This is a genomic window from Massilia frigida, assembly GCF_011682175.1.
Classification (GTDB): Bacteria; Pseudomonadota; Gammaproteobacteria; order Burkholderiales; family Burkholderiaceae_D; genus Telluria_A; species Telluria_A frigida.
Genome location: NZ_WHJG01000004.1, coordinates 56,908 through 114,578 on the forward strand (window position 1 = coordinate 56,908; position 57,671 = coordinate 114,578).

Genomic DNA, 57,671 nt, shown 5'->3' on the forward strand with positions numbered 1-57,671 from the left:
CCAGGCCGAGCTGCACTCATGGCGGCATGACATCGGCCACACCGCCACCCTGGCGCTGGTGGTCGGCATCGTGCTGGCCTGCTGGCGCTTGCGGCCCGCGCCCGGCGTCAAGGACGAAGCGAAGGCGGTCCCGGCGATCGTGGCCACGCGCCAGGGCGTGCTGGCCAGCGGTACCAGCGCGATGCTGACGGCCCTGCTGGCGCTGCTGTGCATCACCAGCCTGGCGGCCGGCACCTACAATCCCTTCATCTATTTCAGGTTCTGACATGGCTTCGACAGTTTTTGCGCGCATCGGCCGGCACTCGGCCAAGATCTGCATCGTGTTCATGCTGGTGGTGCCGGCGCTGATGTCCATCAAGGCGACCCGCAGGCCCAACGATCCCAACCTCACGCCGCTGCCGGTGCGTCCGCATACGCCGCAGGAGTGGCTGGAAATGCCGCCCAAGGTCACGGCCTGGGTGAGCGACCATTTCGGTTTCCGTACCCACTTCATCGTGGCCGACAACGTGCTGCGTTTCAACCTGTTCCATGAGTTTCCCTCGATCCAGGTGGCTTACGGCCAGAACGGGCGCTATTTCATGGCGGCGCATGCCAAGACTGTCGGGCCGTACCAGGCCATGACGACCGTGTGCGGCAAGGGCAAGGCCAACGCCACCACCATTCCCTACCTGAACAAGCTGTTTACCACCTTCCACGCGGCGGGCATGGATCCGAAACTGCTGGTGGTGGCCTCGGCCCCGGCGGTGTACCCGGAAGACGTGCCGTCCGACCTGGTGGAAGAGTGCACCAGCACCAACACGGCCGCCGCGCGCGTGCTGGCCTCGCCCGAGCTGCTGCCGCAAGCGCGCGCATCGATTTTTTATCCGCTCAAGGAAATGCGCGAGATCAAGACGCGCGCGTCGCTGTTTCCCAACACCTGGTTCCACTGGGCCGGCGATGGCCTCGACGAGGTCGCGCGCATCACCCTGACCCAGTTCTGGAAAACCCCGCTCGACCAGCCGCCCATGCAGCTGCGCCGCTACAAGGGCGGCTCGGACATGTCGCATATGTTCATCGGCGTCAAGCTCGAAAGCGATGTGGTCGAGCCCGACCTGGGCGCGTCCGGCATCAAGGCGTGCTTCGGCGGCGAGTGCTTCCCCGAGATGCCGGCCATTGCGCGCATCCTGGGCGACGTCAGCCGCTTCAACAATCCGAAGGCGCCCAAGCGCCGCCTGCTGATCATCTCGGATTCCTTCGGCGAAAAAATGTCGCCGTGGTTTGCGCGCTACTACGGCGAGGTGGAACATTTCTGTACAAACCACACGCACGAGCTGACGCCGGAACAGATGGAAGAAATGAAGAAATATCTGTATCGCAACCCGGCCGATACCGATATCCTGTTCCTGTATCACGATGGCGGCGCCATGTATGACGTGCTGCGCAATGGTACCCAGATGATCTTGCCGCCGCCGCTGGCGGCCAAGCAGTAAGGCAGCGGGCCCGGCGCGGCCGGTTGCCGGTGATGAGCAACAACGTACTGCCGATCGGCGGCGCGCCCTCCCGGGCCGCCGCCGCTGTTTTCTTCTGACGAGACACCCATGGTATTTAGTTCAGCGGTCTTCCTTTTCTATTTCCTGCCCGGCTTTTTGCTGCTGTATTACCTCCTCCCCTGGAAAAACACGGTCTTGCTGGCCGGCAGCCTGCTGTTCTATGCCTGGGGCGAACCGCGCTTCGTGCCGCTGCTGCTGCTGTCGGCCTTCCTCAATTACAGCGTCGGCTACCTGATCGCGCGCGCCGGCCCGCGCCGCAAGGCGCTGCTGGTGACCGGGGTGGTGCTCAACCTGGCGATGCTGGGGTATTACAAATACCTGGGCTTTTTCGCCGGCATCCTCAATGGCCTGGGCCTGCGCGAAGGGGCGCTGCCGGCCATCGTGCTGCCGCTCGGGATTTCCTTCTTTACCTTCCAGGGCATCTCTTACCTGATCGATGTGTACCGGCGCGATATCACGGCGCAAAGCAGCTTCCTGCGCTTTGCCATGTACAAGGCCATGTTCCCGCAACTGATCGCCGGCCCGATCGTGCGCTACAGCCAGATCGCAGGCGAAGTCGATCACCGTTCGCTGTCCAACGCGCGCATCTGGATGGGCTTGCGCCTGTTCGTGCTCGGCCTGGCCCAGAAGGTCTTGATCGCCAATAACGTGGCACTCGCGGCCGACCGCATTTTCGCGGTCGATCCGTCCCGCCTCGACGCCGCCAGCGCCTGGATGGGCGTGGCCTGCTATTCGATCCAGATCCTGTTCGATTTCGCCGGCTACTCGACCATGGCGATCGGGATCGGCCACATGCTCGGCTTTTCCTATCCGCCCAACTTCAACCGCCCGTATTCGGCCACCTCGATCACCGACTTCTGGCGCCGCTGGCACATCAGCCTGTCAAGCTGGTTCCGCGACTACCTGTACATTCCCCTGGGCGGCAACCGCGCTTCGCCCCTGCGCACTTACTTCAACCTGGCGCTGGTATTCTTCCTGTGCGGCCTGTGGCATGGCGCGGCCTGGACCTTCGTGATCTGGGGCTTGTGGCATGGCGCCCTGCTGGTGCTCGAACGCCTGGGCGGCGCGAAGCTGCTGGCGCGCCTGCCCGCGTCCCTGGCCCAGGCCTGGACCATGCTGTGCGTGATGATCGGCTGGGTGTTTTTCCGCGCCGAAAACGTGCCGTACGCGCTCAAGTACCTGGGCAGCATGGCTGGCATCCACGGCGACCCGGCGCTGCTGCATCCCTGGCGCCTGGATGTGCAAGCCAGTTCGCTGACGGCGCTGGTGGTGGGCATCGTGCTCGCTTGCTGGCGCCTGCGCGCACCGGCCGTGCGCATGCCGGCCGTGCTGGTGCACGGCGGCCATCTGGCCTGGACCACGGCCCTGTCGCTGCTGTGCATCGCCAGCCTCGCGGCCGGCACCTACAACCCCTTTATCTATTTCCGCTTCTGACATGAGCAAGACTATTCTCAGGGCGCTGGGCCGGCGCGCCATGCAGCTGGCCGTGGTGGCCGTGCTGGCGGTGCCCGGCGTGGTCTCGGTGATCGACGCCCGCACCAAGCCGAACGACCCGAACCTGGCGCAGCTGCCGCCGCGCCCGGCCTCCTTGCACGCGCTGGGCGAAGCGCCGGCCAAGGTCACGGCCTGGATCAACGACCATTTCGGCTACCGCAGCGAGCTGCTCAAGATGAACAACCGCCTGCGCTTCAAGGTGTTTCGCGAATTCCCGTCGGTGCAGGTGACGAGCGGGCGCCACGGGCGCTACTTCCTCACCGCCCACAGCACCACCGACCGGCCGTTCCAGGCGGTGCTCAGCACGTGCAGCGGCGTGGTGCCCGACCCCGCCATCGTGCCCTACATTAACCGCATGTTCGATACCTACCGCGCGGCCGGGCTGGCGCCCAGGCTCTTGCTGGTGCCGTCGGCGCCAGTGGTGCATCCGGAAGACTTGCCGCGCTGGCTGGCGCCGCGCTGCATGGGCACCGATACCGGGGTCGCCGCCATGCTCGCCTCGCGCGCGCTGGCGCCGGCTTCCAGCGCGGCGATGCTGTATCCGCTGGCGCAGATGCGCGAGATCAAGCAGGGCGCGACCCTGTTCCCCAAGACCTGGTTCCACTGGACCGGGGAGGGGCTCGACCAGGTGGTGCGCCTGAGCCTGGCCACGTTCTGGCATCGTCCGCTCGACCAGGCGCCGCCGCTGCAAACCAAGAAGTACATGCACCATTCGGACGTGTCGCACCTGTTCGACGGGGTCAGCCTGGAGAGCGAGATCGTCGAGCCGGACCTGGCGGCATCGCAGGTGACGGGCTGCTTCGGCGAGACCTGTTTTCCGGAGGTGGAGGCGGGCAAGGTGCTGCGCGACGTCAGCCGCTTCGGCAATCCGAAGGCGCAGGCGCGCCGCCTGCTGATCATTTCCGATTCCTTCGGCTCGAAGGTCTCGCCATGGTATGCGCGCTACTACCGCGAAGTGGAGCACTTCGCGACCAATAATATCGACCTGCTCTCGCCGGCGCAGCTGGCCGCGCTGCGCACGTATATGTACCGCGATCCGGACCAGACCGATATTCTGCTGCTCTACCACGACGGCAACGCCGTCTACACCGACATGCTGCGCTACGTTACCGAGCGCATGCTGCCGGTGGCGCCGGGTGCGCCGGCGCTGGCGGTCAAAGCGCTGCCCTGACCCGGCCTCAGGCGGCCGGCCAGCGCGCTTCCTCGCGCCGTCCGGCCAGCACGTCGAGCAGCTGGGTGGCGTTTTCGCGCCAGGTAATCCACGGCATGCCGGCGGATGCCGGTGCCGTGCCCGCGCCGTGCTGTTCCAGCCACTCGCGCAGCGCCGCCGCCAGGTCGGCCCCTTCCATCCCGCTGAAGTACGCCGCGTGCTCGCGCGCCACTTCGCGGAACACCGGAATATCGCGCGCCAGCACCGGCAGGCCGTAGCGCGCCGCCTCGATCAGCGGCAGGCCGAAGCCTTCCCCTTCACTCGGTACCAGCAGGCAGGAGCTGGTCTGGTACAGGTCGAGCAGTTCGGCGTCGCCGATCCCCTTGAGCCATTCCAGGCGCTGCCCCAGTTGCGGATGGCCGCGCAGGCGTTCGACGATGCGCGGGATGGTGCGCCGCGCGCCATCGGGCAGCGGGGTCCAGCCCTCGGCGCCGACGATCACCAGTTTCACGTCCACGCCCTCGCGCCACAGCTGCTCGAAGGCGTCGAGTGCTTGCAGGTGGCCCTTGCGCGGCTCGATGGTGCCGACCATCAGGAAGGTGGCGCTGGTGCCCCTGGCCGCCGCCACGCGCGCGGCGGGGACGGCTTGCGGGCCGCCGATATCGGCGCCGTGGTGCAGCACCGCCAGCTTCACCTGGCCGTGGATCTCGGGCCGGGTGTGCTCCAGCCAGGCTTGCAGTTCATTGCGCACGGCGTCCGAAATGCACACCAGGCGGTCGGCCTGGCCGGCGATGCAGGCCAGCCAGGCGGCGTGGCCATGCTGCGCGCCTTCGGGGAAGAATTCGGGACGCAGCACCGGCAGCAGGTCGTGGATCAGGAAATTGACTTCGACCCCGCGCGCGCGCCAGTGCGCGTACACGCCCTTGCGCGCGGCGGCCATGATGGCGCCCGGCGCGTAGTCGGCGCTGTAGAAGCGGTCGCCCGCCTGCACTTCGACCGGCTGGTCGGGCGGCAGCGGGCAATCGATGCCGAACAGGCGCCGCGCATAGTCGCGCGCGTAGCGGTATACGCAGCGCCCATCCTGGTCGGCCAGGTACACCGGTTCGATGCGCAGGCCCGGTTCGACCCGCGCCAGCAATTCGATGAGCTGCATGCGCACCACCCGTTCGATCCCGGTCTTGAGGTCGTGGCGCGCGATCGAGGTGACGTCGACCAGCAGCTGGCGCGGCGCCAGCGCTTCCGGCATGACGGCCAGGCACTGGGCGCTGCGGCGCACCAGCGCGTCGTCGGCATGCAGCGCAGGCTGCGCGGCCAGCGCCGCCAGCAGGGCGCCGCGTGCGCCGGCTGCCGGCGCGTAGGTCTGTTCCAGCGCTTCGGCATACAGGCGCGCGCTGTGGGCGGGGCTGTGCAGGGTATGCAGCAGGGTGCGCGCGCGCTCGCCCAGCGCGCCGCGGCGGGCCGGATCGGCATGCAAGCCTTCCAGCGCTTCGCGCAGCTGCGCCATGCTGAACTGGTCGGGCAAGCCCCACACCGCATCCGGCGCCAGTTCGGCCATCGAACCGTTGGCGTTGACGATGGTCGCCAGCCCGTAGTTCAGGCAGTCGAGCACCGCGGCCGAGGTTTCGCCGCGCGACTGGCAGCGCAGCTGCACGCCGACGTCGGCCGCTTGCAGATATTGGTGGTACACCGCTTCGTCGGTCCAGCCGGCGATGCGCATGCGCTTGCCGCCGGCGCTGGCCAGGGTGGCGTTGATCGCCACGCCATAGTCGCCGCCATCGTTGGCGCCGACCAGCACCAGTTCGCAGCGTGGATTGGCGTGCAGGGTGGAGCTGAGCCAGGCGTCGAGCAATTCCTGGCTATGCTTGGTATGCGCCACGAAGCCGAAGCTGCACACCAAAAAGACATCGTCGGCGATGCCTAGCGCGCGCCGGGCGGCAGCGCGGTCCTCGGCCTGCGGCAGGGCGCGCGGCAGCGGCACCACGCTCCAGTCGCCCGCCGCCAGCGCTCCGTACCACTGGCGCGCCAGCGCGCGCGCATGCTGCGAATGGACCACCACGCGGCGCGCCTGGCGCAGCACGGCCAGGTTGCACGGATACAGGTTGCGGGCGTCGAGCGCGCGCGCCGGGTCCAGCCCGGCCAGCAGCGCGGCCATGCCATGGCCTTCGTAGAGGGCATCGGTCCAGCCGTTGGGAATCGCGCCGGCCATCTGTTCGTAGGCCAGCACGCTGCTGATGAAAAAGTCGTGCAGCACCACCACGCCCGGATGGCGCGCCAGCAGCCCGAACATATGGCTGTGGAAGGGGCTGTTGCCGAACTGGTACAGGATGCGGTCGAACTGGCCGGCGTTCTGGTCGAACCAGGCGGCGCTGCGGCGGGGCAGGGCGGCCAGGGACGGCGGCAGCAGCACCTTGTCCTGCTGGACGATCAATTCGATGTCGTAGTGTTCCATCATGGCCCGCAGCACCTGGGCCGCGTAGTCGGCGATGCCGGTGCGCTCGGGCGGCAGCGGCGAGACGAACGCCAGGCGCGGACGTCTGGCCGGCAGGGCCGCCACCGGCGCGGGCACGTTGCCGAAACGCGCTTCCAGCGCGCGCAGGGCCTTGGTGGCGCTCGCGTCCCACGAAAAGCGCGCGGCCTGGGCGCGCCCGTGCACGCGCAGGCGTTCCTGCATGGCCGGGTCTTGCAGCACCTGGGTGATTTTTTCGGCGATCGATTGCGGCCGGTCGGCGTCGAACAGCGCTTCCGCGCAGCCCACCACTTCCGGGATGCTGGTGTTGTTGGCGCCGATGACCAGCGCGCCGCAAGCCATCGCTTCGAGCGCCGGCAGGCCGAAGCCTTCGTGGCGCGAGGGGAAGATGAACAGGGCGGCAGCCTGGTACAGGCGAATCAGGTCGGCGTCGCTGACGTAGCCGGTCAGGATCAGCTGGTCCTTTTCGAGGCCGCGCTTGGCCGCGTGGGCCACCAGCTCGGCGCGTTCGCGCTCGCCCATCTTGCTGGCGATGAGCAGCTGGTGGGCGTCGCGCAGCGCCGGCGGCAGCAGGCAGTAGGCGGTGATCAGGCCATCGATGTTCTTGCGCGCGTCGAAGCCGCCCGGCGCGTACATCAGCATCTGGCGCGTGATGCCGAAGCGCGCGCGCAGTTCGGCCAGTTGTTGCGGCGTGCTGTCGGACGGACGGAAGGACTGGTCGACCGCGGTGGAGATGGCGGTCACCGACTCGGGCGCCAGGCCAAGCGCGTCGATCGCTTCCTGGCGCGAGTAGTCCGAGATCGACAGCAGCAGGCCGGCGCTGCGCAGCGAAGCGATCTTGCGGTCGTAGTAGGTGCGCTGGGTCTGGCTGCCGAGGTAGGCGGCCGGATTGAGGAAGGGGATCAGGTCGTACAGCACCACCGCCGTGCGCGCGGCGCCGTCGAAGGCGCCGACCGAGACCACGGCATCGTCGACGAAGCCCTCGAACAGGCTGGTGACCAGCACCGCGTCCGGGCGCAGCTGGGCGATGAAATACTCGCGCATCAATTCAGCGGCGCGGCAGCGCTCGCTGTTGCCTTCCTCGATTTCGGCGACCGGGCCGACGATGTCGAACACCCGGATGCGTTCGGCCGGCACCAGGCCGGCGAAGGCGCGCCGCAGTTCGGCGATGGCGCCGCCCAGCGCGCCGTTCAGGACCAGCCAGACTTCATGCTCGCCGGCGTTGCGCGCCACGCCCAGCGCCAGGGCCAGGGAATAACGGCCGATGCCGCGAAAACGGCTCTCCGACTGGGCGCCCTGCAGGTCGATCACAATCCGCATCACTTGTTCCTTGCTTCCATGGCTTGTTTGAGTTCGTGGTACATGCGCTGCTCGCGCGGCGACAGGTCGGCCGCGCTGGCGCTCGGGGTGGGCGCGGCGGCGGCCGGCGGCGGCGGCGGAGCATTGCCGCGCCGCAGGACGCCGTACAGGCGCGCGTGCAGGCCGGGGAAGCGCCGCAGCACCGTCAGCGCCATGCGCTTGATGCGTGGGCGGCGCAGCATGGCGCGCATGAAGCTCAGCAGCGGCCCGCTCAGGCGCCGTTTCACGCCGCTCGCAATGCGTCCCTCGCGCGCCGCGCTGCGCAGGCGGTAAGTGGTGCCGGCCAGTGCGCGCAGCGGCGCCGTCACGCGCCAGGAGCTGCTCGCCAGCAGGGCCGCCACGTGGGCGTCGGCTTGCTGGGCGCGCGCTTCGGCCACGCCGATGCGATGTCCGAGGGCGTCGAGCTGGCCCTGGAGCTGGCCCTGGATGTGCCCGATCTGGGCCTGGAACTGGGTCTGGGCTTGCAGCGCCAGCTGGACCTGCTGCACCATCTGGCCTTGCAGTTCGGCCAGGCGGTCGGCATTCGGGCCGACCCGCTGCAGGATCGGTTCGGCCATCTCCAGCCGCAGGCGGTGCTGCTCGACGCCGGCCGCCACCCGCGCCACGCCCTGGTGCGCTTCGCCGAGCGAGACCAGGCCGTCCTGCAGCGCGTGCTCGACGCGCTGTATCGTGTGTTCGGCGCGCGCGATGCCGGCGTGCAGTTCGGTGCGGCGCTGGTTATCCTGCTCTTCGAAGCGCAGCGCCAGGTCGGACAGGCCGATGCCGAACTTGGCGGCGAAAGGCGCGGCAAACGCGGCCAGCGCCTCGGGCGCGGCATCCTTCTGGCCGAGCACCGCGTAATCGGGGCTGACGCCATCGAGCACGTTGATCAGGCCAATCGGCGCGTCGGTGTGCAGCTGCGCCGCTTCTTGCAGGCGCAGCACCTTGTGGCGCGGGAAGCCGGCAAAGCCGGTCACGAATTCGAGCAGCGGCGCCGGGATTGGCTTGAGGTGCGAGGGATCCATGTAGAAGCTGGAGGCGCCCACTACCAGGTTTTCGGGGTTCGGCGTTTCCATGATCAGCAAGCCGCCCGGCAGCAGCACGCGCAGCGCTTCGGCGATCAAGAGCTGGACCTGGTCGAACGGAATGTGCTCGACCAGGTGGAAGGCCGACACCATGGCCACGCTGGCGTCGCCACAGGCGCGCAGGGCCGACAGGGCGTCGGTCAGTTCGGCGTGCAGGCCGCGTTCGCGGCAGGCCGCCAGCATGCCTTGGTCGAGGTCGACGCCGCGCGGCGCGAAGCCATGCTCGGTCAGCAGTTCGAGCCATTCGCCGCGTCCGCAGCCCAGGTCGAGCACCGCGCCGCCCGGATACAGCGCGGCCAGGGGCGCGAAGAAGGGCTGGTAGGCCATCAGGCGCGCTTTGATCAGGGGCCGCGCGCCGCGGTAGCGGTCTTCAAAGGCGCGGTAAAAATTGTCGCTCATCGCAGGATCTCCACTTGCGGTTCGAGCCAGCTGGTGCCGACGAATTGTTTGCGGTTCATGTTCATGACAATGAAGAGGAAGGCCAGGTCGCGCCATTCGTAGTTGTCGCCCAAATGGGTTTCGGTGCTGGTCAGCGCGGTGGTGAGCGAGTAGCTGCCTTCGCCCAGGTTGAGCGGAAAGCGGAAGCGGAAGTCGATTTCTTCGCCGGCGGCCACGTCGTGCAGCGCCATGTCCATGTGGTGGGTATTGGTGCCGTACATCTGCTGGCCGAGGCGGTCCTTGATCATGTAGCCGAGTACCAGGCGCTCAAGCGGCGCATGCACGCGCACGCGGATGCGCAAGGTGACGGCGGCGCCCACGTTGACCGTTTCGAGCGCGCGCCCGGCCTCGTCTTCGAGGGTGATCGCGGTCACCGTCGCTTCGCCGCTGCCGGAACTGGTGCGGGTGCGCCCGGCCTCGGTGACCACCTGCTCGACGCCGGCGCCGTCGCGCGAGGCGATCAGCGCGTTGTAGTAATCCATGACCTGTTCCGGGCTGCCCTGGGAGGCCAGGCGCCCGCCGTCGAGCAGCAGCGCGCGTTCGCAGATCGACTGGATCGCGGCGCGGTCGTGGCTGACGATGAGCAAGGTGGTGCCCAGTTTCTGGAACTGGCGGATGCGCTCGAAGCTCTTGTGCTGGAAGTAGGCGTCGCCCACCGACAGCGCTTCGTCGACGATCAGCACGTCGGGGCGCTTGACGGTGGCCACGCTGAAGGCCAGGCGCATCTGCATGCCGGACGAGTAGACCCGCACCGGCTGGTCGATGTAGTCGCCGATGTCGGCGAACGCTTCGATCTGCGGCATCAGCTCGCCGATTTCATCGACCGTCAGGCCAATCAGCTGGCCGGCCATGAAGGCGTTCTGGCGCCCGCTGAAGTCGGGATGGAAGCCCATGCCCAGTTCCAGCAGCGCGGCCACGCGGCCGGTGATGCGCACGCTGCCGGTGGTCGGCTGGGCGGTGCCGGTGATCAGCTTGAGCAGGGTGCTCTTGCCGGCGCCGTTGATGCCGATGATGCCGACCGCTTCGCCGGGTGCGAGCTGGAAGCTGACATCCTGGATCACCCACTTGAGGCGGTGGCGCGCGCCAAGGAAGGGCAGCACCCATTCCCACAGGCGCCCCCAGCGGTTGTCATACTGCTTGTAGGCCTTGCCCAGGTTGCTGACAACGATACTGCCCATCAGAGTTCATCCACCATTTCACCGGCGCGCTTGCGGAACAGCAGTAAACCCATGACGCAGCACAGCACGGTGAGCACCGCGATCGGCAGCAGGCTGGCCCAGTCGGGCATCTGGCCCTTGACCAGGATGGTCTGGTAGGCGCCGATCACGCCGGCCATCGGGTTAAACACGAGCAGCTCGCGCACCGCCGGCGGCAGCGCGCTGACCGGGTAGACGATGGGCGTGAACCAGAACCAGAATTGCAGCAGGATGGTGAAGAACTGGCCGACGTCGCGGAAGAAGACGTTGAGCACGCCGAGCACCATGCCCAGCCCGATCGAGAACAGGATCTGCAGCAGCAGCACCGGATACAGCGCGAAGTAAATCCAGCCGGGGAAGGTGCCCGAGATGACCATGAAGGCGGTGAACAGGCCGAAGATGATGGCGAAGTTGATGCCGGCATTGAGCACCACGATGATCGGCAGGCAGATGCGGGGGAATTGCAGCTTCTTGATCAGGTTGGCGTTTTCCAGGAACACGGTCTGGCCGCGCGTGGTGATTTCGGCGAACAGGCCCCAGGTCAGCGCGCCCGCGCACAGGTAGATGCTGTAGGCGAAGGTCGAATCGACCCCTTGCAGGCGGCTGCCCATCACTTCCGAAAAGATGACGGTGTAGACGATCACCATCGCCAGCGGATTGAGGACGGTCCAGACGGCGCCGAACAGGGAATTGCGGTACTTGGACTGGAATTCGCGCTTGACGCTGCCGAGCACGAAGCCGCGGTAGCGCCACACGCCGCTGAACATCGACAGCGAGATCATGCGCGCGCGGCGCGGACGAACGGCGCGCAGGTGCGGGTGGGCGTGGCTCGCGCACTGGCGGCTAACAGCAGGGTCAGGGGTTGGATCGTGTCGATTTTCATATGGGAAATGTAGGGTCGCGGAAGGGCTACCGGTTCAGCTGCCCGCGGCCGCCACGGCTTGCGCGGGCGCCAGCCGGACTGCCGCGGGATCCCTGTCGCCGCTGTTACCGTGGCGTCAAAAGGCTCGGGATTATACCATGCGGCCCTGCGCCAATCGATGGGAAAGGCATGCGCAGCGGCAGCCGGGACGATCTGGCAGTAGGCGAACTGAGCAGTTATAATATTGCATTTTACAAACGTCACTTCCCCACATGCAAAATTCCCACGTCCAGCGTGCCGACCCCGGCGCCGCCAGCGGCAAGCTGGCCGGCATCGACCTGTTGCGCTTCGCCAGCGCGCTGGCGGTGCTGCTGTGGCATTACCAGCATTTTTCCTTCGTGGCCAACCAGGCGCGCGATTTCCATACCGAAGTCCAGCCGCTGTTCGGCCTGCTTTCCCTGTTCTACCGCTATGGCTTGTACGGAGTGCAAGTATTCTGGTGCATTTCGGGATTCATCTTTTTCTGGAAATACGGGCAGGCGCTGGCCGACAAGACGGTCGACGGCGGGCGCTTTTTCCTGTTGCGCTTTTCGCGCCTGTATCCGCTGCACCTGATTTCCCTGCTGCTGGTGGCGGCTGGGCAAGTGCTGCATGCGAGCACTCACTCCTGGTATTTCGTCTACCGCGATAACAGCCTGTCGAGCTTCTTCTTGCAGCTGGGCATGGCGAGCCACTGGTTCTTTCCGCTGACGGGCTTTTCCTTCAATGCGCCGATCTGGAGCGTGTCGCTGGAAGTGATCGCTTACCTGTTTTTCTTCGGCTTCAGCCGCCTGGCCGGCGTGGGCGCGCGCGCCACCGTGGGCGCGCTGGCGGTGCTGGCGCTGGCGCGCTATTCCAGCGATCTGCCGCTGATCGAATGCCTGCTGTTTTTCTATCTGGGCGGGGTGCTGGCGCTGCTCGACCGGCGCAGCGCCGCCTGGAGCGCCGTGGCGCGCCATGGCCTGGGCGCGCTGCTGGCCGTGGCGCTGGTGGGGCTGGCGGGGGCCACGGCGGCGGCCGCCATCAAGCCCGAGCACGCCCTGTTCGGCATCGTGCCGGCCCTGGTGTACCTGATGCTGCAGTACGTGCGCCCGGCCCACGCGGGAGCGCAAACGCTGTTCTCACGCCTGGGCAATCTGACCTATGCCAGCTACCTGCTGCATTTTCCGCTGCAGCTGGCCATTGCGCTGGTGTGCGGGGCGCTCGGGTGCGCCATCCCGTGGCGCTCGCCATGGCTGCTGCTCGGCTTCCTGGGGGCCACCTTCGCGCTGTCCCATGTGTGCTACCACCGCGTCGAGCTGCCGCTGCAGGCGTGGATCCGGGCTTGGCCGGGCTTGGGCGGCACTGTCGGCAGGATCAGGCGCGGCAGGTTTCCATCAGTGCGAACACCTGTTCCGGGCGCGTGACGCGCTTGTGGGCGCGCGTGATGCTGGCCCACAGCGAGGGCGCGGCGGCGCCGTGGCCGAGCGCGAAGCCGGCCGGCAGGCGGCACAGGTCGAGGATCAGGCCTTCGCCGGCCATGTCGATCTCGTGCCGCAGCGTCCAGTCGCGCTCGAACACCATCAGCTTGCCGGAGGTAAAGTCGCGCGACTTGCGTTCGGTAAGGGCGGAAATGCCGACGCAGCGGGTGCTGGCGTCGAACGCCACGCCGCGCGGAAAACCGCCGGTATCGAGCACGAAGCCGGAATCGCTCAGCAGGCGGCTTTCGGCCGAGGAACAGGAAAACAGTTCGCCATTTTCGCGCCAGATATTGTGGCCGCAATTGCCCATGGCCACGGTCTGCACCAGTTCGCGGCTTGCCAGCGAGAAGCCGAACAGCTCGCTCGGGCCACGGTTGTGCCCCAGGATCCAGACTAGGCCCTGGTCGAACATGAAGGAATTGAAGTGGTTGACGTCGCCGCCATCCTGGGCGCCGAACGGATACCAGCGTTCCCACGACTGGCCATCCCAGATGGCGATCATGTTGTCGTAGGAACTGGTGAGCCACAGCTTGCCGTCGTGCCAGGCGATCTCGTGCAGGTCGCGCAGGGGGAAGGGCGCTTGCAGGCGCTCGCACAGCGCGAGCGAGCGGTCGAACACGAGCACGTCGCCGCGTTCTTCGGACGGCGGCACGTCGGACGATACCAGCCGGTTGCGGGCGGCGACGAACAGATGCTTGTCGTTATGGGCGATGCCGTAGTACAGCCCGTGACCACGGTCGAGCACATGCGCGTGGCCGCTGGTGGTATTGAGCAATAAGAACGATTGCGATGTGGTAATTAGTAAATTCATGAGGCAAGGAACCGTGTTGACAGGATGCGCCTGTCGCAATGTTGCATGCACGGCGCCTGATGCCGCTAGGCGGCATTCGAATCGGCGATTATAACGTGAAGGCGGAGTCGGCCGACAACACGCGAGGATTTCACACCGGATCGGCCATGCGCTGCAGCTCCAGAACCGGGTCCAGATTGACCACCCCGCTCCAGATGATGGCGTCCAGATTGCGCAGTACGCTGAAGGCGCTGGCGTCCTGCACGCGCGCCAGGGTCTGGCGGAAATCGCCATCGCCGGCGCCGCCTTCGGCCACCCCGGCGGTGATGGTGTATTCGCCGGGCGCGAGCGCCGCCTTGAAGGAAAATTCGGCGGCCACGGCTTCGCCGGCGGCCACCGCGCCGATCGGGCGGCGCATGCAGTAGGTATTGGTCATGAACACGGCTTCGCCGCGCGCATTGCGGATCTGAAAGCCGATGTGCGGGTCGGCGAACGCGGCGCTGAACAGCACCTCGACCCGCACCGTGGCGACGCGGTCGCTGATGACCGTGGCCACCGGACGCTCGTCGGCATACAGGCCGATGGCGCGGATCAGGGCGCCGCCGCGCTCGAACGAGCCGACGGCGGCCGCCGCCGGCAGCGGCGGGGGAGCTGGCGCCGGCGCGGCCGTCTGCGCAGGCGCGCTCGCTGGCGATTCAGCGGGGCTTGCGGCCGGCACAGCGGCTACCAAGGCGGTCGGCGGCGGCGCGGGCGGCTTGCCGTCGCGCTGGTTGAGCACGTGGGCGTTGTACAGGTCGATCACTTCGCGCGGGCTGCTGTCGAGCGCGACCTGGCCTTCGCTGATCAGGATGGCGCGGTTGCACAGCGAATACACGGCGCCCATGGCGTGCGAGACGAACAGCAAGGTGCTGCCGGCGTGGCAATACTCGCGGATGCGCTCGAAGCACTTTTGCTGGAAGAAAACGTCGCCCACGGCCAGCGCTTCATCGATGATCAGGATGCCGGGCCGCACGGCGGTGGCCACGGCGAACGCCAGGCGCACCTGCATGCCGCTCGAATAGACGCGTACCGGCTGGTCGATGTAGTCGCCGATGTCGGCGAAGGCTTCGATCTCGGGCATCAGCAGCTCGATTTCCTCGACGCTCATGCCGATCAGCTGGCCGGCCATCAGGGCATTCTGGCGGCCGGTGAAATCGGGATGGAAACCCATGCCCAGTTCCAGCAGGGCGGCCACGCGGCCGCTCAGGTGGACCGCGCCGGTAGTCGGCTGGGCGGTGCCGGTGATCATCTTGAGCAGGGTGCTTTTGCCGGCGCCGTTGACGCCGATGATGCCGACCGCCTCGCCCTGGGCGATGCTGAAATTAATGTCGCGCAATACCCACTTGAGGCGGTGGCGCTGGCCGAGGAAGGGCAGCGCCCATTCGAGCAGGCGCGACCAGCGGGTTGGATATTGCTTGTATGCTTTGCCGAGCTGGCTGACCTGGATGCTGCCCATCAGCGCATGCTCCGTGGGCGCGAAATTGCTATCGTCATAGAACATTCATTGGTTAAGGCCGGCGCGCCGGGGTGGGCGATTATACAGCAGGCATGCGCGCGGCCGCGTCGCGCGGGCCGGCACGGCAGGCGTCAGGATTGCCGCTCGCGGCATGAACTGCTATGATAACGGCCAAGAAAAAATAACAAATAAACAAGCAGCGGCGCCTGGCAAGGGCAGCGGGACTTTTAGGAAAACGATGGAACGATCCTGGGTGTATATCCGCTTTAATACGCGTAACGATAACGACAATCCCCTGCCGTGGCGCGTACTGACCGAGCGCGGCCGGGTCGATGGCGTGCTCGAACTCGACCAGCAGTTCGCCGCCGAGGTGCGCTTTACCGCCAGCGCCGTGACGTCCTGCGACGAAGTCGAAGCCGGCGTGCTCAAGTGGCACCTCAAGGCCCATGGCTACCTGGCCTGGGATGGCGACGTGTGCACCGTGTGCGACCAGCCGGCGGCATCATGAGCGCGCCTGTCCATCCGGACCTGACCTGGCAGCAGCACCCGGTCGACCGCGCGCGCCGGGCCGCCAGCAAGCAGCAAAATCCCTGTCTGTTGTGGTTTACGGGCCTGTCCGGCGCGGGCAAGAGCACGGTGGCCGGCATGGTCGAGCGCAGCCTGGCGGCGCGCGGCGCGCATACCTACCTGCTCGATGGCGACAATCTGCGGCACGGCCTGTGCCGCGACCTGGGCTTCGGCGCGGCCGACCGGGTCGAGAATATCCGCCGCGCCGGCGAAGTGGCGCGCCTGATAACGGACGCCGGCTTGATCGTGTTGAGTGCCTTCATTTCGCCGTTCCGCTCGGACCGCGAGCTGGTGCGCAGCCTGATGCCGGCCGGCGAATTCATCGAGATTTTTGTCGATGCGCCGCTGGACGAGTGCGAGCGGCGCGATCCGAAGGGCCTGTACCTCAAAGCGCGCGCCGGGCAGTTGCCCAATTTTACGGGACTCGATTCGCCTTACGAGGCGCCGCGGCAGCCGGAAGTGCGGCTCGATACCCTGCGCGACGATGCCGAGACCTGCAGCGCGCAGGTGATGGCGTATCTGGAGCGCAGCGGCTTGATCGCGCCGGCTTAGGCGCCGGCGCGCATCAGGTCTGCGCCAGCTTCTGCAAGGCCGCCGGATCGAGAATGATCAGGCGGTGCGTGCCCTTTTCGATAATCCCCTGCTGCACCAGGGTCAGCAAGGTACGGGTGACCGTTTCGCGGCTGGTATTGATCATGTTCGCGATATCCTGGTGGGTCGGCAGGTTTTCCACCACTTCCACATCGCCGTCCTTCTTTTCCTTGAGCAGTTCCAGGAAGGTGTAAATCCGCTTGGCCGTGTTGTGAATGCTGAGCAGCGCGCGGAACTGCGAATCGCGCTGCACTTTTTCCGCCAGAAAGCGCAGCATGTGATTGGCCACCGATGGCGAGTGCGAAAACAGGTGCAGCGCCGTGTTGCGCGGCAGCAGGGCGACCATCACCGGACTGAGCGCCACCACCGAAGCCGAGCGGGTCGAACCGTTAATCACGGCAATTTCGCCGAAGAAGTCGCCCGGCGCGAGCATGCGCAAGCCGATCGCGCGCCCGTCTTCGGTCACGTCGATCACTTGCAGCTGGCCCGACAGCAGGAACAGCAGGCTGTCGCCGCTGGCGCCTTTTTGCAGCACCACATCGCGCTTGGCATAGGTACGGATGCGCAAGTCCGTCATCACTTGGCGCATTTCATCTTCGCTCAGGTTGGCCAGCAGGGGAATCTTGCGCAGATGAATCTGAAAGCTGATCTTGTTCTGCGAATCCTTGGGCACCGGCATCACAGAACCGGCGTCGGCCGCGCTGACCGGCGCGCCGTGCTTGGGCGCGGACACGATATTGTTGTTGTCTGTACTCATGCAAATACTTCCGTCATTGATAGGCGTGCAGCAGGGGGGCGCACAGCGCCACCGTGGCGATGCCGGCGGCATTGGCCGCCATGTCGCGCCAGCAAAATTTTCGCCCCGGCACCAGTTCTTGCAGGATTTCGATCAGCAGGCCGGCCAGCAACAGGCCCAGCAAGCTCGCTTGCAGGATCCAGCCTCCGGGCACCATGCGGGCCAGCAAGAGGGCGAGCACGCCGAAGGCGAGAAAATGCAGCAGTTTGTCGTTCGGTAAAGGCGGCAGCCATTCGTTCGGTACCAGGCAGCCTGCCACGATAGCAACCGTGCCCAGTAAAAACAAGATCAATTCCCAAGTCATAAAGTCCACATCAACAGTCGGACCGCCGGCAGCGATTGCACCCGCGGTTCCGCCAGCAGCGTGCTGGACTGTTATCTTACCAGTTGTCGGTGCGCCAGCTGAATTGGACCGCACGGCTGTCGTACTGGAACAGGGGAATGTTCTCGCGGTTCCAGGTGCGCCGCAGTTCCAGTTGCAGGGCACTGTGGGTGCCGACCGGCACTTGCAGGCTGGCGCGCAGCTGGGTGGTGTTCTGGCGCCGGGTGGTATCGATCAGGCCCGGCGAATAGGCCCGCTCGCTACGCCACGACTGGCGGCTGATGCCCAGTTCGCCGATGGCCTTGTCGTTCAGCGCGCCGAACAGGTTGACCGAGCCGTACCAGGCGCTGCGGTCGCCGCCCGGACGGCTGGCCCGGCCCTGGTCGGCCAGCGCGCCGGCCGCCAGCACCACCGTGGCGCGCTTGGCGCTCCAGGCCACGGTGCTGCCCAGGTCGAGCGTGTGCGAATCGTAATAGCGGCGGGTCGGATACTCGGCCCCGCTGTAGCCGGCCGTCAGCGCCCAGCTGGTCGCTTCGCCCAGCGCCACCGGCGGCACGGCGCGCAGCAGCAGCTGGCCCTGGCGCTGGTACAGGTCGCCGCCGAGGCGCACCAGGCCGAAAGCGGCCGTCGCGCGCCCAGTCCAGGCGCCGGCATTCCATGGCTTTTCCAGCGCCAGCAAGCCCGAGGTGCTGTCCTGGCTGTCGACCTGGCTGTGGCGCAGCGCGCGCAACTGGGCAATGAGCAGCATGCCGCGGCTGCCGAGCGGCTGGTTGAAGTCGCCCGAGAGCAGGTTGAAATGGTCGCCCTTGGGCAGCGAATCGGGGCCGAGCTCCACCTGGGACAGCTGGTTGCCGCTGCCGACGGTGACGAAGCGGTTGCTGGAACCCTGGTTGACGTTGCTGTCGTAGCCGCGTCCGAGCTTGAACGACATGGCGCGCCGTGCCACCTGCGCTCCCTTGCAGCCGGACTTGCGGTAGTGGGCGATCAATTCACGGATCGCGGGCGGTGGATCGAAACGCGTCTCGATCTGCTCGAACATGCGTTCGGCTTCCGACTCGTTGCCCAGCGAGCAATGGCTGATGGCCAGGTCGAGCCAGGCGCCCGCGTGCAGGGAATTTTTTTCCAGCAAGCGTTCGAGCTTGCCGGTGGCTTCGTCGGGCCGCCCTTCGGACAGGGCGCGCAGGGCGTCGAGGTAGAGTTTTTCTTCCTGGGCGGCAATGTCGTCGGCGCGGGCATCGGGCGGCGCCGGGGCCGCTTCGGCAGCCTCGGCGGCGTCCGGGACGGCGGCGGCCGCGACGACACTCTCAGCGGGCGCGCTTGGTCCGTCGTCCTGCTGGGCGTGGGCGGCGGCGCACAGGGTGGCGCCGGCCAGCAGCAGGGTCCATGGAGCGCGCCTCATGCGGCCGCCTCCAGCGTGTAGAGCTGCATCGGGTGCTCCTTGCCGCGCAGGGTGTGCTGCCCCAGGCTGATGAAACGGTGACGCCTGGCGTAGGCCACGGTGCCTTCGCCGATGATGACGTCGTAAGGGAAGTCGCGCGCCGCCTGTTCCAGGCGCGAGGCGGTGTTGACGCTGTCGCCGACTGCCGTATAGATGCTGCGGAAGGCGGTGCCATAGTCGCCCACCATGGCCGGACCGCTTTCAATGCCGATGCGCACGCGCAGCGGCTGGCCGCCGGCACGTACCCGGGCCCGGCTCAGCATGGTCACTTCGCGCAGGATGTGGGCGGCGGCGTCGAGCGCCAGGTCGGCGTGCTCGTCGTTGGGAATCGGCGCGCCCCAGAAGGCCACCAGGCCGTCGCCCGTGTATTTGTCGAGCGTGCCGCGCTGTTCCAGCACCGGACGGGTCAGGCAGTCGAGGAAATCGGTGGTCAGGCGCGCCGCTTCTTCGACCGGCAGCGATTCGACCTGGGTGGTGTAGCCTTGCATGTCGGCGATCAGGGTGGTCACTTGCAGGCTGCGCGGGGCCAGCGGGTCTTTCAGGCCGCTGCGCAGCAATTCGTCGACCACTTCGCCGGCCACGTAGCGGCGCATGGTATCGAGCAGGCGGCGCGAGCCGGACTGCGCCAGCTGCCAGTGGAAGGGCACGCCCACGGCCAGCAGGAACAGGATCGCCAGCAGCGGGCCGCTGACGGAAAAATGGGCGTCGTGGGCGCTCAGGCCGTAGGCCAGGGCCAGCCAGGCCAGCGCGGCGGCGCCCAGCATCAGCACATTGAAGGCAGCCGACAGGCGCGCGAAGGTCAGGCTGGCCAGGGCCGCCACGGCGGCGGCGAACAGCACCGCCAGCAGGCGCCCGGGCCAAGGCGCCGGGGCCAGGCCGCTGTCGCGGTCGAGCAGGGTGGTCAGCATCGCGGCGTGCACCAGCAGGCCGGCGCTGTTGCGCCCCAGGGGCGAGGCGACCCGGTCGCCGATGCTCAGCGAGGACGAGCCGATCAGTACCAGGCGGCCGGCCACCAGCGACGGGTCCACGCGTCCGTCCAGCACGTCGCCAGCCTTGGCCACCAGGTAGGCGTCGAGCGAGCGGGTGAACGGCACGCGCACGAAGCCATCTTCGCGCGCGGTCTGGGCCACCTTGGGCGGCTCGCCGCAGCAGTCGAGCAGGGCGCGCGCCAGGGTCGGGTAGCGCCGCCCTTCGAACCAGGTGTACATGGGCACGCGCCGCAGCACGCCGTCGGGGTCCGGCAGTACGCCGATATTGCCCACGTGCGGGGCGGCGGCCAGGCCGGCGTGGTTGGCCATGTAGCCGTAGGCCGCAGCCGCGCCGGCGGCGGTGCCGGCCTTGCTGCCGCCGGCGGGCTGGCCGAAGCGCAGGGGCTGGGGACGCTGTTCGTAATCGAAGACCTGGGCCAGCACCACCGGACCTTGCTGCGCCAGCACGGCCAGGCGGGCGTCGCCGCCGGGGTCGCCCGGCTCGCCCTGGATGATGTCCAGCGCCACCCCGCGCGCACCGTCGCCCAGCAAGGTTTCGACCAGTTCGGCCAGGCGCTCGCGCGACCATGGCCAGGGATGGGCGGCCAGGCTGGTTTCATCGATGTCGACCACCAGGATGCGCGTCTCGAGGGTGTCGACCGCCTGCGCCACCACGAAGCGGTCGCGCAGCCACTCGTCGGCGGCGTCCAGCGCGGACGGGCCGCGCGGCAGCTGCGCCCACGCGGCCAGCAGCAAGGCGGCGAGCGGGATGGTCAGGTGCAGAAAAGAGGCGGAAGGGAGGCGCAAGTTGACCCGTACTGTGGAAAGTGTCCCCGCCATCTGATGCTTAAACAGAAACGTTGCCGAGGTAAAAGACCTGCAAGTATAGCGCCTGTTGCGCGCCAAGGCCATCGGGAGTGTGTCCGCATGTTCCGCGGCGCATACATTATGAAGAGCAAGCGCTGCCAGGCTTGTCGCAGGAACGTCGCAGAATTGTATCGGGATGCAAAAATGTGACGTACAACACGTTTTCGATGCCGGGATGAGAGCATAATCTCAATTAGTAAGGGAGAATTTATGTTTAGTCAATCAATTATCAGAGCTGGATTCATGTCTGTCGCGTTCGCCGCATCGTGCGCCGCGCTGCCGCACGCCGTCGCTGGCGAAGCGGGCCGCATCGTGTTCGTGACCGGCGAAGTGCAGGTGGCCAGCCGCGCCGCCGTGCTCGACAGCGCGGTGCAGGAGGGCGACCAGCTCACCACCGGCGCCCAGGGCTATGTCTATATGAAGACGGTCGACGGCGGCTTCCTGATCCTGCGTCCGAACAGCAAGGCGCGCATCATCGCCTACAAGGTCGACGTCGCCAATCCGGCCAACACGCGCGTCAAGCTCGAGCTGCTCAGCGGCGTGGCGCGCAGCATCTCCGGCCAGGGCGTCAAATTGTCGCGCCAGAACTACCGCTTCAATACGCCGGTGGCCGCCATCGGCGTGCGCGGCACCGACTTCATCGTCTCCACCGACCAGCAGACCTCGCGCATTGCGGTGGTCTCGGGCGGGGTGGTGGTGAGCGGCTTTGCCGGCGCCTGCCGCCCGGAAGGCGGGGGACCGTGCGAAGGCGCGGCCAGCCGCGAACTGTTCGCCGGCCAGCCTGGCATGCTGCTGCAGGTAGAGCGCGGGCAAAATATTCCCAAACTGCTCAACAGCCCGGCCAGCAATCCGGACAAGATCGTCCCGCCGCGTTCGGACGAACCGGCAGGTCACGCCGCCACCACCGTGCCGGCCACGCCGGGCACCGCAGTCAACCTCGAGGCGCAGAAAGACAGCAGCAAGCAGATCGCCAAGGCGGCGGTGGCCAACAATGCGAATAACAATAACAACAATAGCAATAACAACAACGGCAACAATGGCAACAGCGGCGTGCTGCCCGAGCCGATCGTGGTGGTGCCAGTACCGGTGCCGGAAGTGCCGAAAGGTCCCGAAGTCATCTGGGGGCGCTGGGAGCGTATCGCCAATACGCCGCCCGATCCGGCCGTCATTGAACGCTTGAGCAATCCCGATTATGACCAGGGCTATGTGCTCGGTGCGTATGCGGTGCGCAGGCAGCTGGCCAACAAGCTGGTGCTGCCGACCGAAGGCACGGCATCGTTCGCCCTGGTGAGCGGCGAGGCGACCCTGCAGCGCGCCACCGGCGACGCACTCGGGGCCACCATTGGCGACGCCAGCCTCAAGGTCGATTTCGGCAAGAAGACCTTCACCACCAGCATGATGGTCTACAGTCCGGAAACACAGATGAAAGTGACCGGCGTGGGTGACGTATTCCCCAAGGGCGACTTGTACAACCAGGCGGTCTCGAATTCGCTGATCCGCGGTTACCTCAGTGGCGACAAGGGCACGGCGGCGACCTTCATCTTCAAGTCGCGCAACGACCCGAACCTGACCGCCGAAGGCATCACGGTGTGGGCGCGTTGACGGCCCTGCGGGGCGGGACTGTTGCCGCGCCCGTATTATCAGGATCGCCCGTTTATTAACTGCGCGATTATCAGTTCCAAGGCCGCCGATAAGGCGGCCTTTTCTTTTGGGGTTTATGTCGCAGCAAAGGCTTATGGAAACGTGGGACTCGAGATAATCATTTCCAAATTACAAGGGTAGTAATTGAATACGCTTTGGGGCGAGGCCGCCGAATGCAAGGGGGCCGCGCTGTGCGGGCAGGGCTGCGGGGCATGGGGCGCCTGCGGGCGGCTAAAAACACATATGGATATTCGGCTGATTAAGCCCGGCTTAAAACAGGCCGATTTAAGCGGACGCGCCGCGCATATTATCTGCCGCAAACGGGCCGGCAATGAAATGCATAAAAATGCGGCAGCGCAGCGTTAACTGCTCAATAAAGCAGCAAAATTTGTTCAAGAGCAAAATATAAAGCCAAAAAATCGGGAAAAAAGTGCGATTAAGCGGGGTTTTGTGATGGCGGTCACAACCTGTGCCCCACGATGTGGCAATATACTCCCTGTTCTGCAAAAAAGGCGTCTGGCGGGGTACTTCTACCCTGCCCGGGCCGCAGAAATTTGGTTATATCTATTCATTTAAAGGATCAATCATGGCCGCAGCAACTGAGTACACAAAAGTAGCACAAGAACTTTACCTTTCCTATTTCGGTCGTCCTGCCGATCCTGCAGGCCTGGCAGCCATGACTGCTGCGCTCGCCGCTGCGGATGCGCCAACCTCGACTTCGGGTCTGGATCTGGCATACAAGGCCGGCAACGTTGCTGTTAAAGAACTGATCGACAGCTTCGGCACCAGCGCTGAATCGCAAGCCCTGTACGCTGGCGCGACGACTTCCCAGTTCGTTACCGCGATCTTCCAGAACCTGTTCAACCGTGCTCCATTGCAAGCCGGCCTGACCTACTGGACCGGTGAAATCGACGCCGGCCGCGTCACCAAAGCCGCTGCCGCACACGCCATCCTGACCGGCGCGACCGATATCACCGGCGGCGCTGACGCTGCTGTCATCGCCCGTAAAGTTGCTGTTGCCGAAGGCTTCACCAGCGCTGTCGATACCGACAACGAAATCGCTTCGTACAAAGGCGCTGGCGCTGCTGCCGAAGCACGCAAGCTGCTGGCTAACGTCACCGCCACCACCGACGCTGCCGTGTACCAGACGACCGTCAACACGACGATCGCCAACATGGTTCTGGGCACCATTCCTGGCTCGAACCTCGACCTGACCATCAACAAGGACTCCCTGGTTGGTACCGCTCAGAACGACAACTTCATCGGCACGTTCACCAACAACGACAACACCCTGCAAGCTGGCGACCGCGTCAACGGCGGCGGCGGCAACGACACCCTGCGTGCCGACCTGGGCGATTCGAACAACTTCGCAATGACGGTCGAAACGACCAGCGTTGAGACCGTTGTTCTGCGCGCACAAGCTATCTCGCGTGACACCACCGACAACAACACCGAGCGCACCAGCAAGACGCAAATCGATGCCCAGGACATGGTAGGCGTTCTGCGTTGGGAAGACCGCGATAGCCGCGCCGACCTGCAAATCGAAGATGTCCGCATCCTGCCTTCGCAGATCACCCGCGACATCACCATCGCCATGGTTGGCACCGATCCAGGTAACGTCGATTTCGGCCTGTACTTCGATCAGCACTCCCTGCGCGCAGCTCCGGTTGCCCAGAGCGGCGCCACGATGCGTCTGCAACTGATGGACACCCGCGCTGCCGATGCTCAGCTCGACCCACTGAAAAGCAATCCATACAACGGCTTCACGTTCAAATTGGACGGCAAGGCTATCGTTGTTCGCTCGCAAGAGATCGACCAGGCGCAAACCTACGACCAACTGTTCACCGCAATCTCGAGCGCTGTTGCCAACACCCCTGGCATCCAGAACTTCAAAGTGACCAAAGGCATCACCTTTACCGCTGTCGATACCCAGTCGGGCCGTCCACAGACCGGTACTGAAATCAATATCACCAACCCAGGCGCCGGCGTTATCGCAATCGACGACCAATCGGGCTGGTTGGCTGAAGCCGCAGTGCCAGCAAACTCCGGTCTGCACACCGCGATCCTGACCGACACCCCTGCAACCCAGGCGTTCAAAGTCACCAGCACCATCATCCTGGACGACGTGGGCCGTGGTTCGAACGGTGGCGATCTGGTCATCGGCGGTCTGTCGGTTGGCGACACCTCGAACTCGAAAGGTGTTGAGCGTTTCGAAATCACCGTTGAGCGCACCAGCAAGCTGCAAACGATCAACTCGACCAACAACGCGCTGGAAGAAGTTAACCTGGTCAACGGCGTTACCAAAGGTAACCTGTCGGTCATCGGCAACCAGAACCTGATCAACTCGGCTTTTAACCCGAATGCCCTGTTCCCACTGACCCCGCTGATCGATGCTATCGGCACCATCGGTGGCCTGCCAACCGGCGGCACCCCAGTCGGCACCCGTAGCGACTTCCCAATGCCTGGTACCGTTACCCAGCGCGGCGGCAGCCAGCACGGCGACATCTATGGTTTCCATGACGTGCGCCTGATCGACGGTTCGACCCTGAGCGGCGACCTGAGCTTCACCGCTGTCGTGACCGACCGTTCGATCGCCAAGTACGTCAACAAAGTCGACACCCAAGCTGACGCTGCTGTTGACAACATCGCCTTCACCTACACCGGCGGCGCTGGCAGCGACACCATGATCGTCGATCTGGACGCAGCCGTTGCTGGCAGCCGTGCACGTATCGAAAGCGGCCTGGAAGACTTCACGTTCAGCATGGTCGGCGGCGCTGGTAACGATGCACTGACCCTGCGCATCGCTCCTAATGTTGCTGGTGGCGGCGTTACCGCAACCACCAACTGGGCTAACAACCAGGATCTGAACAACAACATCAGCATCAGCGGCGGCGACGGCAACGACACCATCCGCAAACTGGGCGATGGCGATTCCCGTATCTCCGGCGGCGCTGGCGACGACACCATCTACAGCGAAAACACCGGCCGTCAGCCTGTGAACGTCCTGGTGTACGGTTCGGCTGTGCCTGTTGCTTCGTCGACCAACGCAGCATGGGTATTCAACACCGTTGACCAGAACCCACTGAACCTCGACGCCGACCGTTTCGTCAGCGACACCCGTTCGGATTTCAACAACACCTACTTCCTGTACAACACGAAAGTTAACGTGACGTACAAAGGTATCGTGTCGACGATCACCCTGGCAAACAGCAACACCTACACTGCAACCGACCGCGACATCAACCAGGCGATCAAAAAAGCGATCAACCTGGATCCAGTGCTGAGCAAGCTGCTGGTCGCAACCGATGCTGAATCGAACGCGCTGCACGTCACGGCTCTGTCGGATGGCGTTCATGCCCTGAACGACCTGACCATCGGCTTCGTTGCTCCATCCACCGGCCTGTCGGCTGCCGACATCACCGCTGCTGCCAAAGCCTACGGTATCGTTGCTGACGCTTCCGGCGCCAATGTGTACGCTGCCATGGTCAACTCGATCAATGCACTGGGCATCAAAGGCGATTACAACTCGGCCTTCGCTACCGCGCTTGATCCAGTCGTGCCAGCAACGTTCGTGGCAATGACCGGCGCTGAAAGCGCGTCGATCAGCGACAACATCATCACCGGCGGCACGGGTAATGACGTTATCGTCCTGGGCAACAAAGAAGTCATCGCTGTTGATCTGGCTGCTCCAACCAGCACCGAATTCGCTGTGTCGAACAACGAAACCGTTGTCTACGCTCCTGCATTCGGCAACGACACCATCGTCAACTTCGACTGGACCGGCGCTGGCATCGATCACCTGGACTTCACGGCACTGGGCGGCACCACGCTGACCAACGCCCTGACGACCGACAAGTCGATCACCATCGGCACCGCTGTGAATGTTGCACTGACCGAGACCGCAATCACGGCTCTGTACGCTGCTAACAACATCGCTGCCCAGACCCACGTGTACGTGGCTGTTGATTCGGTGACCTCGATCGGTACCGTGTACCAGATCGCCGATGCAATCGGTGCTAACACCGCGACCATCACCAAGGCTGGCACCATCGATCTGGCTCAAACGATCCCTGCAGCAACCTCGCTGTGGAACTCGCTGACCCAGGCTAACTTCGTCAACTCCGACGCAGCTAACTACTACCTGCTCGAAGGCGCAGCTGGTGGCGTACCTGCAGCGATCGTTCCACCGACCGCTGTTGCTTACAGCATGACTGGCGCTACCGGCTACAACGCTGGTAACAACAACAACGTCACGATCTCGGTCGCTAACAACGGTTCGTACACTTCGACTGTCAGCAACTACGCTGCTGGCGACAAGTTCGTGTTCGTTGCTGGCACCACCGTGAGCGTTGCTGACGGCGTTGCAGGCGACCACGAAGTGACCCTGACCGCAGTCAACGGTGGTAACACCCAGACCATCGTCGTGCAAAACCCAGTTGGCGATGTCGTTCTCCCAGTCATGGCTAGCGTTGCTGACTTCAACACGTTCTTCGGCGCTGGTTCGCTGGTTGTTTCGGGTGCTGCTACGACCCCAATCAACTCGTCGGTCACCACCATCGACGCATCGGCTGGTAACGTGACGTTCAGCGTTGCTACCGGTACCTACACGACGACCGTGACCGGCTACGCCGATCTGGACGTGTTCCAGTTCGTAACCGGCAGCACCCTGTCGATCGTCAACGGTAACCTGACCGACGGCATCATCGATGTGCTGGCAGTCAACGGTGGCACCACCACCACCATCCACCTGACCGGTCTGGTTGCTGCAGATGACACCGCTGTTGGTACGAGCGTTGCCAACTTCAACACCACCTACGGTGCTGGTTCGCTGGTTGTTATGTAATAATTAGTCCCAGTAGCAAGGAATCGCAGGCCCCCGGGCCTGCCTTTCCAAGCCACACGAAAAGCCAGGCTTCACCGCCTGGCTTTTTTTATCCGCCCGCCGTTCGTGCCGGGCGTTCTTGCAGATTTCATACTGCGCACAATAAATCTTCTCTGGTGTTAAAACCTTGCTTATGCTAAGCTTTTGAACTTGTGATCCACATCACATTTCCAAGCGGATTTTTTTGACATCCTGTCGGCCTGCTGCCCACTTCCCGCCCTGGCGGCCAGCGCGGCGCGCATGCCAAGGGCTCGGGAAGCAGCCGCCGTCCGCTCTGTCCCTCGTGAATTACTAATGAATTGTGCTGGTCTCAAATGAAAAAACTTCTCGATAAAAAGAACGAAATTGGGCAAGCGCTGCTCACGTTCAAGAGCACCTTCTACACCGTTGGCGTGTTCAGTGCCATCACCAACTTGTTGATGCTGGTGCCGTCGATTTACATGCTGCAGGTGTACGACCGCGTGCTGGCCAGCCAGAACGAAATCACCCTGCTCATGCTGACCTTGCTGATGCTGGGCGCCTACCTGCTCATGAGCGCGCTGGAATTGATGCGCAGCCTGATCCTGGTGCGCGTCGGCGCCGCCTTCGACATGCAGATGAACCGGCGCGTCTACACCGCCGCCTTTGAACGCAACCTCAAGAAAGCCGGCGGCAATGCGGGCCAGGCCTTGAGCGACCTGACCAATATCCGCCAGTTCCTCACCGGTAACGCACTGTTCGCCTTCTTCGACGCGCCATGGTTCCCGCTCTACCTGATCGTGATCTTCTTCTTCCAGCCGCTGCTCGGCTGGTTCGCCCTGGGCGGCACCGCCATCCTGGTGATCCTGGCCGTGGTCAACGAGCGCGTCTCGCACAAGCCGCTGGCCGAGGCCAGCACCACCTCCATCATGGCCGGCAACATGGCCACGAATAACCTGCGCAATGCCGAAGTCATCGAAGCGATGGGCATGCTGCCCAACCTGCAGGCGCGCTGGTACAAACTGCACAGCAAGTTCCTGGCACTGCAGGCCGAAGCGAGCCGCAAGGCCGGCACCGTGGGTGCCATCACCAAGTTTTTCCAGGTCTCGCTGCAATCGCTGATCCTCGGCCTCGGCGCCTTGCTGGTGATCGAAGGCAAGCTGACCCCGGGCATGATGATTGCCGCCTCGATCCTGGTCGGCCGCGCCATGCAGCCGGTGCAGCAAGTGATCGGCGTGTGGAAGTCGTTTGCCGGCGTGCGCAGTTCCTACGAGCGCCTGGAAGCGCTGCTGGAAGAGAATGACGAGCGCAAGGAAGGCATGAGCCTGCCGAAGCCGACCGGCCACCTGCAGATCGATAACATCACCGCCGGCCCGCCGGGCGCTGCCGCGCCAGTGTTGAAAAGCGTCAGTTTCGCGGTTGAGCCGGGCGATGTGCTGGCCGTGATCGGCCCCAGCGGTTCGGGCAAGTCGACCCTGGCGCGCCTGCTGGTCGGTGTCTGGCCAGCCGTGGTCGGCAAGGTCCGCCTGGACAGTGCGGATATCTACCAGTGGAACAAGGATGAACTGGGCCCGCACATGGGTTACCTGCCGCAGGATATCGAACTGTTTGGCGGTACCGTGAGCGAAAACATCGCCCGTTTCGGCAGCATCGAGCCGGAGCAGGTGGTACTCGCCGCCCAGCGTGCCGGCGTACATGAAATGATCCTCAAGATGCCGGCAGGCTACGATACCGTGCTGGGCGACGGCGGTGCCGGCCTGTCCGGCGGCCAGAAGCAGCGCCTCGGCCTGGCCCGCGCCATGTACGGCGATCCATCGCTGCTGGTGCTCGACGAGCCGAACTCGAACCTGGATGATATGGGCGAGCAAGCCCTGATGGTGGCCGTGCAGGAATTGCGCCAGCGCGGCAAGACCATCGTGCTGATCACGCACCGTCCGGCCGCCATCAATGTCTCGACCAAAATGCTGGTCTTGCGCGAAGGCACGGTACAAATGTTCGGCCCGACCAACCAGGTCATGCAGGCGATCCACGACGCCAACAAGAAAATCATAGAAGCACAGCAGGCCGCAGCCCGCCAGCAGCAGGGACAAGCAGGCACGGCGCCGGGCCAACCCGGCCAGCCGGGCCAGGCAACGCAGCCGGCCCAGCCCCAGCTCAACGCTGGCAGCCCTGCGGTAACAACGGAAAAGGAATAAGCCATGACCATGAAAATCCTGAGCAGGACCAGCAACGCCACCGACGTGGTGGCACGCGATGTGGTGCCGTTTGACCCGGACAGCGTGGACTCGCGCAAGTATTCCCGCCTCGGCTGGATCATCGTGCTGGTGGGCGTGGTCGGTTTCCTCCTGTGGGCATCGCTGGCCCCGCTCGACCGCGGTGTTCCGCTGTCGGGCACGGTAGCGACCGAGACCAGCCGCAAGGCGGTCCAGCATCAGGCCGGCGGCCTGATCGAAGATATCCTGGTCAAGGATGGCGATGTGGTCAAGGCTGGCCAGGTGCTGGTGCGCATGAATCCGACCGTGGCCCGTTCGTCCGCCGAGATCACCCGTTCCCAGTATTTCGGCGCCCTGGCGGCGGAAGCGCGCCTGCAGGCCGAGCGTGACGGCAAGAGCCAGCCGGTGTTTCCCAAGGAATTGATCGACAGCAAGAACGATGCGCGTGCCATCGACGCGATGGAATCGCAAAAGCAGCTGTTGAGCTCGCGCCAATCGTCCCTGAAAAACGAACTGGCTGCAATGGATGAGAATGCCGCCGGCTTGAAATCCCAGGCCAAGGGTTTGCAGGAAGGATTGGCCAGCAAGAAAAGCCAGGCCGTCATCATCAAGGAACAGCTCGACGGCATGCGCGAACTGGCCAAGGATGGCTATGTGCCGCGCTCGCGCCTGCTGGAAATGGAGCGCACCTATATGTCCCTGCAAGGCACGATTTCCGAAGATCTCGGCAATATCGGCCGGGTCCAGAACCAGGTGATGGAAATGTCCCTGCGCCGCATCATGCGCTCCCAGGAATACCAGAAGGAAATCGCCGCCCAGCTGGCCGACGTGCAAAAGGAAAGCAGTTCGCTCGCCAGCCGCATCGCGGGCCAGGACTTCGAGCTGGCCAGCACCGAAGTCAAGGCGCCGGTCGACGGCACCGTGGTCGGCCTGCAAATCTTCACCAAGGGCGGCGTGATCGGCGCCGGCGCGCACATGATGGATATCGTGCCGAGCTCGGACGCGCTGGTGGTCGAAGGCCAGCTGGCGGTCAACCTGATCGACAAGGTGCGCGTCGGCCTGCCGGTCGAGTTCATTTTCTCGGCCTTCAACACCAACAAGACCCCGCACATTCCCGGCATCGTGACGCAAGTCTCGGCCGACCGTACCGTCGAGGAACGTACCGGCATGCCATACTACAAGATCAAGGCCCGGGTCACCCCGGAAGGCGCCAAGCTGATTGCCCAGAATAAACTCGATATCCAGTCGGGCATGCCTGCGGAACTGTTCATCAAGACCGGTGAACGCACCATGATGAATTACCTGTTCAAGCCGATCTTTGATCGCGCCAAGACATCGTTGTCGGAGGATTAAATGACGTTTCACCTGATCGCCTTACGCCAGGGCCGGCGCCTGAAAACCGTCGCCGCCGCCGCCGCCATGCTGCTCGCCAGCGCCGGTGCCAGCGCCATCAATCTGCAGCAAGCCTACGAGCAGGCCCTGCAGAACGATCCGACTTACCGCGCCGCTTTCTATGAAAACCAGAGCGGCAAGGAAAATGCGATCCTGGGCCGCGCCGGTCTGCTGCCGAACGTGCAGGCCAATTACAACGCGAGCAAGAACCGCTCCGATATCGACACGCCGACCACGTCGACCCAGCCGGAATACATCAGCCGCGTGTCCACCATCCAGCTGCGCCAGGCCCTGTTCAACGTGGACGCCTATGCGCGCTTCAAGCAGGGCAAGGCCCAGGCCGCGCTGAGCGACCAGTTGTTCAGCGTGCGCGGCCAGGAATTGCTGCTGCGCGTGATCGGCGCCTATTTCGACGCCTTGTTCAGCGATGAACAGGTGGCCCTGATCCAGGCCCAGCGCGACGCCTACCTCGAACAGAGCGCCGTCAACGAGCGCCTGCTCAAGCACGGCGAAGGCACCCGCACCGACGTGCTGGAAGTGCAGGCGCGCCTGGAACTGTCCGAAGCCCAGCTGATCGAAGCGAAGGATAACCAGGCCACCGCGCGCAATGCCCTGTCCGCCATGGTCGGCGCCGAGGTTGGCAAACTGGTCGGCCTGAACGATACCTTCCGCATGCTGCCGCTGGCCCCCACCGGCGTGGAAGAGTGGAAGGCCATGGCGCTCAAGCAAAATCCCGAGCTGGCCGCCCAGACGCTCGCGCTCGACGTGGCCAGGCAGGAAATCCTCAAGGCCCGCGCCGGCCACGCGCCGCGCCTGGACTTTGTCGCTTCCTACAGCAAGAACGCCTCGGAAACGATCAATACCTTCAACCAGGAATCGACCGTGCGCGCGATCGGCATCCAGCTCAACGTGCCGCTGTATGCGGGCGGTGCGGTCAACGCCAGTTCACGCCAGGCTGTCGCCGGCCTGGAACGCGCGCGCGCCGACCTGCAGACCAAGACCGACAAGGCCCTGATCGAAGTGAGCAAGCAATACAGCGCGGTGCAAAGCGGCGTCGCCAAGGTCAACGCGCTCAACCGCGCGGTGGAATCGAGCAATCTGCTGATCAAGGCGACCGAACAAAGCATCAAGGGCGGGGTGCGCATCAACCTCGACCTGCTCAACGCCCAGCAGCAATTGTTTACCGCCAAGCGCGACCTGGCCCAGGCCCGCTACGGCTACCTGCTGGCCTCGCTGCGCCTGCGCGCCGCGGCCGGCACCCTGGGCGGTGACGACGTCACCCGCCTGGCGTCCTATTTCCGCTGACCCAACCCCCTGCCGGCGGCCATCTGGCGCCGGCTTTTTTTATCATAAGAGGAAACATGAGCAATAACGAACTTGAAATCAGCACCGGTGGCGTCAGCTATAAAGTGTCGGAACTGTCCCAGGAAGCGCAACAGCAAGTCGCCAACCTGCGCTTCGTGGAATCCGAGATGGCGCGCCTGAATGCGCAGATGGCCATCTACGAAACCGCACGCGGCACTTACAAGAGTGTGTTGAAAGATTTGTTGCCGAAAACCGCGCAATAAGATCAACCGGCCATGCCGTCGCGCCGCCATGGCGCCGCCGGCATGGTGCTGCGATTCCTCCGGTGCATCCAATGATGTAGAATGCGCAACGTTATTTGCGTTGACACATTCATCGCCGGACGATCCGGCATGCATGCACTAAAGGAACCGCAGTTGAAACTCATCCCTACCATTTTATGCGGCGGTGCCGGCTCGCGCCTGTGGCCCGTTTCGCGCGAACTCCACCCCAAGCCTTTCATCCGCCTCGCTGACGGCCACAGCCTGCTGCAAAAAGCCTGGCTGCGCGGCGCTGCCTTGCCGGACGTGGCCGACGTGCTCACCGTCACCAACCGCGAACTGTTTTTCAAGACCGAGGACGATTACCGTGCCGTCGGCGCCGGCCACCAGGGCTTGGCCAACAGCTACATCCTGGAACCGTTCGGCCGCAACACCGCGCCCGCGATCGCCGCCGCCGCCCTGCACGTGGCCGCCACCCATGGCCCCGACGCCCTGCTGCTGGTGCTGGCCGCCGACCACCTGATTACCGACCAGGCCGCCTTTGGCGCCGCCGTCGCGCAGGCCATTCCGCTGGCCCAGTCCGGCCGCCTGGTGACCTTCGGCATCGAACCCCATTCGCCCGAGACCGGGTTCGGCTACATCGAGGCGGAGGGCAACACGGTGCTGCGCTTTGTCGAAAAGCCGAGCCTGGAAAAAGCCCGCGAGTATCTGGCCAGCGGCCGCTACCTGTGGAATTCGGGCATGTTCTGCTTTGCCGCCGGCAGCATGATCGCCGAGATGGAATTGCATTGCCCGCACATCCTGGCCGCCACGCGCGCCTGCCTGGCCGCCTCGCGCAGCGCCAGCGGCAAGAACTTTACCCAGTGCGAACTCGATGCCGCCGCCTTCGAGCAGGTCGCCGACGATTCGATCGATTACGCGGTGATGGAAAAATCGGCCAAGGTGTCGGTGGTGCCGTGCAATATCGGCTGGAGCGATATCGGTTCCTGGAATGCGCTGGGCGAATTGATCGCGCCGGACGCGGACGGCAACCGCATCGATGGCGAGGTGCGCCTGCACGATGTGAGCGACTGCTTCATCCAGAGCAACGAGCGCCTGGTGGGCGCGGTCGGCGTGTCCAACCTGATCATCGTCGACACCCCGGACGCGCTGCTGGTGGCCGACCGCAGCCGGGTGCAGGACGTCAAGCAGCTGTACGTGAGCCTCAAGTCCGAAGGGCACGACGTGCACAAGCTGCACCGCACCGTGCACCGTCCGTGGGGCACCTACACCGTGCTGGAAGACAGCACCCGCTTCAAGATCAAGCGCATCGAAGTCAAGCCGGGCGCCAGCCTGAGCCTGCAGATGCACCACCACCGCAGCGAGCACTGGATTGTGGTCAGCGGCATGGCCAAGGTCGTCAACGGCGAGCGCGAACTGTTCGTGTCCACCAACGAATCGACCTATATTCCGGCCGGCCACAAGCACCGCCTGGAAAATCCGGGCGTGCTCGACCTGGTGATGATTGAAGTGCAGAGCGGCGATTACCTGGGCGAGGACGATATCGTCCGCTTCCAGGATAACTACGGCCGCGTTTGATGGGAGAGGGTGGGCGCCTGCCCACCCGGATTTACGCTGCGCCGGCGCTGCTATCGGCGCCCGCTGGCGCGCGCTCCCGTTCGGGATGGCACTGCGGGCACGATTTTTCGTACACGTACAGCGGCGAGAGCTGGTCGCGCGGCGTCACCACGGCGCGGCAGGCGAAGCACTGCACGGTCGTCACGGTCGCTTCGAGCTGCGGATTGAGCGCGGTGCGGTAGTCGAACACGAAGCAATCGCCCTTGTAGTGGGCGCCGCCGACTTCCTCGAAATATTTCAAGATGCCGCCGTCGAGCTGGTACACGCTCTGGTAGCCGATATTTTTCATGTGGATCGCCGCCTTTTCGCAGCGGATGCCGCCGGTGCAGAAGGTGACCACGGTCTTGCCTTCGAGCTCCTCGCGGTGCTGGGCCACGACCTCGGGAAATTCGCTGAACTTGTCGATCCGGTAATCGAGCGTGTTCTCGAAGGTGCCGACATCGACCTCGAAGGCATTGCGGGTTTCCATCATCACCACCGGACGGCCATCGTCGTCGACGCCCTCGTCGAGCCAGCGCTTGAGCGTGGCGGGACGCACAAACGGCGCACGGCCTTGTTCCGGCTGGATCAGCGGCATGCGCATGGTGATGATTTCTTTCTTGATCTTCACCAGCATGCGCTTGTGCGACTGTTCCTCCGAATAGCTTTCCTTGACCTCGATATCGGCAAAGCGCGCATCCTGGCGTACCCAGGCCAGGTACTCGTCGATGTGCGAGCGCGGACCGGACAGGAACATATTGATGCCTTCCGGCGTCAGCAGGATCGTGCCCTTGAGCGCCAGGCGCTTGCAGATATCCTGGTACAGGGGACGCATTTCCTCAGTATTGTCAAAAGTGACAAATTTGTAGGCGGCGATATTGACGTGGGCGGCAGCTGCGGCGATGGCGGCATGCGCTTCAGCTTGTAAAGCGGTATTAGCTTGCATGGTGGCGATAGATCGGTGAAAGATCGGTGAAAGATGGGAAAACAGGGAAAGCCGATATTATAGAACAATGTCCACGCTGGCATCAGGGGTATGTGGCGGCGGGCCGGGTGCGGGCGCCACGACGTTTCCTCCGCCAGGGCGCTGGCGCGGTAAAATAGCACTCTTTGCACAGCAGGCGAAACACACATGAGTACCGATGTCATCGAAGCCGGGAGCACCACGCTCGCCGCGCCAGCCAAGCCGGCCGCACCGGCTTTCGTCCACCTGCGTGTGCATTCCGAATACTCCATCGTCGACGGCCTGGTGCGCATCGACGACATCGTCGCCGCCGCCGCCAAGGACAAGCAGCCGGCGTTGGCCATCACCGACCTGGCCAACCTGTTCGGCATGGTCAAGTTCTACAAATCCGCGCGCGGCAAGGGCATCAAGCCGGTCATCGGCGTGGACGCCTGGATCAGCAACGACGAGAACCGCGACAAGCCCTCGCGCCTGCTGCTGCTGGCCAAGAACCGCATGGGTTACCTGCAGCTGTGCGAACTGCTGTCCAAAGCCTGGCTGAGCAACCAGCACAAGGGCCGCGCCGAAATCCGCCCCGAGTGGCTCGATGCGCTTGCGACCAGCGAATCGACCCTGTCGCCCGGCGAAAGCCAGGCCCATGGCTTGATCGTGCTCTCCGGCGCCCACTTCGGCGACGTCGGCACCGCCATCGAAAACGGCAACCTGGCGCTGGCCGAACGCTGCGCCCAGCGCTGGGCCTCGGTCTTTCCCGGCCACTTCTACATCGAAGTGCAGCGCGCCGGCCAGCCCAACCAGGAAGCCCAGGTGCGCCACGCCGTCGCGCTGGCCGCCAAACTGGGCTTGCCGGTGGTCGCCACCCACCCGGTCCAGTTCCTCTCGGCCGAAGAATTCGTCGCCCACGAAGCGCGCACCTGCATCGCCGAAGGCGAAATGCTGGCCAACGCCAAGCGCGTCAAACGCTTCAACGAAGAGATGCGCTTCAAGTCGCAGGCCGAGATGGCCACGCTGTTCGCCGACATGCCGGCCGCGTTGGCCAACTCGGTCGAAATCGCCAAGCGCTGCAACGTCGTGCTCACCCTGGGCAAGCCGCAGCTGCCGGACTTCCCGACCCCGCCCGGCATGAGCATCGACCAGTTCCTGGTCGCCGAATCGCAGGCCGGCCTGGAACAGCGCCTGATCCACCTGTATCCGGATCCGGCCAAGCGCGAAGCGGCGCGCCCGCGTTACGACGCGCGCCTGAAGTTCGAGACCGATACCATCTGCAACATGAAGTTCCCCGGCTACTTCCTGATCGTGGCCGAATTCATCAAGTGGGCCAAGGAAAACGGCGTGCCGGTCGGCCCGGGCCGCGGTTCGGGCGCCGGTTCCCTGGTCGCGTATTCGCTGCTGATCACCGATCTCGATCCCCTGCAATACAACCTGCTGTTCGAGCGCTTCCTGAACCCCGAACGCGTCTCGATGCCCGACTTCGACATCGACTTTTGCCAGGAAGGGCGCGACCGCGTCATCCAGCACGTGAAGGATTTGTACGGCAAGGAAGCGGTCTCGCAGATCGCCACCTTCGGTACCATGGCGGCCAAGGGCGCGATCCGCGACGTCGGCCGCGTGCTCGATTTCGGCTACAACTTCTGCGACGGCATTTCCAAGCTGATCCCGTTCAAGCCGGGTAAACCGGTGACGATTGCCGACGCCATCGAAGAAGAACCGATGCTCAAGGAGCGTTTGGAGAACGAGGACGAGGTCAAGCAGCTGCTGGCGCTGGCGCAGCAGGTCGAAGGCATTGCCCGCAACATCGGCATGCACGCCGGCGGCGTGCTGATCGCCCCCGGCAAGCTGACCGACTTCTGCCCGCTGTACACCCAGGGCGGCGACTCGGGCGTGGTCTCGCAGTACGACAAGGATGACGTGGAGGCCGTGGGCCTGGTCAAGTTCGACTTTCTGGGCCTGACCACGCTCACCATCCTCGACCGCGCGGTACGCTACATCAAGCAGCTCGACCCGGCCAACGCCGACTTCGCGCTTGAAACGCTGCCGCTCAACGACAAGGCTTCCTACGAGCTGCTGACCAAGGCCAAGACGGTCGCGGTATTCCAGCTGGAGTCGCGCGGCATGCAGGGCATGCTCAAGGATGCGCGGCCCGACCGCTTCGAGGACATCATCGCGCTCGTTGCGCTGTACCGTCCGGGCCCGATGGACCTGATTCCCGACTTCTGCAAGCGCAAGCACGGCGAACGCTTCGATTACCCCGATCCGCGCACCGAATCCATTTTGTCCGAAACCTACGGCATCATGGTGTATCAGGAGCAGGTCATGCAGATGGCGCAGATCGTCGGCGGCTACTCGCTCGGCGGCGCCGACATGCTGCGCCGCGCGATGGGCAAGAAGAAGGCCGAGGAAATGGCCGAGCACCGCGAGATTTTCCGCGCCGGCGCCGCCAAGGATGGCTTGACCGCCGAAAAGGCCGACGAGATTTTCGATTTGATGGAAAAGTTCGCGGGCTACGGCTTTAACAAGTCGCACGCCGCCGCTTACGCGCTGCTGTCCTACCACACCGCTTACCTGAAGGCGCACCACACCGCCGCCTTCATGGCCGCCAACTTGTCGCTGGCGATGGACGACACCGACAAGATCAAGATCCTGGTCGAGGATTCGCTGGACGTGTGCGGCCTGACGCTGCTGCCGCCCGATATCAACCATTCCGACTACCGCTTCATGCCGGAAGGTCCGCCGCCGTCCGTCACGGGCAAGCGCGTCACCAACATCCGCTACGGCCTGGGCGCGGTCAAGGGCTCGGGCCAGTCGGCGATCGAGGCGATCATCGCGGCGCGCACCAGCGGCGGGCCGTTCACCGACCTGTTCGACTTCTGCAAGCGGGTCGACCGCAAGCAGATCAACCGCCGCACCATCGAATCGCTGATCCGCAGCGGTGCCTTCGACTGCTTCAAGGTCGACCGCGCGATTCTTTTGGCCTCGGTCCCGTTTGCGGTCGAAGTGGCCGATCAGGCCTCGGCCTCGATCAACCAGGTCAGCCTGTTCGGCGGCGACGACAGCGACCTGGTGGCCCCGCCCGAATACGTGAAGGCGACCCCGTGGACCGACCGCCAGAAGCTGTCCGAAGAAAAAATCGCGCTCGGCTTCTATTTGTCGGGCCACATGTTCGATTCCTTCGCGACCGAGGCGCGCCGCTTTGCGCGCACCAAACTGACCGACCTGGAACCGTCGCGCGAGCCGCGCATGATGTGCGGCGTGATCACCGGCGTGCGCACCCAGATGACCCAGCGCGGCAAGATCCTGATCGTTTCGCTCGACGACAAGAGCGGCACGGTCGAAGTGACGGTGTACAGCGAAGTGGTCGAGTCGAACAAGAACATCTTCAAGGAAGATGAATTCCTGGCGGTGGTGGGCAAGGTCTCGGAAGACCGCTTCAACGGCGGCCTGCGCATCACGGCCGAGAAGGTGTTCGATTTGACGTCCGCGCGCGTGCAGTACGGGCGCCAGCTCGGGCTGTACCTGCCGGCCAGGGTGGCGTCCTCGAAGATCGCCGAAGTGCTGCAGCCGCACCGCGCCATGACCGGCTTGCCGGTGGCGATGCGGGTCAAGCCGCAGGGCGTCGATTGCACCTTGCAGTTCGGCGACGACTGGCGCGTGGCGCCATCGGACGCGCTGACGCTGGCGCTGGAACAGGTCCTGGGCGCGCGCGAAGTCGCGGTGGAATATTAAGGCGCGTCGAAGGTAGCTCCGTCCTTACCGCGCAGGCGGGAACGACGTATTCAATCCAACCCGATCAGAACCCGGCCGCCAGCTTCCGGTTGCTGCGCAAGCGCTTCCACAACTTGATCTTGCGGCTGGCCGTTTGCCGGACCCGGAACACCAGGCTGCCCGCCAGTACGCGTTGCACCTGGCGGATCGTGCGCGCATCGTGGTTCCTGTCGTACGACACGGTCTGCGCCCCTTGCACCGCCGCCAGCATGCTGGCGCAATCGCCATACAGGCTGTCGACGAAGATCGGCTTGATGCGCGCGCGCACACGGCGCCCGACCGCGCGCGGCAGCTCGTACGAATCCTTGACCACGCCGATATACAAATACGTGGCCGCGATATCGAAGTGGGTCTTGACCGACTGCTCCACCCCGCGCAGGTCGAGGTGCTTGCGCGCCACCGACAGCGCGGCCGCCAGGTCCATGCACCACTTTTCCGAAATGAGCTTGGTGATGCTGGCCGCATGCTGGCGGTAATCGATGAGCGCATGCGGCAGGTACACCATGCTGGCGCACTGGCTGAGCAGGCGCGGCAGGGTCGACATGTCCTCGAACACGCGGCCGGGCGGAAAAACCGGCGCTTCCAGCTGCTGGTAGATGGCGCGCCTGAACACATTCGCCCACACATACATCTGGCGGTCGGCAAAGAAGGTATTGAGGATGGTGGCCTGGTCGCGCAGCAGCCCGGGCGGATAGCGCATGCCGACCCGGTGCGACTTGGCTTCCTGGTCCGGAAACCACACCCGGAAATCGCAGGCGATGACGTCCGGATGGTGCTGCGCGATGGCGTGTTCGAGCGCCGCCAGCGAGCCGGCCAGCAGCCGGTCGTCGCTGTCGACGAACACGATGTAGTCGCCGCGCGCGGCGGCCAGGCCGTTATTGCGCGCCACCGCGATGCCCTGGTTGTCCTGCGCCAGCACCTGCGAGGCGATCCCGGGACGCGCGGCCAGCAGGGCGCGGATGCGCGCCAGGGTGGCGTCGGAAGAGCCGTCATCGATGACGATCAGTTCATGGCCGCTGCCCATCTGGTCCAGCACCGAATCGAGGCACTGCCCGATGTAATGCTGCACATTGTAGGCGGGGACGATGATGCTCAGCAGTGGCTGCTGCGCGGGGGCGTGCGGAGTCATGGGCGAGGGGGCTAGCGCGTCAGCCCGACCGGCGCGCGAATGGTCTTGTTGACCTGGCACTCGTGGACCAGCCGGTCGTGATGGTCCGACTGGTCGCGTTCGCGCTCCTTGTGCCACAGGTGGAACACCTCGGTCGCGAACGCGCCATCCTTGCGCCGCACGCCGGCGTTAAACAGGCGCACCACGAAATCGGCATCTTCATGGCCCCAGCCGCAGAACGATTCGTCGAAGCCGTTCACGCGCTCGATGTCGCTGCGCCACGCGCTCATGTTGCACCCCTTTATGCGGCGCATCGTGAAGCCGCTGCGCACCCGTCCCAGGTCAGGCAGGCGAATCGCCAGTTGCAGGATCTTCTGGATGTTCCCGGCGCGCCAGGCGCGCCACCATACGTCCAGGCCCGACTCGTGCAGGTCGCGCTGTTCGGCCAGGGTGGCGCGGGTAAAGTCGGGACACAGCAGCACGCGGCTGCCGGTGATCATGCAGCCCGGCTGCGCCAGGCGCCGGTGGCTCGACACGAAATCCTTGCGCGGCACGCAGTCGCCATCGAGGAACACCACATAATCGCCGCGCGCCGCCAGCACGCCCTGGTTGCGCGCGCGCGACAGGCGGAAACCATCATCCGGCTGCCACACATGGATCAGGCGGCGCCGGGTGCCGGCCGCGATCCGTTCGATGCAGTGACGCGTGGCCTCGCCCGAACCGTCGTCGGTGACGATGATTTCAAAATCGTCATCATCCTGCGCCAGGCAGGCGCGCAGCACCGCTTCCAGCGCGTCGGGCCGGTTGTAGGTGCTGACGATCAGTGAGATGGTGGTAGGGCGTGGCACGATGATTTCCCGGTGAATCGGCGTTGACTGCCGGCGGCGGCAGGGGTTAATACGAACGTATTATACGTGCCCGCCATGGCCAGTCCAGCGTATTGCGCGCCGGGCCGGCGATGCGGGGTCAGGCCAGCCCGCGCGCGGCGCGCACGGTGCGTTCATCGGCGCGCCGGCGCACCAGCGCGCGGTTGCTCGACGCTTCGTCGCGCGCGTTTTCGCGGTGCCAGAGATGAAACACTTCCGTGGCAAAAGCGCCATCCTTGCGCTTGACCCCGGCGTTAAACAGGCGCACCACGAAGTCGGCATCCTCGTGTCCCCAGCCCTCGAAGCTCTCGTCGAAGCCGTTGACCGCCTCGATGTCGGCGCGCCAGGCCGCCATGTTGCAGCCCTTGATGCGGCGCCAGCTGAAGCGCTTTTGCACCCGGCCCAGGTCCGGTAATTTGAACAGCAGTTGCAGCATCTTGTTGATATGGCCACGCGCGCGCAGCGCCAGCTTGTCGCCCAGCCCGAGCGCGTGCAGGTCGCGCCGTTCGGCCAGCACGCGCTGCGTGAACGCTTCGTCGAGCAGGATGCGGCTGCCGGTGACCATGCAGCCCGCTTGCGCCAGCGAGCGGTGGCGCGCAATGAAGTCGCGCTGCGGAATGCAGTCGCCATCGAGCAGCAGGATGTACTCGCCGCGCGAGGCCAGGATGCCCTGGTTGCGCGCCAGCGCCAGGCGAAAGCCCTGGTCCGGCTGCCACGCATGGCGCAGCGGCACCGGTGCGCGCTGTTGCAGGCGCGCGACGCAGGCCCGGGTTGGCTCGCCCGAGCCATCGTCGGCAATGATGATCTCGAAATGGCGGTCGCTCTGCGCGAAGCAGGCCTCGACCACCGCTTCCAGCGCGTCCGGCCGGTTGTAGGTGGCGATGATGACGGAAATGAGCGCGTCCTGGCGCATCGTCATGCTCCCGCCGCCGGCTGGGGCGCCTGCCGCGAAAAGCGTGCGCTCACATACAGGGAGCCGGCCAGCAGCAGGAACCAGTACGCTTCCGTCACGTCCCACAGCAGGCTGTTGAACGAGGAACTGACCACGTAGATGGCCCACAGCAGCACCAGCGCATCGGCATGGAAGGAACGCGCGGCCAGGGCGGGGCGCAGCAGGCTGCCCAGCATGGCGAAATACAGCAGCAGTCCGGTCAGGCCAAGCTGGGCGGCGATCAGCAGGAATTCGCTATGCGGCTGGTGGCGCGTTTCGGCCAGCTTGTCCTCCGGCCAGTCGCGGCGCGCGGTCGGCGCATACACTTCGGCGAACGAGCCGGTGCCCAGGCCCATGATCGGATTGGCGGCGACCACGCCCAGGCCGGCGCGCAGGTAACTCATGCGCAGGCCGTTGGGCGAGCGTTTCTGGTCGGTGCGCACCTCGGTGATCAGGTCATCGGTGCGCGCCTTGAAGTTGTTCGAGATGGCGTAGAAGCCGACGAACAGCAGCACGATGGCGCCCACCCCGAAAATCGTGCGCAGCACCGTGAAGCGCACGCGCAGCAGGAACAGCACCACCATGCCCACGAACAGGGTGACGTAACCGGTACGGCCCTGGTTCAGGAAGATGATCGGTACGCTGAACAGCACCCCGGCCACCAGGCACGCCGCGCGCGCGCGCGCGCCCTGCACGTAGGTCGCGCCCAGCGCGCTGACCACGGTGGCAAAACTGAGCAGGATGCCGATCGTGATGTGATTCTTGAACGAGAACGCATCCTTGGCGTCGCCGATGCGCCACCAGCCAAGGCTGGAACTGGGCATCAGGTCGTGCCAGACCAGGTAGTTCGAGGTGGCCAGCACCGCCGCGCCGCCGAGGAAGGCGGCCAGCGCGCGTGCCGGCATGGCACGGTCACGCATGCTGGTGGCCACCGCCACCGGCAGCACCAGCAGGCGCGAATATTTTTTCAGCGCCGAGACAATGTCGCCGTGCTGCCCGATCGACCAGCTCGCGCCGAGCGCCAGCAGCGCCAGCAAGCCGATGGCCAGCAGCGCCGGCGGGGTGCGCGCGGCGGCCCGCATCGGCGCGCTGGTGGCCAGCGCGCCGACGAAGCACAGCAAGCACATGCCGGCGAAGACATTGGTCAGCCAGGTGGAGAAAGGCACACAAAACAGCGCGAGCAGGAGCAGGTACTGGACCGCGCGCTCGAGCCGGGAAATCGGAGATTCGGGAAAATCTTGCATCGTAGCAATAGCCTTGTAAAGCGACCTGGGTCGTGCATGCCGCGCCGGGAGCGTGGCGATACCGGGCACACGCGCCTTGCGGCGCCCGCCCCTGAAATTTGTTCGCCATTTTACAGTACCGTCTGTGGCTGGCGGCTTGCACGGTGCCGAATTTGTATTTGCGGCGTCCGCTACGGCGTCCGCTACGGCGCCCGCTACGGCGTCCGCTACGGCGCCCGCTACGGCGTCCGCTACGGCGTCCGCTACGGCGTCCGCGCGATGTTGTTGTGGCAGCACCCCGACCGCCTGTGCGAGAATGTCGAGCCTCCGGTACCGGCCGCGCCTTGCAATGGCGGCATGCCGCAACCGCACATGGCTTGTAGCCTGAACGCGAAAGAAAACGATGGAAAATAGTGTCATAGTCCGGCGCCTGCTGGCTATCGTCAAGCCTTACCGCGCGCGCGCGCTGATGTCGCTGCTGGCCATGGCCGGCACCGCCGTCACCGAGCCGGCGCTCGGCTACGCGATGCAACTGCTGATCGATAAAGGCTTCGGCCCGCACCGGGTCCCTTTTTCCCTGTGGCTGGTGCCGCTGGTGCTGCTGTCGATTTTCGTCGGGCGCGGCATCTTCACCTTTTCCACCGCTTACCTGAATAACTGGGTGATCAGCCGCGTCCTCAACGACCTGCGGCGCATGGTGTTCGACCGCTTGCTGCGCCTGCCCGTGGCGCGCTTTCACGAAGAATCGACCGGCAAGATCATCAACGTCGTCATCGCCGACGTACGCCAGGTGGTCGACATGATCAACTCCGTGTTCGTCGCCTACGTGCGCGACTCGCTCGTCATCGTCGGCTTGCTGGTGATGCTGATGTGGACCAACTGGAAGCTGACCCTGATCGCCCTGGTGGTCATGCCGGTCACCGCCGGCATCGTGCGCACCACGGCCAAGCGCATGCGCCGCCTGAGCCGCGACAACCAGCGCGTCACCGTCGAAATGACCCAGGTGGTTGAGGAAGCGGCGCGCGGGCACCAGGTGATCCGCGTGTTCGCCGGCGAGCGTTACGAGCGCGAACGCTTCGAACAGCGCAGCACCGCGCTGCTCGGCTTCTCGCAGCGCCTCACCGTCGCCAGCGCCGCCACCGTGCCGATCACCCAGAGCGCTACCGCGCTGGCGGTGTCGGTGGTGATCGTCATCGCCATGACCTCCGGGATGACCCAGGGAGAATTCATCAGTTTCATCACCATGATGCTGATGCTGCTCGCGCCGCTCAAGTCCCTGGTCGGCGTGAACGGCCCGCTGCAGCGCGGCATGGCGGCCGCCGAAGCCGTGTTCGCCATGATCGACACCCCGGTCGAAGCCGACCCGGGCAAGGTCGTCATCGAGCGCGCGCGCGGCCATTTGCAGCTTCAGAACGTGCAATTCCGCTACAGCGACAACGACCCGCTGGTGCTCGACGACGTCACGCTCGAGGTGCTGCCGGGGCAGACCGTGGCGCTGGTGGGCATGTCGGGCGGCGGCAAGTCGACCTTCGTGAACCTGGTCACGCGCTTTTATTCACCGCAGCAGGGACGCATCCTGCTCGACGGCGTGCCGTATGAAGACATCACCCTGCAAAGCCTGCGCGCGCAGCTGGCCATGGTCAGCCAGAACGTGGTGCTGTTCGACGACACCCTGGGCGCCAACATCGCCTACGGCGCCGAACGGGTCGACCCGGCCCGCCTGGCCGCGGCCATCAAGGCGGCCTACCTGGACGAGGTGGTGGCGGCCCTGCCGCAAGGCGTGGATACCCCGATCGGTGAAAACGGCATGCGCCTGTCGGGCGGCCAGCGCCAGCGCGTGGCCATTGCGCGCGCCATCTACAAGGACGCGCCGATCCTGATCCTGGACGAAGCCACCTCCGCCCTCGACAACGAATCGGAACGCGCGGTGCAGGGCGCGCTCGACACCCTGATGGCCGGGCGCACCACGCTCGTCATCGCGCACCGCCTCTCGACCATCGAACGGGCCGACCGCATCGTGGTGGTCGACCAGGGACGGATTGTCGAAGCGGGCCGCCACGACGAGCTGCTGGCGCTGGACGGCATGTACGCCAACCTGTACCGCCTGCAGTTCGCCAACAAGGCCGAAGCATGAGCGGCGTCCGCACCCTGGTCATCTCGCCCAACTGGATCGGCGACGCGGTCATGGCCCAGCCGCTGCTGCAACTGCTCAAGCAGCAGCACCCGGAGCGCCCGATCGACGTGCTGGCGCCGCCCTCGGTGGCGCCGGCCTGGCGCGCCATGCTGGAGGTCGACAGCGTGCTCGAAACCCCGTTCCGCCACGGCGCGCTGCAATTGCGCGAGCGCTGGCGCTACGCCAAGGTGCTGCGCGCGCGCGGCTACGTCGACGCCTACGTGCTGCCCAACACGATCAAGTACGCGCTGATCCCGTGGCTGGCCGGGATTGCGCGCCGGGTCGGCTACAAGGGCGAGATGCGTTACGGACTGCTCAACGTCGTGCATCACGACGACACGCCCAAGCGGGCGATGGTGCCGTTCTACGCCGCCCTGGCCGGCGCGCCGGGTGCCGCGCTGCGCGCCGACGTGCCGCGTCCGGCGATGCGGGTAGCGCCGGAGCAGATTCTTGACGCGCGCGCGCGCCACGGCATGGGTGGAGCGGGGCGCCTGGTGGTGTTTGCCCCGGGCGCCGAATTCGGCGCCGCCAAGCGCTGGCCGGCACGCCACTTCGCCGCGCTGGCGCAATCGATCCGCCAACAGGATCGGTCCGCGCACATCGCCTTGCTCGGTTCCCCCAAGGACCGCGAGGCCTGCGCCGAGATCACCGCTCTCACCGGGACCGATGGTATCCACAATGTCGCCGGCGCCACCTCGCTGATGGAGGCGATTGCGCTCATTGCCGGCGCGGGCGCGGTGGTCGCCAACGATTCCGGCCTGCTGCACATTGCCTCGGCGCTGAACCGGCCGGTGATTGCGCTGTACGGCCCGACCGACCCCGACCACGCGCCACCGTTTTCCGATATCGCGCGCTCGCTCTCGCTGCGGCTGGCCTGTGCGCCCTGCCGCCAGCGCGAATGCCCGCTGGGCCACCACGACTGCATGGAAAAGCTCGAACCGGCCATGGTCTGGAACGAGCTGCGCCAAATGTAAATCCATGGCGGCGTCCGCGCCGCGAGAGCGCGCCGTGGGAGTAAAATCATGGCGCGACGCCGTTTTTGACAAGGTTAATTGATGAATCATCCCGTCATTCCGATCGTGGCGCAGGGCAGCACCCGCCAGCGCAAGCGCCAGGCGCCCAAGGGCCGCCGCGTCGACCCGCAGGCACTGCTGGAAGTGCAGGCACTGCTGGGCGAGCAATCGCGCCAGCGCGACCTGCTCATCGAGCACCTGCACAAAATCCAGGACGCCTTCGGCTGCCTGTCGCACGCCCATCTGGCGGCGCTGGCGCAGGAAATGAAGCTGGCCCAGGCCGAGGTCTACGAGGTCGCCACCTTCTATCACCACTTCGACGTCGTGCGCGAGGGCGAGAGCGCGCCGCCGGCGTTGACGGTGCGCGTGTGCGACGGCCTGTCGTGCGAGATGGCCGGCGCGCGCGAGCTGCTCGACCGCTTGCCCGCCATCCTGGGCGCCGACGTGCGCGTGCTCGCCGCGCCCTGCATCGGCCGCTGCGAACAAGCCCCGGCAGCCGTCGTCGGCCAGCACCCGCTGGCCCATGCCAGCTGCGACACGGTGGCAGCGGCGGTGGCGCACGGCGATACCACGCACGCGCTTACCGGCTACATCGATTACGACAGCTACCGCGCCGCCGGCGGCTACGGGCTGGCGCGCGAATGCCACGACGGCCGGCGCGACGCCGAAGCGCTGATTGCGACCATGGAAACATCGAGCCTGCGCGGCCTTGGCGGCGCCGGTTTCCCGACCGGGCGCAAATGGCGCATCGTGCGCGCCGAAGCCGGCCCGCGCCTGATGGCGATCAATATCGACGAGGGCGAACCGGGCACCTTCAAGGACCGCTACTACCTCGAACGCGATCCGCACCGTTTCCTCGAAGGCGCGCTGGTGGCGGCCTGGGTGGCCGGCGTCGACACCATCTATATCTACCTGCGCGACGAATACCACGGCTGCCGCGCGATGCTGGAAACCGAACTGGCGCGCCTGCGCGCCGATCCGCCGTTCCAGTCCATGCCCACGTTCATCCTTCGGCGGGGCGCCGGTGCTTACATCTGCGGCGAAGAATCGGCGATGATCGAATCGATCGAAGGCAAGCGCGGCATGCCGCGCCTGCGTCCGCCGTACGTGGCCCAGGTCGGCCTGTTCGGCTTGCCCACCCTGCAGCACAATTTCGAGACCCTGCACTGGGTGCGTGCCATCGTCGAGCAAGGCGCCGACTGGTTCAGCGGCCAGGGACGCCACGGCCGCAAGGGCCTGCGTTCGTTTTCGGTCTCGGGCCGGGTGCGCGAACCGGGCGTCAAGCTGGCGCCGGCCGGCATCACCGTGCAGGAACTGATCGACGAATACTGCGGCGGCATGGTGCCCGGCCACCAGTTTTACGCCTACCTGCCGGGCGGCGCATCGGGCGGCATCCTGCCCGCCACGCTGAACGCGATCCCGCTCGACTTCGACACCTTGCAGCCGTATGGCTGCTTTATCGGCTCGGCCGCCGTGGTGGTGCTGTCGGACCAGGATTCGGCGGTGGCGGCGGCGCGCAACACGCTGCGCTTCTTCAAGGATGAATCGTGCGGGCAGTGCACGCCGTGCCGCGTCGGCACCGCCAAGGCGCTGGCGCTGATCGAGCAGCCGCAATGGGACACGCCGCTGCTGGCCGAGCTGTCGCAGGTGATGCGCGACGCCTCGATCTGCGGCCTGGGACAGGCCGCGCCGAATCCGTTCGACTGCGTCGTCAAATACTTTTCACATGAACTGGTGAAGCCATGAATGCGATCAGCAGGATCAAGCAGGCAGCCTTGCAGGGCGCGCCGGTGGAGCTGGAAATCAACGGCCGGCAGGTGGCCGCCTTTGCCCACGAAACCCTGATCGAGGTGGCCGCGCGCGAAGGCATCGAGATTCCGCGCCTGTGCTACAAACCGGGCATGGACACGGCCGGCAACTGCCGCGCGTGCATGGTGGAGATCGAGGGCGAGCGGGTACTGGCGCCATCCTGCTGCCGCCGTCCGTCCGCCGGCATGAAGGTCGCTACCTCCAGTGCGCGCGCCGTGGCCGCGCAAAAAATGGTGCTCGAACTGCTGCAGTCCGACATGCCCGAGCGGGCCTACACGCGCCACAACGAAGTCGACTTCTGGGCCCGCAAGCTGGCCCTCGGCCAGCCGCGCTTCGCTGCGCGCAGCCAGCCCGCCCGCGACGCCTCGCACGCCGCCATCACCGTCAATCTCGACGCCTGCATCCAGTGTACGCGCTGCGTGCGCGCCTGCCGCGACGAGCAGGTCAACGACGTGATCGGCCTGGCCATGCGCGGCGATCATGTCAAAATCGTGTTCGACATGGACGACCCGATGGGCGACTCCACCTGCGTCGGCTGCGGCGAATGCGTGCAGGCTTGCCCGACCGGCGCCCTGATGCCGGCGCGCGACGCCGCCCTGGCCGTGCCGGACAAACAGGTCGATTCGGTCTGCCCCTACTGCGGGGTGGGCTGCCAGCTGACCTACAACATCAAGGACAACAAGATCCTGTTTGTGGAGGGGCGCGACGGCCCGGCCAACCGCGAACGCCTGTGCGTCAAGGGCCGCTACGGCTTCGACTACGCGCACCATCCGCACCGCCTGACGGTGCCGCTGATCCGCCGCGCCGACGCACCCAAGAGCGGCGAATTCACCATGGACCCGGCGCGCGTGCTTGACGTCTTCCGCGAAGCGACATGGGAAGAAGCGCTCGATGCCGCTGGCGGTGCGCTGGCGCGCATCCGCGACACCTACGGCAAGCGCGCGCTGGCCGGCTTCGGCTCGGCCAAGGGCAGCAACGAAGAAGCCTACCTGTTCCAGAAGCTGGTGCGCACCGGCTTTGGCAGCAACAACGTCGACCACTGCACGCGCCTGTGCCACGCCTCCTCGGTGGCGGCCCTGCTGGAGGGAATCGGCTCGGGTGCGGTATCGAACCCGGTGATGGACGTGACCCTGGCCGAGGTGGTGATCGTCATCGGCGCCAACCCGACCGTCAACCATCCGGTGGCGGCGACCTGGATCAAGAACGCCATCAGGAACGGCACCAAACTGGTGGTGTGCGACCCGCGCCGCTCGGACCTGGCGCGCAGCGCGCACCGCTACCTGCAATTCAAGCCCGATACCGACGTGGCCCTGCTCAACGCGATGATGCACGTGATCGTGGCCGAAGGCCTGGTCGACCAGGACTTCATCGCCAGCCGCACCATCGGCTACGCGGAGCTGGAACGGAACGTGGCCGGCTACAGCCCGGAGCTGATGGCGCCCATTTGCGGCGTCGACGCCGACACCATCCGCTACGTGGCGCGCCTGTACGCGACCTCGAAGGCGTCGATGATCCTGTGGGGCATGGGCATTTCCCAGCATATCCACGGCACCGACAATGCGCGCTGCCTGATCGCGCTGGCGCTGATGACGGGCCAGATCGGCCGCCCCGGCACCGGCCTGCATCCGCTGCGCGGCCAGAACAACGTGCAGGGCGCGTCCGACGCGGGGCTGATCCCGATGATGTTCCCCGATTACCAGCGCGTCGACAATCCGGCGGCACTGGCAAAGTTCGAGAAAGCCTGGGGCATGCCGCTCGATTCCATGCCCGGCCTGACGGTGGTCGAGATCATGCACGCCATCCCGCGCGGCGACATCCGCGGCATGTACATCATGGGCGAGAACCCGGCCATGTCCGACCCCGACGCCAATCATGCGCGCGCGTCACTTGCCGCGCTCGACCACCTGGTAGTGCAGGATATCTTCCTGACCGAAACCGCCTACCTGGCCGACGTGATCCTGCCGGCCAGCGCCTTTCCCGAAAAGACGGGCAGCTTCACCAACACCGACCGCCTGGTGCAGATCGGGCGCCAGGCCATCGATCCGCCGGGCCAGGCCAGGCAGGATCTGTGGATCATCGGCCAGATGGCCGCGCGCCTGGGCCTGGACTGGCAGTACGGCCACGTGTCGGAAGTGTTCGACGAGATGCGCCGCATCATGCCTAGCATCGGCGGCATCACCTGGGACAGGCTGGAACGCGAGCACGCCGTCACCTACCCGTGCACGAAAGAGGGCGATCCGGGCCAGCCGGTGGTCTTCACCGAGCAGTTCCCGCGCGAGTCGGGACGTGCGCGTTTCGTCCCGGCCGATATCATCCCGGCCGACGAGCGCCCCGACGCCGCATATCCGATGGTGCTCATCACCGGCCGCCAGCTCGAACACTGGCACACCGGCAGCATGACGCGCCGCACGGCGGTGCTGGACGCGATCGAACCCGATCCGGTGGCGCTGGTGCACCCGCTCGACCTGGCGGCGCTGGGCGGCAAACCGGGCGACGTGGTGACCATCGCCTCGCGCCGTGGCGAAGTGGCCCTGTACGCGCGCGCCGACGACAGCTCGCCGCGCGGCGCGATCTTTGTACCGTTCTGCTATTACGAAGCGGCCATCAACCGCCTCACCAACGCTGCGCTCGACCCGTTCGGCAAGATCCCCGAGTTCAAGTACTGCGCCATTCGCGTGGCGCTGGGCGGCGTGGTGGAGCAGCAGGGCAGCTTTGGCGGCGGCCAGGTGCTTGCAGGGATGGCGCTGCCATGACGCTGCCGCAATTGAGCGACGCCCGCGCCGCCTTGACCCACGAGGTCGAGGTGCTCGATGAACGCGGCCGCCGCTCCACCATTGCCATCCCGGCCGAGCGGCCGCTGACGGTGTATGTGGACAAGCGCGAGCTGGTCACCTTGATGACCCTGGGCAGCGCGCCGGAAGCGCTCACGCTGGGTTACCTGCGCAACCAGCGCCTGGTGAAATCGGTCGCCGACATCGTCTCGGTGCAGGTCGACTGGTCGGTCGACGCGGTGGCGGTGGTCACGCGCGCCGGCATCGCCGATGTGGAAGCGCGCACCTCGAAAAAAGTGGTTACCACCGGCTGCGGCCAGGGTTCGGTCTTCGGTGGACTGATGGACGATATCGACCAGATCGTGCTGCCGCCGGATGCGCGCATTGCGCAATCGACGGTGTACCGCATCGTCGACACCATCCGCACGCAGCAATCGATCTACAAGCAGGCCGGCTCGGTGCATGGCTGCGCGCTGTTCTCGAACGCGGGCGAGCTGCTGTATTTCGTGGAGGACGTGGGCCGCCACAACGCGGTCGACGCCATCGCCGGGCGCATGTGGCTTGACGGCGTGGCCGGCGGCGACAAGGTGTTCTACACGACCGGCCGGCTGACGTCCGAGATGGTGATCAAGGGTGCGCAGATGGGTATTCCCTTCCTGCTGTCGCGCTCCGGCACCACGCAGATGGGCCACATGGTGGCCGACAAGATCGGCATGGCCCTGCTGGCGCGTTGCAGCGGCAAGCACTTCCTGCTGCTGACCGGCCATGGCCGTCTCGACTTCGAGCCGCTGCCAGCCTGATGTCGCTGCCGCAGGCCACGTACGCCGCTTTCGCGCTGCTGCTGTCGGGTGACCCGGCGCTGTGGGGCGTCGTGTGGATTTCGCTCAAGACCAGCGTGCTTGGCTTGCTGCTGGCGGCGCCGCCGGCGGTGCTGCTTGGGTATGCGATTGCCAGCTGGCGCTTCCCGGGGCGCCGCGTCGCCATCTGGCTGGTGCAGGCCACCTTGTCGCTGCCGACGGTCCTGATTGGCCTGCTGCTGTATTTGCTGCTGTCGCGCCACGGCCCGTGGGGATCGCTGCACTGGCTGTTTTCGCAGCCGGGCATTGTGCTCGGCCAGTGCATCATCGCCACGCCGGTGCTGGTGGCGTTCACCCTGGCGGCGGTGCAGGCGCTTGACCCGCGCTACGCCGAAACCGCCGTCGCCCTGGGCGCGTCGCGCTGGCGCACCATGCTCACGGTGCTGCACGAAGTGCGCTTTGGCGTCATGGCGGCGGTGATCAGCGGCTTCGGTCGCGTGATCTCCGAAGTGGGCTGCGCGCTCATGGTCGGCGGGAATATCGCCGGCGAAACGCGCACCATCACCACCGCCATCGCGCTCGAAACGAGCAAGGGCGAGTTCGCGCAGGGGATCGCGCTCGGCATCGTGCTGGTGGCGCTGGCGCTGGCCATGAATGGCGCGCTGATGCTGTTGCAGGGCGATACGCGCGCCGCCGGAGCCGGCCAATGAGTTTGCTGCGCATCGACAAACTGCGCAAGGCACATGGCGCACGCGTGCTGTTCGAGCTTGACGCATTCACGCTCGACGCCGGCCGCGCCTACGTGCTCACCGGGATCAACGGCGCCGGCAAGAGCAGCCTGCTGCGCATACTGGCGGGACTTGAAGCGGGCCAGGCGTCCGGCGTGACGTGGCAAGGGAAGGCGACGGCCTGGTCGCCGTATCCGCGCTCGCTGCGCGAAGCGATCGTGTATGTGCACCAGCATCCGGTGATGTTCTCGACCAGCGTGGCGGCCAACATCGGCTACGGCCTGCATGCGCGCGGCGTCGGCAAGGCGCAGGCGGCGCAGGCGGTGGCGCAAGCCATGGCATGGGCCGGTGTCGAACATCTGCGGGACAGCGATCCGGCCCGCCTGTCGGGCGGCGAGGTGCAGCGCGTGGCGCTGGCGCGCGCCTGGGTGCTGCGCCCCGCGCTGCTGCTGCTCGACGAACCGACCGCCAACCTCGATGGCGCCGCGCGCGAACAGGTGATCGCCCTCATTCCAGAGCTGATCGCGGCCGGCAGCACGGTGGTGATGGCTTGCCACGACCGCGACCTGATCGGCATGCCCGGCGTGCAGCGCCTCAAACTACGTGATGGAAAGCTCGAATACAAATGATCAGATACACCGCATTGGCCCTCTGGCTTTGCATCGCCTCCCCGCTGGCCCGGGCCGGCGAACAGGTGCTGCGGCTGTCCACCACCACCAGCACCGACAATTCCGGCCTGCTGGCCTGGCTGCTGCCGGCGTTCGAGGCCAGGGCGGGCATCAACGTGCAGGTGATTGCGGTCGGCAGCGGCAAGGCGCTGGAACTGGCGAAGAATGGCGATGTCGACGTCACCCTGGTGCACGCGCGCGCCGCCGAGGAGCGTTTCGTGGCCGAGGGTCACGGCATCGGCCGGCGCGACGTGATGTACAACGATTTTGTGCTGGCTTGCCCGCCATCGGACCGTGCGGGAATCAAAGGCGGCACCGACATCATCGCCGCCCTGCGCAAGCTGGCCGCCAGCGATGTGCGCTTTGTTTCGCGCGGCGACAACTCCGGTACCGACCAGATGGAAAAGAGCTACTGGAAGGCCGCCGGGGTGCAACCGCCGCCCGCGCGCTACCTGTCGGCCGGGCTGGGCATGGGCGAGGTGCTGACCATGGCGGCCGAGCTGCAAGCCTGCACGCTGAGCGACCGCGCCACCTTCGCCACCTACAAGGACAAGACCGGGCTGGCGATCCTGGTGCAGGGCGACCCGAGGATGTTCAATCCGTACGGGATCATCGCGGTCAATCCGGCGCGCCATCCGGGCGTGAACGTCCAGGGAGCGCGCCAGCTGGTCGACTGGATCACGTCCGCCGAAGGGCAGGCCAGGATTGCCGGCTTCAGGCCGGGCGGCCAGCAGCTGTTTTTCCCGTCGGCGCAAAGGTAGCGGAAAGGCGTAAGATAGCGCCCTTGCGCAGGAGGAGAAAGACGACGTGAAAGTTCTGTTATTTGGCGCCACCGGCATGGTCGGGCAGGGCGTGTTGCGTGAATGCTTGCAGGGCGCCGATGTGGAACTGGTGCAGGCCATCGGGCGCACGCCGACCGGACAGCGCCATCCCAGGCTGCGCGATGTGGTGCATGCCGACCTGTTCAACTACGCCAGCGTGACGGCGCAGCTGGACGACTTCGACGCCTGTTTTTTCTGCGTGGGCGTGACGTCCTCGCGCGTGAGCGAGCCTGACTACACGCGCCTTACCTACGACATGACCCTGGCGGCGGCAAAGACGCTGGCGACGCTCAATCCGCGCATGGTGTTCGTGTACGTGTCCGGGGCCGGTGCCGACAGCAGCGAAACCAGCGCCACCATGTGGGAGCGCGTGCGCGGCCGCACCGAGAACGCGCTGCTGGCGCTGCCGTTTCGCGGCGTGTACATCTTCCGCCCGGGGATGATCCAGCCGCTCGACGGCATCAAGTCCAAGACCACCGCTTACCGCATTTTCTATTCGCTGATGAAGCCCGTGCTGCCGCTGCTGCGCGCGGCCATGCCGAAGCACGTGCTGACTACGCGCCAGGTGGGACAGGCCATGCTGGCCGTGGTGCGCAATGGCGCGCGCAAGCGGGTGCTGGAGAGTGCCGATATCGCAGCGCTGGGCCGCAGCGCCACGCCACCCTGAGCCGGCCGCGATGGGCCGGCGCTACCACCACAATGTGTACGTGATCGAGCTGTCGAAGGATGTGCTGTACGAACCACGTTTTAAAAGGTCCAATCCCGATTACGTGAGCGGAAAACCGTGCGTGTACGTCGGTATGACGGGATTGAGCGTGGACCTGCGCTTCGACAAGCACAAGGCGGGCATCCAGGCCAACAAATTCGTGCAAAAGTACGGCCTGCGCCTGCTGCCCGATCTGTACGCGGTCTACAACCCGATGCCCTACGCGGGTGCGGCCGACATGGAAGTCGAACTGGGCATCGGATTGCGCGAGGCCGGCTACGGCGTGTGGCAGGCCTGACGCGTGGGCGCAGGGCGGCCGCTTTGCGCCCGCCATCGACCCGGCTGATAAAATAGCCAGTTCTGGTCAATGTGAAGATTCAAAATGGAAAAAATCATCCCCTATTTCGGCGCCATCAACCTGGCCTTGCCGAACGAATACAACGAAGCAACGTATCTGGTCGATGGCCGGGAAATTGACCTGTCGCTCGCTTTCTTCAATGCATTCGAGGGCGAGGATGGGATCACCGAGTTTTCCGCGGTCAAGGACCTCGACCCGTCCGTGCTCGACCGGGTCGCGCGCTTCATGGAGGAGCTCGACAGCAAGATCGCGCGCGCCCATGCCGCCTGTATCGCCGACTTCCATGCCGGCGGCGAGGTCAGGGACACCTACATCGACCATCACCTGTCCGAGTTCTCGCCCGAGGAACTGGCCGCGCTGATCGACGGCACCGATGCCGCGCTGCCGGTCGAGGAGCGCATGCTGGCCACGCTACACCTGAGCCATATCGGCCTGCACCCCATGCCCGACGAGTCCGATGGCTCGTTCGCCATGTTCGACTTCACTTTCGGCGAGGATGTGACCAACTATGTGGTCGCGGTCAAGTTTGCGGAAGATGGCACGGTGCAGTCGGTCGACGTCGAAAGCTGACGCGGCCGCGGGCCGTGCGTCGCTTCAGGCGGCGCGCTTGCGGCGGCGCGCGCCCCCATGGCTGGCCGCGCCTGCGCCGGCTGCACCGAGCACCACCAGGGCCAGGGAGGACGGTTCCGGCACCGGATTGAGCGCGCTGACCACGAGCGCGGTCTGGCCGGTCCACAGCAAGCTGTGCGTCTGGGAGTGGTTTGCACTGCGGTAGTTGTAGACGTACTCTTCGCCGGTAATGGTCGAGCTGTTGATCTGATAGCCGACGTCCGCAGTGGACCAGGTGGTAAAAAACTTCAGCGGACCGCCGATCCGGTAGCCGAACCGTTCGATGGTGCAGTGCCAGAAATACTGGTCGCCCACGCCGCAACCGATGTAATCGTTGGAATCGTTGTACTTGAAGGAAATGAGTTCGTTGGCTGAGAACAAGCCGTCCCGATTCAGGTCGTCCGCAATAAAACTGCCCGCAATCACCGCCGCCGGATCGAAGCGGTCGGCTTCCTTATCGAAAAAACCCGTATAGCTGAACGTGAACTTGCTCGGTACCGCCTGCGCTGTTGCGGCGCAACATGCGAGTGCCGCCGCGCCAATCAATCTGAAGAACATGGCTACCTCCGCTGAGGATTGACAAACTCCCGGGGCGAACAAGACACCCGGCTAGCCACGTGAAGGCCACGTGTCAGCGGATCGTAGCAGGCGGACTTGTGCGCTTGGTAGCATATACGCAACACGTCAGATTTACTGCGGAATAATTTACCCAGCGAGAATGTTGAAAACGCGCTTGATCATGCAATCTCATCCACATTGCAAATATTGCAGTTCCGCGAGGGTGGCATGCAACGATGGCGGCGAGGCAGTGGCTACATCAAAATGACGTCGTACTGTTCCTGGTGATACGCCGTCTCCACTTGCAGCGAAATCTGCTTGCCGATGAAGTCCCCCAGCATCGCCAGGTGCTGCGATTCCTCTTCCAGGAACAGGTCCACCACTTCCTGCGAAGCGAGGATGCGGAACTCGCGCGGATTGAACTGCTTCGCTTCGCGCATCAGCTCCCGCAGGATCTCGTAGCAGATGGTGCGGCTGGTTTTCACCTGGCCCTTGCCGGCGCAGGCCGGGCAGGGTTCGCACAGGATGTGAGCGAGCGATTCGCGCGTGCGCTTCCTCGTCATCTCCACCAGTCCCAGCGCCGAAAAGCTCGACACCGACACCTTGGTGCGGTCGCGCGAGAGCGTCTTTTTCAACTCCTGCAGCACCGCGTGGCGATGCTCGTTGTTGTCCATGTCGATGAAGTCGAGGATGATGATGCCGCCCAGGTTGCGCAGCCGCAGCTGGCGCGCGATCGCATGCGCCGCTTCCAGGTTGGTCTTGAAGATGGTATCGGCAAAATTGCGCCCGCCCACGAAGCCGCCCGTGTTCACGTCGATGGTCGTCATCGCCTCGGTCTGGTCGACGATCAGGTAGCCGCCCGATTTCAGGTCCACCCGCCGTCCCAGCGCGCGCAGGATTTCTTCTTCCACGCCATACAGGTCGAACAGCGGGCGCTCGCCCGTGTAGTGCTGCAAGCGCGTGAGCACCGTCGGCGTGTAGGCTTTGGCAAATTCGACCAGCATGGCGTGGTTTTCGCGCGAGTCGACCTGGATGGTGGCCGTCTCGTCGTGTACGAAGTCGCGCAGCACGCGCTGGGCCAGGCTCAAGTCCTGGTACAGCAGGCTGGTGGCGGGACGGGTGCGCGCGCCGTGGCAGATCGCGCCCCAGGTCTTGCGCAGGTAGTCCACGTCGGCCGCCAGGTCGCTGTCGGATGCTTCCTCGGCCATGGTGCGCACGATGTAGCCGCCTTTTTCCTCGGCCGGCAGCAGGCTGTGAAGGCGCGTGCGCAGCAGTTCGCGTTCGGACTCCTTCTCGATCTTCTGCGAGATGCCGATATGGCTGTCCTGCGGCAGGTACACCAGCATGCGCCCGGCGATCGAAATCTGGGTCGACAGGCGCGCACCCTTGGTGCCGATCGGGTCCTTGATCACCTGCACCGTCAGCACCTGGCCGTCGAACAGGATCTTTTCAATTGGGGTCGGCGCCACGCTCGGGCCTTCATGCGTGCGCGCTTCCCAGATGTCGGCCACGTGCAGGAAGGCCGCGCGTTCCAGGCCGATGTCGATAAAGGCCGACTGCATCCCCGGCAGCACGCGCACCACCTTGCCCGAGTAGACGTTACCGGCCAGGCCGCGCGTGAGCGTGCGCTCGATGTGCAGTTCTTGCACGGCGCCTTGCAGGATGAGCGC

The 57,671-nt window shown here is 65.3% G+C and carries 43 protein-coding genes and 1 pseudogene (2 of these 44 only partly in view); 27 read left to right on the forward strand and 17 right to left on the reverse strand.

Annotated features, from left to right (window positions below; translation table 11 throughout):
* The 4 genes from F2P44_RS05595 to F2P44_RS05610 form a co-directional block, all read left to right on the forward strand.
* On the forward strand, window positions 1-265 hold the 3' portion of the coding sequence (locus F2P44_RS05595) for an MBOAT family O-acyltransferase (RefSeq protein ID WP_167085737.1). It extends 1,160 nt beyond the left edge of the window; the window shows 265 of its 1,425 coding nt (coding positions 1,161-1,425); its start codon lies off the left edge, out of view; its stop codon occupies window positions 263-265.
* Window position 266: 1 nt separating this feature from the next.
* Window positions 267-1,469 (forward strand): hypothetical protein, encoded by a 1,203-nt coding sequence (locus F2P44_RS05600; protein ID WP_167085738.1) that lies wholly within the window; start codon window positions 267-269, stop codon window positions 1,467-1,469.
* A gap of 108 nt (window positions 1,470-1,577) precedes the next feature.
* Entirely contained in the window at window positions 1,578-2,963 is a 1,386-nt protein-coding gene (locus tag F2P44_RS05605) for an MBOAT family O-acyltransferase (protein WP_167085739.1), read from the forward strand.
* Window position 2,964: 1 nt separating this feature from the next.
* Entirely contained in the window at window positions 2,965-4,194 is a 1,230-nt protein-coding gene (locus tag F2P44_RS05610; protein ID WP_167085740.1) for an alginate O-acetyltransferase AlgX-related protein, read from the forward strand.
* A gap of 7 nt (window positions 4,195-4,201) precedes the next feature.
* Here the strand turns inward: F2P44_RS05610 and F2P44_RS05615 are convergent, their stop codons facing one another.
* From F2P44_RS05615 to F2P44_RS05630, 4 genes are read right to left on the reverse strand one after another with little or no spacing between them, the layout of a single operon-like run.
* Window positions 4,202-7,960 (reverse strand): glycosyltransferase, encoded by a 3,759-nt coding sequence (locus tag F2P44_RS05615; protein WP_167085741.1) that lies wholly within the window; start codon window positions 7,958-7,960, stop codon window positions 4,202-4,204.
* On the reverse strand, window positions 7,960-9,462 hold the full coding sequence (locus tag F2P44_RS05620) for a class I SAM-dependent methyltransferase (RefSeq protein ID WP_167085742.1): 1,503 nt from the start codon (window positions 9,460-9,462) through the stop codon (window positions 7,960-7,962). The genes F2P44_RS05615 and F2P44_RS05620 overlap by 1 nt, the downstream gene beginning before the upstream one ends.
* Complete coding sequence (locus F2P44_RS05625; RefSeq protein WP_167085743.1) at window positions 9,459-10,679, reverse strand: ABC transporter ATP-binding protein; 1,221 nt, start codon at window positions 10,677-10,679, stop codon at window positions 9,459-9,461. The genes F2P44_RS05620 and F2P44_RS05625 overlap by 4 nt, the downstream gene beginning before the upstream one ends.
* The gene (locus F2P44_RS05630) at window positions 10,679-11,479 is read right to left on the reverse strand and encodes an ABC transporter permease (RefSeq protein ID WP_289310205.1); all 801 of its coding nucleotides are present in this window, start codon (window positions 11,477-11,479) and stop codon (window positions 10,679-10,681) included. Before F2P44_RS05630 ends, F2P44_RS05625 begins: the two co-directional genes overlap by 1 nt.
* A gap of 352 nt (window positions 11,480-11,831) precedes the next feature.
* Between F2P44_RS05630 and F2P44_RS05635 the strand changes: the two genes are divergently transcribed.
* Window positions 11,832-13,004 (forward strand): acyltransferase family protein, encoded by a 1,173-nt coding sequence (locus tag F2P44_RS05635; RefSeq protein ID WP_167085744.1) that lies wholly within the window; start codon window positions 11,832-11,834, stop codon window positions 13,002-13,004.
* Here F2P44_RS05635 and F2P44_RS05640 read toward each other — a convergent pair.
* Complete coding sequence (locus tag F2P44_RS05640; RefSeq protein ID WP_167085745.1) at window positions 12,955-13,869, reverse strand: hypothetical protein; 915 nt, start codon at window positions 13,867-13,869, stop codon at window positions 12,955-12,957. The genes F2P44_RS05635 and F2P44_RS05640 overlap by 50 nt on opposite strands.
* Before the next feature lie 130 nt (window positions 13,870-13,999).
* Window positions 14,000-15,343: an ABC transporter ATP-binding protein gene (locus tag F2P44_RS36330; protein ID WP_167085904.1), complete on the reverse strand. Its 1,344-nt coding sequence runs from the start codon at window positions 15,341-15,343 to the stop codon at window positions 14,000-14,002.
* 238 nt (window positions 15,344-15,581) lie between these two features.
* Here F2P44_RS36330 and F2P44_RS05650 point away from each other — a divergent pair, with 238 nt between their 5' ends.
* Both F2P44_RS05650 and cysC read left to right on the forward strand, forming a co-directional pair.
* Window positions 15,582-15,851, forward strand: coding sequence for a hypothetical protein (locus F2P44_RS05650; protein ID WP_167085746.1), 270 nt, complete (start codon window positions 15,582-15,584; stop codon window positions 15,849-15,851).
* Window positions 15,852-15,877: 26 nt separating this feature from the next.
* Window positions 15,878-16,462, forward strand: a pseudogene (gene cysC, locus F2P44_RS05655) (adenylyl-sulfate kinase); the annotation flags it as partial.
* Window positions 16,463-16,475: 13 nt separating this feature from the next.
* Here the strand turns inward: cysC and F2P44_RS05660 are convergent.
* The 4 genes from F2P44_RS05660 to F2P44_RS05675 form a co-directional block, all read right to left on the reverse strand.
* Window positions 16,476-17,258 carry a Crp/Fnr family transcriptional regulator gene (locus F2P44_RS05660; RefSeq protein ID WP_229423400.1) on the reverse strand — a complete coding sequence of 261 codons (783 nt, stop codon included), beginning with the start codon at window positions 17,256-17,258 and terminating at the stop codon, window positions 16,476-16,478.
* Between the two features lie 13 nt (window positions 17,259-17,271).
* Window positions 17,272-17,583: a VanZ family protein gene (locus tag F2P44_RS05665; protein ID WP_229423401.1), complete on the reverse strand. Its 312-nt coding sequence runs from the start codon at window positions 17,581-17,583 to the stop codon at window positions 17,272-17,274.
* A gap of 94 nt (window positions 17,584-17,677) precedes the next feature.
* Window positions 17,678-19,018, reverse strand: coding sequence for a tetratricopeptide repeat protein (locus F2P44_RS05670; protein ID WP_167085749.1), 1,341 nt, complete (start codon window positions 19,016-19,018; stop codon window positions 17,678-17,680).
* The gene (locus F2P44_RS05675) at window positions 19,015-20,832 is read right to left on the reverse strand and encodes a CHASE2 domain-containing protein (RefSeq protein WP_229423402.1); all 1,818 of its coding nucleotides are present in this window, start codon (window positions 20,830-20,832) and stop codon (window positions 19,015-19,017) included. Before F2P44_RS05675 ends, F2P44_RS05670 begins: the two co-directional genes overlap by 4 nt.
* Before the next feature lie 303 nt (window positions 20,833-21,135).
* Here F2P44_RS05675 and F2P44_RS05680 point away from each other — a divergent pair, with 303 nt between their 5' ends.
* From F2P44_RS05680 to F2P44_RS05715, 8 genes are all read left to right on the forward strand, one after another.
* Entirely contained in the window at window positions 21,136-22,494 is a 1,359-nt protein-coding gene (locus F2P44_RS05680; RefSeq protein WP_167085751.1) for a FecR family protein, read from the forward strand.
* 183 nt (window positions 22,495-22,677) lie between these two features.
* Window positions 22,678-22,899, forward strand: a complete 222-nt coding sequence (locus F2P44_RS05685) for a hypothetical protein (RefSeq protein ID WP_167085752.1) — start codon at window positions 22,678-22,680, stop codon at window positions 22,897-22,899.
* A gap of 220 nt (window positions 22,900-23,119) precedes the next feature.
* Window positions 23,120-27,376 carry a beta strand repeat-containing protein gene (locus F2P44_RS05690; RefSeq protein ID WP_167085753.1) on the forward strand — a complete coding sequence of 1,419 codons (4,257 nt, stop codon included), beginning with the start codon at window positions 23,120-23,122 and terminating at the stop codon, window positions 27,374-27,376.
* A 353-nt stretch (window positions 27,377-27,729) separates the two neighbouring features.
* Window positions 27,730-29,568, forward strand: coding sequence for a type I secretion system permease/ATPase (locus tag F2P44_RS05695; RefSeq protein WP_167085754.1), 1,839 nt, complete (start codon window positions 27,730-27,732; stop codon window positions 29,566-29,568).
* A 3-nt stretch (window positions 29,569-29,571) separates the two neighbouring features.
* Window positions 29,572-30,939 carry an HlyD family type I secretion periplasmic adaptor subunit gene (locus F2P44_RS05700; protein ID WP_308605893.1) on the forward strand — a complete coding sequence of 456 codons (1,368 nt, stop codon included), beginning with the start codon at window positions 29,572-29,574 and terminating at the stop codon, window positions 30,937-30,939.
* Window positions 30,940-32,283: a TolC family outer membrane protein gene (locus tag F2P44_RS05705; protein ID WP_167085755.1), complete on the forward strand. Its 1,344-nt coding sequence runs from the start codon at window positions 30,940-30,942 to the stop codon at window positions 32,281-32,283. It abuts the gene before it with no gap.
* A gap of 56 nt (window positions 32,284-32,339) precedes the next feature.
* The gene (locus F2P44_RS05710) at window positions 32,340-32,546 is read left to right on the forward strand and encodes a DUF6447 family protein (protein WP_167085756.1); all 207 of its coding nucleotides are present in this window, start codon (window positions 32,340-32,342) and stop codon (window positions 32,544-32,546) included.
* A 153-nt stretch (window positions 32,547-32,699) separates the two neighbouring features.
* Window positions 32,700-34,121 carry a mannose-1-phosphate guanylyltransferase/mannose-6-phosphate isomerase gene (locus tag F2P44_RS05715; RefSeq protein WP_167085757.1) on the forward strand — a complete coding sequence of 474 codons (1,422 nt, stop codon included), beginning with the start codon at window positions 32,700-32,702 and terminating at the stop codon, window positions 34,119-34,121.
* Window positions 34,122-34,152: 31 nt separating this feature from the next.
* On the opposite strand, the gene F2P44_RS05720 is transcribed toward F2P44_RS05715, so the two are convergent.
* Window positions 34,153-35,085, reverse strand: a complete 933-nt coding sequence (locus F2P44_RS05720) for a sulfurtransferase (protein ID WP_167085758.1) — start codon at window positions 35,083-35,085, stop codon at window positions 34,153-34,155.
* 186 nt (window positions 35,086-35,271) lie between these two features.
* On the opposite strand from F2P44_RS05720, the gene dnaE reads away from it, so the two are divergent.
* Entirely contained in the window at window positions 35,272-38,823 is a 3,552-nt protein-coding gene (gene dnaE / locus F2P44_RS05725) for a DNA polymerase III subunit alpha (RefSeq protein ID WP_167085759.1), read from the forward strand.
* A 64-nt stretch (window positions 38,824-38,887) separates the two neighbouring features.
* Here dnaE and F2P44_RS05730 read toward each other — a convergent pair whose 3' ends face one another.
* The 4 genes from F2P44_RS05730 to F2P44_RS05745 all read right to left on the reverse strand — a co-directional run bounded on the left by F2P44_RS05730 (window position 38,888) and on the right by F2P44_RS05745 (window position 43,011).
* Window positions 38,888-39,991, reverse strand: a complete 1,104-nt coding sequence (locus tag F2P44_RS05730) for a glycosyltransferase family 2 protein (RefSeq protein WP_167085760.1) — start codon at window positions 39,989-39,991, stop codon at window positions 38,888-38,890.
* Between the two features lie 11 nt (window positions 39,992-40,002).
* Window positions 40,003-40,818 carry a glycosyltransferase family 2 protein gene (locus F2P44_RS05735; protein WP_167085761.1) on the reverse strand — a complete coding sequence of 272 codons (816 nt, stop codon included), beginning with the start codon at window positions 40,816-40,818 and terminating at the stop codon, window positions 40,003-40,005.
* 118 nt (window positions 40,819-40,936) lie between these two features.
* The gene (locus tag F2P44_RS05740) at window positions 40,937-41,755 is read right to left on the reverse strand and encodes a glycosyltransferase family 2 protein (protein ID WP_308609982.1); all 819 of its coding nucleotides are present in this window, start codon (window positions 41,753-41,755) and stop codon (window positions 40,937-40,939) included.
* The gene (locus F2P44_RS05745; protein ID WP_167085762.1) at window positions 41,752-43,011 is read right to left on the reverse strand and encodes an O-antigen ligase family protein; all 1,260 of its coding nucleotides are present in this window, start codon (window positions 43,009-43,011) and stop codon (window positions 41,752-41,754) included. The genes F2P44_RS05740 and F2P44_RS05745 overlap by 4 nt, the downstream gene beginning before the upstream one ends.
* Window positions 43,012-43,393: 382 nt before the next feature.
* Between F2P44_RS05745 and msbA the strand changes: the two genes are divergently transcribed.
* The 11 genes from msbA to F2P44_RS05800 all read left to right on the forward strand — a co-directional run bounded on the left by msbA (window position 43,394) and on the right by F2P44_RS05800 (window position 55,404).
* Window positions 43,394-45,124, forward strand: a complete 1,731-nt coding sequence (msbA, locus tag F2P44_RS05750) for a lipid A export permease/ATP-binding protein MsbA (protein ID WP_167085763.1) — start codon at window positions 43,394-43,396, stop codon at window positions 45,122-45,124.
* The gene (waaF, locus tag F2P44_RS05755) at window positions 45,121-46,137 is read left to right on the forward strand and encodes a lipopolysaccharide heptosyltransferase II (RefSeq protein WP_167085764.1); all 1,017 of its coding nucleotides are present in this window, start codon (window positions 45,121-45,123) and stop codon (window positions 46,135-46,137) included. The genes msbA and waaF overlap by 4 nt, the downstream gene beginning before the upstream one ends.
* A gap of 81 nt (window positions 46,138-46,218) precedes the next feature.
* Window positions 46,219-47,922, forward strand: coding sequence for an NAD(P)H-dependent oxidoreductase subunit E (locus tag F2P44_RS05760; protein WP_167085765.1), 1,704 nt, complete (start codon window positions 46,219-46,221; stop codon window positions 47,920-47,922).
* On the forward strand, window positions 47,919-50,738 hold the full coding sequence (gene fdhF, locus F2P44_RS05765) for a formate dehydrogenase subunit alpha (RefSeq protein WP_167085766.1): 2,820 nt from the start codon (window positions 47,919-47,921) through the stop codon (window positions 50,736-50,738). The genes F2P44_RS05760 and fdhF overlap by 4 nt, the downstream gene beginning before the upstream one ends.
* Window positions 50,735-51,556 (forward strand): formate dehydrogenase accessory sulfurtransferase FdhD, encoded by an 822-nt coding sequence (locus F2P44_RS05770; protein WP_167085767.1) that lies wholly within the window; start codon window positions 50,735-50,737, stop codon window positions 51,554-51,556. Before fdhF ends, F2P44_RS05770 begins: the two co-directional genes overlap by 4 nt.
* The gene (locus F2P44_RS05775) at window positions 51,556-52,263 is read left to right on the forward strand and encodes an ABC transporter permease (protein WP_167085768.1); all 708 of its coding nucleotides are present in this window, start codon (window positions 51,556-51,558) and stop codon (window positions 52,261-52,263) included. The genes F2P44_RS05770 and F2P44_RS05775 overlap by 1 nt, the downstream gene beginning before the upstream one ends.
* A complete protein-coding gene (locus F2P44_RS05780) occupies window positions 52,260-52,910 on the forward strand; it encodes an ABC transporter ATP-binding protein (RefSeq protein ID WP_167085769.1) in 651 nt (216 codons plus the stop codon). The genes F2P44_RS05775 and F2P44_RS05780 overlap by 4 nt, the downstream gene beginning before the upstream one ends.
* Complete coding sequence (locus F2P44_RS05785) at window positions 52,907-53,710, forward strand: ABC transporter substrate-binding protein (RefSeq protein WP_167085770.1); 804 nt, start codon at window positions 52,907-52,909, stop codon at window positions 53,708-53,710. Before F2P44_RS05780 ends, F2P44_RS05785 begins: the two co-directional genes overlap by 4 nt.
* A gap of 46 nt (window positions 53,711-53,756) precedes the next feature.
* The gene (locus tag F2P44_RS05790) at window positions 53,757-54,437 is read left to right on the forward strand and encodes an NAD(P)H-binding protein (RefSeq protein WP_167085771.1); all 681 of its coding nucleotides are present in this window, start codon (window positions 53,757-53,759) and stop codon (window positions 54,435-54,437) included.
* A 10-nt stretch (window positions 54,438-54,447) separates the two neighbouring features.
* Complete coding sequence (locus F2P44_RS05795) at window positions 54,448-54,774, forward strand: hypothetical protein (RefSeq protein ID WP_167085772.1); 327 nt, start codon at window positions 54,448-54,450, stop codon at window positions 54,772-54,774.
* 84 nt (window positions 54,775-54,858) lie between these two features.
* Window positions 54,859-55,404: a DUF2004 domain-containing protein gene (locus tag F2P44_RS05800; protein ID WP_167085773.1), complete on the forward strand. Its 546-nt coding sequence runs from the start codon at window positions 54,859-54,861 to the stop codon at window positions 55,402-55,404.
* A 24-nt stretch (window positions 55,405-55,428) separates the two neighbouring features.
* Here the strand turns inward: F2P44_RS05800 and F2P44_RS05805 are convergent, their stop codons facing one another.
* Window positions 55,429-56,001, reverse strand: a complete 573-nt coding sequence (locus F2P44_RS05805; protein ID WP_167085774.1) for a PEP-CTERM sorting domain-containing protein — start codon at window positions 55,999-56,001, stop codon at window positions 55,429-55,431.
* A gap of 254 nt (window positions 56,002-56,255) precedes the next feature.
* Window positions 56,256-57,671, reverse strand: the 3' portion of a protein-coding gene (rng, locus tag F2P44_RS05810) for a ribonuclease G (RefSeq protein WP_167085775.1). The gene runs 48 nt beyond the window's last position; the window shows 1,416 of its 1,464 coding nt (coding positions 49-1,464); the start codon falls outside the window, past its right edge; its stop codon occupies window positions 56,256-56,258.

Bases quoted from the DNA above. Each gene is read 5' to 3' on its own strand.
- F2P44_RS05600 (WP_167085738.1), top strand. From the start codon at position 267: ATGGCTTCGACAGTTTTTGCGCGCATCGGCCGGCACTCGGCCAAGATC.
- F2P44_RS05605 (WP_167085739.1), top strand. From the start codon at position 1,578: ATGGTATTTAGTTCAGCGGTCTTCCTTTTCTATTTCCTGCCCGGCTTT.
- F2P44_RS05610 (WP_167085740.1), top strand. From the start codon at position 2,965: ATGAGCAAGACTATTCTCAGGGCGCTGGGCCGGCGCGCCATGCAGCTG.
- F2P44_RS05615 (WP_167085741.1), bottom strand. From the start codon at position 7,960: ATGCGGATTGTGATCGACCTGCAGGGCGCCCAGTCGGAGAGCCGTTTT.
- F2P44_RS05620 (WP_167085742.1), bottom strand. From the start codon at position 9,462: ATGAGCGACAATTTTTACCGCGCCTTTGAAGACCGCTACCGCGGCGCG.
- F2P44_RS05625 (WP_167085743.1), bottom strand. From the start codon at position 10,679: ATGGGCAGTATCGTTGTCAGCAACCTGGGCAAGGCCTACAAGCAGTAT.
- F2P44_RS05630 (WP_289310205.1), bottom strand. From the start codon at position 11,479: ATGATCTCGCTGTCGATGTTCAGCGGCGTGTGGCGCTACCGCGGCTTC.
- F2P44_RS05635 (WP_167085744.1), top strand. From the start codon at position 11,832: ATGCAAAATTCCCACGTCCAGCGTGCCGACCCCGGCGCCGCCAGCGGC.
- F2P44_RS05640 (WP_167085745.1), bottom strand. From the start codon at position 13,869: ATGAATTTACTAATTACCACATCGCAATCGTTCTTATTGCTCAATACC.
- F2P44_RS36330 (WP_167085904.1), bottom strand. From the start codon at position 15,343: ATGGGCAGCATCCAGGTCAGCCAGCTCGGCAAAGCATACAAGCAATAT.
- F2P44_RS05650 (WP_167085746.1), top strand. From the start codon at position 15,582: ATGGAACGATCCTGGGTGTATATCCGCTTTAATACGCGTAACGATAAC.
- F2P44_RS05660 (WP_229423400.1), bottom strand. From the start codon at position 17,258: ATGAGTACAGACAACAACAATATCGTGTCCGCGCCCAAGCACGGCGCG.
- F2P44_RS05670 (WP_167085749.1), bottom strand. From the start codon at position 19,018: ATGAGGCGCGCTCCATGGACCCTGCTGCTGGCCGGCGCCACCCTGTGC.
- F2P44_RS05680 (WP_167085751.1), top strand. From the start codon at position 21,136: ATGTCTGTCGCGTTCGCCGCATCGTGCGCCGCGCTGCCGCACGCCGTC.
- F2P44_RS05690 (WP_167085753.1), top strand. From the start codon at position 23,120: ATGGCCGCAGCAACTGAGTACACAAAAGTAGCACAAGAACTTTACCTT.
- F2P44_RS05695 (WP_167085754.1), top strand. From the start codon at position 27,730: ATGAAAAAACTTCTCGATAAAAAGAACGAAATTGGGCAAGCGCTGCTC.
- F2P44_RS05700 (WP_308605893.1), top strand. From the start codon at position 29,572: ATGACCATGAAAATCCTGAGCAGGACCAGCAACGCCACCGACGTGGTG.
- F2P44_RS05705 (WP_167085755.1), top strand. From the start codon at position 30,940: ATGACGTTTCACCTGATCGCCTTACGCCAGGGCCGGCGCCTGAAAACC.
- F2P44_RS05710 (WP_167085756.1), top strand. From the start codon at position 32,340: ATGAGCAATAACGAACTTGAAATCAGCACCGGTGGCGTCAGCTATAAA.
- F2P44_RS05720 (WP_167085758.1), bottom strand. From the start codon at position 35,085: ATGCAAGCTAATACCGCTTTACAAGCTGAAGCGCATGCCGCCATCGCC.
- dnaE (WP_167085759.1), top strand. From the start codon at position 35,272: ATGAGTACCGATGTCATCGAAGCCGGGAGCACCACGCTCGCCGCGCCA.
- F2P44_RS05730 (WP_167085760.1), bottom strand. From the start codon at position 39,991: ATGACTCCGCACGCCCCCGCGCAGCAGCCACTGCTGAGCATCATCGTC.
- F2P44_RS05740 (WP_308609982.1), bottom strand. From the start codon at position 41,755: ATGACGATGCGCCAGGACGCGCTCATTTCCGTCATCATCGCCACCTAC.
- F2P44_RS05745 (WP_167085762.1), bottom strand. From the start codon at position 43,011: ATGCAAGATTTTCCCGAATCTCCGATTTCCCGGCTCGAGCGCGCGGTC.
- msbA (WP_167085763.1), top strand. From the start codon at position 43,394: ATGGAAAATAGTGTCATAGTCCGGCGCCTGCTGGCTATCGTCAAGCCT.
- waaF (WP_167085764.1), top strand. From the start codon at position 45,121: ATGAGCGGCGTCCGCACCCTGGTCATCTCGCCCAACTGGATCGGCGAC.
- F2P44_RS05760 (WP_167085765.1), top strand. From the start codon at position 46,219: ATGAATCATCCCGTCATTCCGATCGTGGCGCAGGGCAGCACCCGCCAG.
- fdhF (WP_167085766.1), top strand. From the start codon at position 47,919: ATGAATGCGATCAGCAGGATCAAGCAGGCAGCCTTGCAGGGCGCGCCG.
- F2P44_RS05770 (WP_167085767.1), top strand. From the start codon at position 50,735: ATGACGCTGCCGCAATTGAGCGACGCCCGCGCCGCCTTGACCCACGAG.
- F2P44_RS05775 (WP_167085768.1), top strand. From the start codon at position 51,556: ATGTCGCTGCCGCAGGCCACGTACGCCGCTTTCGCGCTGCTGCTGTCG.
- F2P44_RS05780 (WP_167085769.1), top strand. From the start codon at position 52,260: ATGAGTTTGCTGCGCATCGACAAACTGCGCAAGGCACATGGCGCACGC.
- F2P44_RS05785 (WP_167085770.1), top strand. From the start codon at position 52,907: ATGATCAGATACACCGCATTGGCCCTCTGGCTTTGCATCGCCTCCCCG.
- F2P44_RS05795 (WP_167085772.1), top strand. From the start codon at position 54,448: ATGGGCCGGCGCTACCACCACAATGTGTACGTGATCGAGCTGTCGAAG.
- F2P44_RS05800 (WP_167085773.1), top strand. From the start codon at position 54,859: ATGGAAAAAATCATCCCCTATTTCGGCGCCATCAACCTGGCCTTGCCG.
- F2P44_RS05805 (WP_167085774.1), bottom strand. From the start codon at position 56,001: ATGTTCTTCAGATTGATTGGCGCGGCGGCACTCGCATGTTGCGCCGCA.